Source organism: Burkholderia sp. MSMB2157WGS, from assembly GCF_001532755.1.
Classification (GTDB): Bacteria; Pseudomonadota; Gammaproteobacteria; order Burkholderiales; family Burkholderiaceae; genus Burkholderia.
Genome location: NZ_LPJG01000017.1, coordinates 284,495 through 341,422, shown reverse-complemented (window position 1 = coordinate 341,422; position 56,928 = coordinate 284,495). Strand labels below are relative to the sequence as shown.

At 67.1% G+C, this 56,928-nt stretch carries 50 protein-coding genes (1 of these 50 running past the window's edge); 27 read left to right on the top strand and 23 right to left on the bottom strand.

What is annotated here, in order from left to right; genetic code table 11:
- Nucleotides 1–422, bottom strand: partial view of a hypothetical protein gene (locus WT53_RS12570; protein WP_060260097.1) — the 5' portion only. It extends 7 nt beyond the left edge of the window; the window shows 422 of its 429 coding nt (coding positions 1–422); its start codon is at nt 420–422; the stop codon falls past the left edge of the window.
- Nucleotides 423–549: 127 nt separating this feature from the next.
- On the opposite strand from WT53_RS12570, the gene WT53_RS12565 reads away from it, so the two are divergent.
- Nucleotides 550–1,161: a TetR/AcrR family transcriptional regulator gene (locus tag WT53_RS12565; RefSeq protein ID WP_059780044.1), complete on the top strand. Its 612-nt coding sequence runs from the start codon at nt 550–552 to the stop codon at nt 1,159–1,161.
- A 273-nt stretch (nt 1,162–1,434) separates the two neighbouring features.
- Here the strand turns inward: WT53_RS12565 and WT53_RS12560 are convergent, their stop codons facing one another.
- From WT53_RS12560 to WT53_RS12540, 5 genes are all read right to left on the bottom strand, one after another.
- Entirely contained in the window at nt 1,435–1,848 is a 414-nt protein-coding gene (locus WT53_RS12560; RefSeq protein WP_060260093.1) for a hypothetical protein, read from the bottom strand.
- Between the two features lie 262 nt (nt 1,849–2,110).
- The gene (gene opcM / locus WT53_RS12555; protein ID WP_034206312.1) at nt 2,111–3,646 is read right to left on the bottom strand and encodes a multidrug efflux transporter outer membrane subunit OpcM; all 1,536 of its coding nucleotides are present in this window, start codon (nt 3,644–3,646) and stop codon (nt 2,111–2,113) included.
- Between the two features lie 10 nt (nt 3,647–3,656).
- Nucleotides 3,657–6,842, bottom strand: a complete 3,186-nt coding sequence (ceoB, locus tag WT53_RS12550) for a multidrug efflux RND transporter permease subunit CeoB (protein ID WP_034206053.1) — start codon at nt 6,840–6,842, stop codon at nt 3,657–3,659.
- A gap of 46 nt (nt 6,843–6,888) precedes the next feature.
- Entirely contained in the window at nt 6,889–8,106 is a 1,218-nt protein-coding gene (ceoA, locus tag WT53_RS12545) for a multidrug efflux RND transporter periplasmic adaptor subunit CeoA (RefSeq protein WP_034206052.1), read from the bottom strand.
- Between the two features lie 31 nt (nt 8,107–8,137).
- Complete coding sequence (locus WT53_RS12540) at nt 8,138–8,998, bottom strand: alpha/beta hydrolase (protein WP_034206051.1); 861 nt, start codon at nt 8,996–8,998, stop codon at nt 8,138–8,140.
- Between the two features lie 173 nt (nt 8,999–9,171).
- Here WT53_RS12540 and ceoR point away from each other — a divergent pair, with 173 nt between their 5' ends.
- Entirely contained in the window at nt 9,172–10,176 is a 1,005-nt protein-coding gene (gene ceoR, locus WT53_RS12535; protein WP_034206050.1) for a putative multidrug efflux transcriptional regulator CeoR, read from the top strand.
- 416 nt (nt 10,177–10,592) lie between these two features.
- Nucleotides 10,593–10,886 carry a DUF4148 domain-containing protein gene (locus WT53_RS12530; RefSeq protein ID WP_034206049.1) on the top strand — a complete coding sequence of 98 codons (294 nt, stop codon included), beginning with the start codon at nt 10,593–10,595 and terminating at the stop codon, nt 10,884–10,886.
- Between the two features lie 213 nt (nt 10,887–11,099).
- Here the strand turns inward: WT53_RS12530 and WT53_RS12525 are convergent, their stop codons facing one another.
- From WT53_RS12525 to selD, 3 genes are all read right to left on the bottom strand, one after another.
- Nucleotides 11,100–12,179 (bottom strand): purine nucleoside permease, encoded by a 1,080-nt coding sequence (locus WT53_RS12525; protein WP_034206048.1) that lies wholly within the window; start codon nt 12,177–12,179, stop codon nt 11,100–11,102.
- A 231-nt stretch (nt 12,180–12,410) separates the two neighbouring features.
- A complete protein-coding gene (locus WT53_RS12520; RefSeq protein WP_060260090.1) occupies nt 12,411–13,004 on the bottom strand; it encodes a LysE family translocator in 594 nt (197 codons plus the stop codon).
- Nucleotides 13,005–13,090: 86 nt separating this feature from the next.
- Complete coding sequence (selD, locus tag WT53_RS12515; RefSeq protein WP_082725020.1) at nt 13,091–14,155, bottom strand: selenide, water dikinase SelD; 1,065 nt, start codon at nt 14,153–14,155, stop codon at nt 13,091–13,093.
- 128 nt (nt 14,156–14,283) lie between these two features.
- On the opposite strand from selD, the gene WT53_RS12510 reads away from it, so the two are divergent.
- Complete coding sequence (locus tag WT53_RS12510) at nt 14,284–15,120, top strand: DMT family transporter (protein WP_060260086.1); 837 nt, start codon at nt 14,284–14,286, stop codon at nt 15,118–15,120.
- Between the two features lie 24 nt (nt 15,121–15,144).
- Here the strand turns inward: WT53_RS12510 and WT53_RS12505 are convergent, their stop codons facing one another.
- On the bottom strand, nt 15,145–16,248 hold the full coding sequence (locus WT53_RS12505) for a porin (protein ID WP_060260081.1): 1,104 nt from the start codon (nt 16,246–16,248) through the stop codon (nt 15,145–15,147).
- Between the two features lie 349 nt (nt 16,249–16,597).
- On the opposite strand from WT53_RS12505, the gene WT53_RS12500 reads away from it, so the two are divergent.
- From WT53_RS12500 to WT53_RS12490, 3 genes are read left to right on the top strand one after another with little or no spacing between them, the layout of a single operon-like run.
- On the top strand, nt 16,598–17,497 hold the full coding sequence (locus WT53_RS12500) for an N-formylglutamate amidohydrolase (protein ID WP_060260077.1): 900 nt from the start codon (nt 16,598–16,600) through the stop codon (nt 17,495–17,497).
- Nucleotides 17,494–18,267 carry an IclR family transcriptional regulator gene (locus tag WT53_RS12495; protein ID WP_060260075.1) on the top strand — a complete coding sequence of 258 codons (774 nt, stop codon included), beginning with the start codon at nt 17,494–17,496 and terminating at the stop codon, nt 18,265–18,267. Before WT53_RS12500 ends, WT53_RS12495 begins: the two co-directional genes overlap by 4 nt.
- A gap of 29 nt (nt 18,268–18,296) precedes the next feature.
- On the top strand, nt 18,297–19,787 hold the full coding sequence (locus WT53_RS12490) for a YfcC family protein (protein ID WP_060260072.1): 1,491 nt from the start codon (nt 18,297–18,299) through the stop codon (nt 19,785–19,787).
- A gap of 73 nt (nt 19,788–19,860) precedes the next feature.
- On the opposite strand, the gene WT53_RS12485 is transcribed toward WT53_RS12490, so the two are convergent.
- Nucleotides 19,861–21,369, bottom strand: a complete 1,509-nt coding sequence (locus tag WT53_RS12485) for a PLP-dependent aminotransferase family protein (RefSeq protein WP_060260069.1) — start codon at nt 21,367–21,369, stop codon at nt 19,861–19,863.
- A 126-nt stretch (nt 21,370–21,495) separates the two neighbouring features.
- Between WT53_RS12485 and WT53_RS12480 the strand changes: the two genes are divergently transcribed.
- Nucleotides 21,496–22,779, top strand: a complete 1,284-nt coding sequence (locus tag WT53_RS12480; RefSeq protein ID WP_108041876.1) for a 4-aminobutyrate--2-oxoglutarate transaminase — start codon at nt 21,496–21,498, stop codon at nt 22,777–22,779.
- Between the two features lie 87 nt (nt 22,780–22,866).
- Entirely contained in the window at nt 22,867–24,336 is a 1,470-nt protein-coding gene (gene gabD / locus WT53_RS12475) for an NADP-dependent succinate-semialdehyde dehydrogenase (RefSeq protein ID WP_060260066.1), read from the top strand.
- A 116-nt stretch (nt 24,337–24,452) separates the two neighbouring features.
- Here gabD and WT53_RS12470 read toward each other — a convergent pair whose 3' ends face one another.
- Together WT53_RS12470 and WT53_RS12465 are read right to left on the bottom strand one after the other, a co-directional pair.
- Nucleotides 24,453–25,997: a PAS domain-containing methyl-accepting chemotaxis protein gene (locus tag WT53_RS12470; RefSeq protein ID WP_060260157.1), complete on the bottom strand. Its 1,545-nt coding sequence runs from the start codon at nt 25,995–25,997 to the stop codon at nt 24,453–24,455.
- Between the two features lie 413 nt (nt 25,998–26,410).
- Complete coding sequence (locus WT53_RS12465; RefSeq protein ID WP_060260062.1) at nt 26,411–27,955, bottom strand: PAS domain-containing methyl-accepting chemotaxis protein; 1,545 nt, start codon at nt 27,953–27,955, stop codon at nt 26,411–26,413.
- Between WT53_RS12465 and WT53_RS33470 the strand changes: the two genes are divergently transcribed.
- From WT53_RS33470 to WT53_RS12450, 4 genes are all read left to right on the top strand, one after another.
- The gene (locus tag WT53_RS33470) at nt 27,954–28,157 is read left to right on the top strand and encodes a hypothetical protein (protein WP_156447874.1); all 204 of its coding nucleotides are present in this window, start codon (nt 27,954–27,956) and stop codon (nt 28,155–28,157) included. The genes WT53_RS12465 and WT53_RS33470 overlap by 2 nt on opposite strands.
- A gap of 107 nt (nt 28,158–28,264) precedes the next feature.
- On the top strand, nt 28,265–29,122 hold the full coding sequence (locus WT53_RS12460) for a bifunctional 2-polyprenyl-6-hydroxyphenol methylase/3-demethylubiquinol 3-O-methyltransferase UbiG (protein ID WP_059821831.1): 858 nt from the start codon (nt 28,265–28,267) through the stop codon (nt 29,120–29,122).
- Nucleotides 29,119–29,679, top strand: coding sequence for a GNAT family N-acetyltransferase (locus WT53_RS12455; protein WP_034206041.1), 561 nt, complete (start codon nt 29,119–29,121; stop codon nt 29,677–29,679). Before WT53_RS12460 ends, WT53_RS12455 begins: the two co-directional genes overlap by 4 nt.
- Before the next feature lie 85 nt (nt 29,680–29,764).
- The gene (locus WT53_RS12450; protein ID WP_060260059.1) at nt 29,765–30,292 is read left to right on the top strand and encodes a DUF523 domain-containing protein; all 528 of its coding nucleotides are present in this window, start codon (nt 29,765–29,767) and stop codon (nt 30,290–30,292) included.
- Nucleotides 30,293–30,392: 100 nt separating this feature from the next.
- On the opposite strand, the gene pcaF is transcribed toward WT53_RS12450, so the two are convergent.
- Nucleotides 30,393–31,595, bottom strand: coding sequence for a 3-oxoadipyl-CoA thiolase (gene pcaF / locus WT53_RS12445; RefSeq protein ID WP_060260056.1), 1,203 nt, complete (start codon nt 31,593–31,595; stop codon nt 30,393–30,395).
- Between the two features lie 226 nt (nt 31,596–31,821).
- On the opposite strand from pcaF, the gene WT53_RS12440 reads away from it, so the two are divergent.
- Nucleotides 31,822–32,610 (top strand): IclR family transcriptional regulator, encoded by a 789-nt coding sequence (locus WT53_RS12440; protein ID WP_059780215.1) that lies wholly within the window; start codon nt 31,822–31,824, stop codon nt 32,608–32,610.
- 268 nt (nt 32,611–32,878) lie between these two features.
- Here the strand turns inward: WT53_RS12440 and WT53_RS12435 are convergent, their stop codons facing one another.
- Together WT53_RS12435 and WT53_RS12430 are read right to left on the bottom strand one after the other, a co-directional pair.
- Nucleotides 32,879–33,994, bottom strand: coding sequence for a succinylglutamate desuccinylase/aspartoacylase family protein (locus WT53_RS12435; protein WP_060260052.1), 1,116 nt, complete (start codon nt 33,992–33,994; stop codon nt 32,879–32,881).
- 55 nt (nt 33,995–34,049) lie between these two features.
- Entirely contained in the window at nt 34,050–34,823 is a 774-nt protein-coding gene (locus tag WT53_RS12430) for a transporter substrate-binding domain-containing protein (protein ID WP_034206037.1), read from the bottom strand.
- A gap of 136 nt (nt 34,824–34,959) precedes the next feature.
- On the opposite strand from WT53_RS12430, the gene WT53_RS12425 reads away from it, so the two are divergent.
- Nucleotides 34,960–35,880: a LysR family transcriptional regulator gene (locus WT53_RS12425; RefSeq protein WP_034206036.1), complete on the top strand. Its 921-nt coding sequence runs from the start codon at nt 34,960–34,962 to the stop codon at nt 35,878–35,880.
- Nucleotides 35,881–36,350: 470 nt separating this feature from the next.
- On the top strand, nt 36,351–37,334 hold the full coding sequence (locus WT53_RS32255; protein ID WP_257127832.1) for a lipid II-degrading bacteriocin: 984 nt from the start codon (nt 36,351–36,353) through the stop codon (nt 37,332–37,334).
- A gap of 731 nt (nt 37,335–38,065) precedes the next feature.
- Here WT53_RS32255 and WT53_RS12420 read toward each other — a convergent pair.
- From WT53_RS12420 to WT53_RS12405, 4 genes are all read right to left on the bottom strand, one after another.
- Nucleotides 38,066–39,397, bottom strand: a complete 1,332-nt coding sequence (locus WT53_RS12420) for an MFS transporter (protein WP_059821846.1) — start codon at nt 39,395–39,397, stop codon at nt 38,066–38,068.
- A gap of 56 nt (nt 39,398–39,453) precedes the next feature.
- The gene (locus WT53_RS12415; protein WP_060260049.1) at nt 39,454–40,644 is read right to left on the bottom strand and encodes a M20 aminoacylase family protein; all 1,191 of its coding nucleotides are present in this window, start codon (nt 40,642–40,644) and stop codon (nt 39,454–39,456) included.
- A 556-nt stretch (nt 40,645–41,200) separates the two neighbouring features.
- Entirely contained in the window at nt 41,201–42,076 is an 876-nt protein-coding gene (locus tag WT53_RS12410) for an SDR family NAD(P)-dependent oxidoreductase (RefSeq protein WP_034206034.1), read from the bottom strand.
- Nucleotides 42,077–42,215: 139 nt separating this feature from the next.
- Nucleotides 42,216–42,794, bottom strand: coding sequence for a TetR/AcrR family transcriptional regulator (locus WT53_RS12405; protein ID WP_060260046.1), 579 nt, complete (start codon nt 42,792–42,794; stop codon nt 42,216–42,218).
- Nucleotides 42,795–42,995: 201 nt separating this feature from the next.
- Between WT53_RS12405 and zwf the strand changes: the two genes are divergently transcribed.
- Nucleotides 42,996–44,471, top strand: a complete 1,476-nt coding sequence (gene zwf / locus WT53_RS12400) for a glucose-6-phosphate dehydrogenase (protein WP_034206032.1) — start codon at nt 42,996–42,998, stop codon at nt 44,469–44,471.
- Nucleotides 44,472–44,541: 70 nt separating this feature from the next.
- Here zwf and WT53_RS12395 read toward each other — a convergent pair whose 3' ends face one another.
- The gene (locus tag WT53_RS12395) at nt 44,542–45,483 is read right to left on the bottom strand and encodes a LysR family transcriptional regulator (protein ID WP_059780062.1); all 942 of its coding nucleotides are present in this window, start codon (nt 45,481–45,483) and stop codon (nt 44,542–44,544) included.
- A gap of 101 nt (nt 45,484–45,584) precedes the next feature.
- Between WT53_RS12395 and WT53_RS12390 the strand changes: the two genes are divergently transcribed.
- From WT53_RS12390 to WT53_RS12360, 7 genes are all read left to right on the top strand, one after another.
- On the top strand, nt 45,585–46,787 hold the full coding sequence (locus WT53_RS12390) for an MFS transporter (RefSeq protein ID WP_060260043.1): 1,203 nt from the start codon (nt 45,585–45,587) through the stop codon (nt 46,785–46,787).
- 26 nt (nt 46,788–46,813) lie between these two features.
- The gene (locus WT53_RS12385) at nt 46,814–47,137 is read left to right on the top strand and encodes a hypothetical protein (RefSeq protein ID WP_060260040.1); all 324 of its coding nucleotides are present in this window, start codon (nt 46,814–46,816) and stop codon (nt 47,135–47,137) included.
- 15 nt (nt 47,138–47,152) lie between these two features.
- Entirely contained in the window at nt 47,153–48,103 is a 951-nt protein-coding gene (locus tag WT53_RS12380; RefSeq protein WP_060260038.1) for an LLM class oxidoreductase, read from the top strand.
- Nucleotides 48,104–48,252: 149 nt separating this feature from the next.
- Nucleotides 48,253–49,059: a 2,5-didehydrogluconate reductase DkgB gene (gene dkgB / locus WT53_RS12375; protein ID WP_060260035.1), complete on the top strand. Its 807-nt coding sequence runs from the start codon at nt 48,253–48,255 to the stop codon at nt 49,057–49,059.
- Nucleotides 49,060–49,125: 66 nt separating this feature from the next.
- On the top strand, nt 49,126–50,241 hold the full coding sequence (locus WT53_RS12370; protein ID WP_060260032.1) for an alkene reductase: 1,116 nt from the start codon (nt 49,126–49,128) through the stop codon (nt 50,239–50,241).
- Between the two features lie 217 nt (nt 50,242–50,458).
- Complete coding sequence (locus WT53_RS12365) at nt 50,459–50,977, top strand: DUF3455 domain-containing protein (protein ID WP_059780067.1); 519 nt, start codon at nt 50,459–50,461, stop codon at nt 50,975–50,977.
- 553 nt (nt 50,978–51,530) lie between these two features.
- Nucleotides 51,531–52,919, top strand: a complete 1,389-nt coding sequence (locus WT53_RS12360; RefSeq protein ID WP_034206024.1) for an NCS2 family permease — start codon at nt 51,531–51,533, stop codon at nt 52,917–52,919.
- Nucleotides 52,920–53,123: 204 nt separating this feature from the next.
- On the opposite strand, the gene WT53_RS12355 is transcribed toward WT53_RS12360, so the two are convergent.
- Together WT53_RS12355 and WT53_RS12350 are read right to left on the bottom strand one after the other, a co-directional pair.
- Nucleotides 53,124–53,525, bottom strand: a complete 402-nt coding sequence (locus WT53_RS12355; protein WP_034206023.1) for a CopD family protein — start codon at nt 53,523–53,525, stop codon at nt 53,124–53,126.
- Complete coding sequence (locus WT53_RS12350; protein WP_060260029.1) at nt 53,522–53,830, bottom strand: DUF3817 domain-containing protein; 309 nt, start codon at nt 53,828–53,830, stop codon at nt 53,522–53,524. Before WT53_RS12350 ends, WT53_RS12355 begins: the two co-directional genes overlap by 4 nt.
- Nucleotides 53,831–53,937: 107 nt before the next feature.
- Here WT53_RS12350 and WT53_RS12345 point away from each other — a divergent pair, with 107 nt between their 5' ends.
- The 3 genes from WT53_RS12345 to WT53_RS12335 all read left to right on the top strand — a co-directional run bounded on the left by WT53_RS12345 (nt 53,938) and on the right by WT53_RS12335 (nt 56,892).
- Nucleotides 53,938–54,885: a GlxA family transcriptional regulator gene (locus WT53_RS12345; RefSeq protein WP_060260026.1), complete on the top strand. Its 948-nt coding sequence runs from the start codon at nt 53,938–53,940 to the stop codon at nt 54,883–54,885.
- A gap of 77 nt (nt 54,886–54,962) precedes the next feature.
- Nucleotides 54,963–55,883: a LysR substrate-binding domain-containing protein gene (locus WT53_RS12340; RefSeq protein WP_059780070.1), complete on the top strand. Its 921-nt coding sequence runs from the start codon at nt 54,963–54,965 to the stop codon at nt 55,881–55,883.
- Nucleotides 55,884–56,109: 226 nt separating this feature from the next.
- Entirely contained in the window at nt 56,110–56,892 is a 783-nt protein-coding gene (locus tag WT53_RS12335) for an ABC transporter substrate-binding protein (protein ID WP_060260022.1), read from the top strand.
- Nucleotides 56,893–56,928 lie beyond the last annotated feature (36 nt).

Genomic DNA, 56,928 nt, shown 5'->3' with positions numbered 1-56,928 from the left:
GCCGCCGCCGCCCCCTGAATCGAGTCGACGAGCGACGCGTTGTCATAGCGCCGTCCGGCTATTCCCCATCCACCGTCGACTGCGTGCACGACATTCACCCACACCTGCGCCGGCGTCAGCCGCCCGCGAGCGCGGTGCAGCACGATCCCGGTCGCCCGTTCGACGAACAGTCGCTGCTTGTCGGGCGCCGCGAGCGCCACCGCAGGCAGCTTCAATTCGACGAACGCAGCGGGCTGCGCGCGCCCCTGCACGAAGATGCGCTCGCGCGGCAGCACGTTCAGCGTGCCGATCACGTTCGGCGCCAGGAACGCGTTCCCGGTCAACCCCTCGACGTCCAGCAGCGCATCGGTCAACTCGGCAAACACCAGTCCTTCGTCTTCTTGCGTGAAAACCCCTTCTGATACGGTCAGCGTAATCGGCATCGCAGTTTCTCCAGGTCAGGTCATCAGGATCGTGACGTGATATAAATATCAGTCACTCTCTATACATTAGACACTGATCGCTCTCTATGCAAGCAATAAAGAGCGATCGCTCTGAAGCGAGCCCGTCATGCGTTATTCCGCCGAGCATAAGCACGAAACCCGCACCCGCATCCTCGAAGCCGCGAGTCGCCTGTTCCGCCAGGAAGGGTATGGCGGCTCCGGCATCGGTCCGTTGACGAAGGCGGCCGGCGTCACCAACGGCGCGTTCTACGGGCATTTCAAGTCCAAGGGTGAAGCCTTCCGCCAGATCGTGCTCGACGGCCTCGACCAGCTCCGGCAAGGTGTCGCAACCTTCAAGGCCGAGCATGGCGCCCGTTGGCGGCGCCCGTTCGTAGCGTTCTACCTGGGGCCGCGACGCACCTGCGCACTCGGCGAAAGCTGTGCGCTGCCGAGCCTGTCTCCCGAAGTGATGCGCGCCGACGACGACACGCGCGACGCGTATGAACACGCGCTGCGGCAAATCGTCGACGAAGTGTCGTCCGGGCTCGGCGACACGCCCGACGACGACCGCGCGATCGCGTTTCTCGCGCTGCTGTCCGGTGGCGTCACGCTCGCGCGCGCGGTGCGCGATCCCGAACTCGCGCAGCGCATCGCCGATGCGGTCGGCCGTTACGCGGTCGTGATCGCCGAGCGTACCGACGTGCAACCCGAACCACGGTCATCGCGCGCCGACGCCTGAGCATCGCCGCTGCCGACTGCGCCCTTCAACGCGTGCGCTTCGCCGCGCGCGGCCGTTTCCCGGTCGCCGATCAACGTAATCCCGTCGTGGCGCTTCACGAAATGGCGCAATACCGCGAGCGAGTTGATCGTCAGCGTCGGATGAAGGCGCTGGGCGGAACTGACCGCTGGTTGCCAAACGCGGTGCAATAAAAAAGGTAAGGTTCTTCGTGGATTTCCGTGGACGCCGCCTTCCGGCCCGGAACGGTCACTTATCGATACGTTGCTCGAAAAGTCAGCGGATAAGCTGTCCGGACACGCGCGCCCATACCGCCCGAACGCGTCGCGCGCGATCCTCGAAGAGATAGGAGGCCGCAAGGGCCAGGAGACCTGAAATTGCCCCCGTCACGATGTGCTCGACATAGGGGATACGGTAACGACTCGTGTGCGAGTACGCGTCGCCCAACGTCGTCAGGACGCCAACGACCAGCGCGTTGCCGTATCGATGCGCATAGAGCTTCCCCACCGGCGTGAAAGTCAGAAGCACAGCCAGGAGTCCGGTCAGCAGCCCCGTATGAAATGCGATGGTCCAGTGGGGAAGGCTCGTGACATTTCCCCAGCTCCCCGGCATGCAGGTCATGCACGCACTGGTCGGCTGCCAGAAACGCTGGACAAACAGTCTGACGCGGTGCTTCCAGTCGGTTGACATGATGCGTTCCCATCGATGCCGTCGCCGCGGTCGGCGCCGCCGCACGTGTCGTTGAAGCGGCTTCCGAACGCGCTTCAACGAGCTTGCCGTCGTCGTCACAGAGGGGGCGGCTGTGCGCCGTGACGGCCGGGCATGATCCCGGCATGGGGAAATACTACTCCACGATTAGACTCGTAAAAAAACCCGACACGCAGACCTGAGCCTGCATGCCGGGGTTTTTCGCTTCTCGGCCGGCGAGCGACGAATCGCCCGCCGCTCGCGCTCACCGCGCAGCCATATCCTCCTTACCGGTCGCCGCGCCGCCGACCGCCGTCGGCGCCGCGCCCCACCCGCCGCCGAGCGCGCGGATGAGGTTGACGGTCGACACGGCCTGCGCACCGGTAAGCTGATTCGCCTGCAACTGCGACTGCAACACCGACCGCTCGCTGTCGATCACGTCGAGATACGCGACTTCGCCCTCCTGATACTGCGTCCGCGACAGCTTCGCCGCCCGGCGCGACGCGTTGACGGCCGCATCCTGCGCGCGGATCTGGTCGTCGAGCAGGCGCAGATCGGCGAGATTGTCCTCGACCTCGCGGAACGCGACGAGCACCTGCTGCCGGTAGTTCGCGACCTGTTCGTCGTACTGCGCGCGCGCCTGCTGCACGCCGGCCGCCCGCCGCCCGCCGTCGAACAGCGGCAACGTCAGCGCGGTGCCGGCGAACGGCCCGAGCAGGAACGTGCGGCTCGACCACAGGAACAGGTTGCCGAGCGTCGACGCCTCATAGCCGAACGACCCGGTGATATCGAGCTTCGGGAAGTACGCAGACTTCGCGAGCCCGATCCGTGCGTTCGCGGCCGCCATCGCGCGCTCGGCCGCCGCCACGTCCGGGCGGCGTTCCAGCAGCGCGGACGGCAGGCCCGGCGGAATCTTCACCGCGACCGGCACGATCGGCGTTTCCTTGAACGCGAAATCCGCGGGCGCCTTGCCGAGCAGGATCGCGAGCGCATGCTCGGACGCCGCGCGCCGGCGCGCGACGCCGACCGCATCGGCCTGCGCGCTGGCCAGTTCGTTCTTCGCGCGCGACACGTCGAGCTCGCTGATGTCGCCTTCGTTGAAGCGGCGCTGCACGAGCTTCAATGCCTGTTCGCGCAACTCGACGGTGCGGCGGTACAGATCCTGGTCCGAGTCGAGCTGACGCAGCTCGAAGTAGTTCTGCGCGACATCGGCCTGCAGCGCGAGCTGTACCGAGCGGAACAGCGCCTCGCTCTGCGCCTGGTCGGCACGCGACGCCTCGACGTTGCGGCCGACGCGGCCGAACAGGTCGGCTTCATACGACACCGTGCCCTGCGCGCGCCACAGCGTCGCGTTGGTCGGGCCCGTGCCCTGCGGCTGGAACTGCGATGCCGACGACAGCCCCTCGCGCGTCGGCCCGAACCCGGCGCCGATCTGCGGGAACCATTGCGAGCGCGCCGAACGCGTCGCCGCACGCGCTTCCTCGACCCGCGCGGCCGCGGCCTTGAGATTCTGGTTCGCGGCGAGCGCCTGCGTCTCGAGCGAATCGAGCACCGGGTCGCCGAACACCTTCCACCATTCGCCGCGATGTTCGCCGTCCGACGGCTCGGCCGTCTTCCACGTGCCGGCCTGCTCGCCGGCGGCGAGGGTCGGCGCTTCCTTGAACGCGGCGGGCGCCGCCGCGTCCGGACGCTTGTAGTCTGGGCCGACCGCGCACGCGGCGAGCAGCGTCGCGAGCAGAGTGCTCGCGGCCGCCACCTTCGCGAAGCGCATCAGGCCGTTCGTATCGTGCATGTCGTTCATTTTCTGGTCCTCAAGCATCGGGCGCCGGTACACCGTACCCCGTCGAATCCTTGCCGGCGACGTGGATCTTGCCGCCCGCGAGCGTACGCAGCACGACATAGAACACCGGCGTCAGCATCAGCCCGAACAGCGTCACGCCGAGCATCCCGAAGAACACCGCGACACCCATCGCATGGCGCATTTCCGAACCGGCGCCCGTCGACGTGACGAGCGGCACCACGCCCATGATGAAGGCGATCGACGTCATCAGGATCGGGCGCAGCCGCAGCCGGCTCGCCTCGATCGCGGCCTCGAGCGGCGTCCTGCCGTCGTGCTCGAGCTCGCGCGCGAATTCGACGATCAGGATCGCGTTCTTCGCCGAGAGCCCCACCAGCACCATCAGGCCGATCTGCGTGAAGATGTTGTTGTCGCCCTGCGTGAGCCACACGCCCGTCAGCGCCGACAGGATGCTCATCGGCACGATCAGGATCACCGCGAGCGGCAGCGTCAGGCTTTCGTACAGCGCGGCGAGCACGAGGAACACGAGCAGCACGCTGATCGGGAACACGTACATCGCCGAATCGCCTGCGAGGATCTGCTGGTACGTGAGGTCGGTCCACTCGAAGCGCACGCCGCGCGGCAGCGTTTCGTGCGCGATGCGCTCGACCGCGGCCTGCGCCTGCCCCGACGAGAAGCCGGGCGCCGGGCCGCCGTTGATGTCGGCCGCCGTGTAGCCGTTGTAGCGCACGACCATTTCCGGGCCGAACGTCGGCGTCACCGTGACGAGCGACGACAGCGGCACCATCTCGCCCTTATCGTTGCGCGTCTTCAGCTGCAGGATGTCGTCCGCGCGCTGACGGAACGGCGCATCGGCCTGCACGCGCACCTGGTACACGCGCCCGAAGCGGTTGAAGTCGTTCACGTACAGCGAACCGAGATACACCTGCATCGTGTTGAACACGTCGGTCACCGGCACGCCGAGCTGCTTCGCCTTCACGCGATCGAGATCGACGTTGAGCTGCGGCACGTTGATCTGGTAGCTCGTAAACAACGGACCGAGTTCCGGCGCCTGCTGCGCGCGCTTGATGAAATCGTTGGTCGCATCCGACAGCTTCGCGTACCCGACCGCGCCGCGATCCTCGATCTGCATCTTGAACCCGCCGAGCGTGCCGAGCCCGAGCACCGGCGGCGGCGGGAACACCGCGACGAACGAATCCTTGATCGCGCCGTATTTCTGGTTCAGCGCACCGGCGATCGCGCCGGCCGACAGCGCCTTGCCGTGCCGTTCCGAGAACGGCTTCAGCGTGACGAACACGATGCCCGCGCTCGAGCTGTTCGTGAAGCCGTTCACCGACAGCCCCGGGAACGCGACCGCGCTCTCGACGCCCGGCTGCTTCAGCGCGATCGAACCCATGTCGCGGATCACCTTCTCGGTACGATCGAGCGACGCACCGTTCGGCAGTTGCGCGAACGCGATCAGGTATTCCTTGTCCTGCGCGGGCACGAAGCCGCCCGGCACGACCTTCGACACCAGCACCGTCGCCCCCACCAGCACGAGGTACACGCCGAGCATCAGCGTCTTGCGCGACAGCACGCCGCGCACGCCGCGGCCGTAGTTCTCCGCGCCGCGATGGAACACCTTGTTGAAGCGGCGGAAGAAGCCGCCGAGCACACGGTTCATCACGCGCGTGAGCCAGTCTTCCTTGTCGCCATGGCCCTTGAGCAGGATCGCGGACAGCGCCGGCGACAGCGTCAGCGAGTTGAACGCCGAGATCACCGTCGAGATCGCGATCGTCATCGCGAACTGCTTGTAGAACTGGCCGGTCAGGCCCGACATGAACGCGAGCGGCACGAACACGGCGACGAGCGTCAGCGCGATCGCGATGATCGGCCCGCTCACTTCCTGCATCGCCTTGTAGGTCGCCTGCCGCGCGGTCATCCCGTTTTCGATGTTGCGCTCGACGTTCTCGACGACGACGATCGCATCGTCGACCACGATCCCGATCGCGAGCACCATCCCGAACAGCGACAACGCGTTGATCGAATAGCCGAACGCCAGCAGCAGCGAGAACGTGCCGACGATCGACACCGGCACCGCGATCAGCGGAATGATCGACGCGCGCCACGTCTGCAGGAACACGATCACGACGATCACGACCAGCGCGATCGCCTCGAGCAGCGTGTGCACGACGGCCTTGATCGACGAACGCACGAACTGCGTCGGGTCGTAGACGATCTTGTAGTCGACGCCCGCCGGCATGTCCTGCTTCAGCTCGGCCATCGTCTTGCGCACTTCGTCGGAGATCTGCAGCGAGTTCGCGCCCGGCGACTGGTTGATCGCCATCGCGACGGCCGGCTTGTTGTCGAGCAGCGAGCGCAGCCCGTACTCGGACGCGTCGAGCTCGATGCGCGCGATGTCGCGCAGGTGCGTGACGCCGCCGTCCGGCGTCGTCTTCACGACGATGTCGCCGAATTCCTCTTCCGTCTGCAGACGGCCGCGCGCATTCACCGACAGCTGCAGCGGCGTGCCGGGCAGCGACGGCGATGCGCCGATCACGCCGGCCGCGACCTGCACGTTCTGCTCGCGGATCGCCTGCACGACGTCCTCGGCCGACAGCCCGCGCTGCGCGACCTTCTGCGGATCGAGCCACACGCGCATCGCGTAGTCGCCCGAACCCCACAGCTGCACCTGGCCGACGCCCTGGATCCGCGACAGGCGATCCTTCACGTTGATCAGCGCGTAGTTGCGCAGGTAGGTCATGTCGTAGCGGTTGTCCGGCGAGATCAGGTGAACCACCATCGTCAGCGTCGGCGAGCTCTTCACCGTGGTGATGCCGAGCCGCTGCACGTCTTCCGGCAGGCGCGGCAGCGCCTGGTTCACGCGGTTCTGCACGAGCTGCGTGGCCTTGTCCGGATCGGTGCCGAGCTTGAACGTGACGGTGATCGTCATGTTGCCGTCGCTGTTCGCCTGCGACTGCATGTAGAGCATGTCCTCGACGCCGTTGATCTGTTCTTCCAGCGGCGACGCGACCGTCTCGGCGATCACTTTCGGGTTCGCGCCCGGGTACTGCGCCTTCACGATCACGGAAGGCGGCACGACTTCCGGATATTCCGAAATCGGCAGCAGGAACATCGCGATCACCCCGCCCAGCAGGATGACCACCGATAGGACTCCTGCAAAGATCGGCCGGTCGATAAAGAATTTGGAAATGTTCATGTGTGGCTCTGTCTGGTTGAACGCGGATGCGAAGCGGGCGCGCCGCTTACGAATCCGCCTTCGCCGGTGCGGCCGGCTTCGCGGTGCTCGCGAGCGGCGCGGCCGGATCGTCGCCGCCCGTCATCGGCACCATGTGCGGCTTCACCTGCTCGCCGGGGCGCACGCGCTGCGTGCCGTTCACGATCACGCGATCGCCGGCGGCGAGGCCGCTGACGATCACGCGCCGGTTGCCGTGCTGCATCCCCGGCTGCACTTCGCGATACGACACGCGGCCCTGCTGGTCGACGACGAACACGAACTTCTTGTCCTGGTCGGTGTTGATCGCCGCGTCGTCGACGAGCAGCGCTTCGTGCGGCGCGCTGCCGCCCACCTTCACGCGCGCGTAGAGGCCCGGGACGAGCGTGCCGTCCGCGTTGTCGAAGCGTGCGCGCACGCGGATCGTGCCGGACGACGTGTCGAGCCGGTTGTCGACCGAATCGATCTCGCCGCTGCGCGAGTAGCCGGTTTCGTTCGCGAGGCCGAGCTCGACCGGCACCTTGCGGCCGCTGCGCGCGCCGTTGATGTATTGCAGGTAGGTCTGTTCGTCCGCGTCGAACGATGCGTAGATCGGCGACACCGACACCAGCGTCGTCAGCGGCGCGGCCGACGCGCCGGCCGACACGACGTTGCCGAGCGTGATTTCCGCGCGCGACACGCGGCCCGATACCGGCGCGGTGATGCGCGTATAGCCGAGATTGATGCGTGCCGTTTCCAGCGCGGCTTCGGCGGCCTTCAGGTTCGCGCTCGCCTCGCGTGCCGCGTTCTGCTTTTCGTCGTAGTCGCGCTTCGCGATCGCGTTGTCGCCGATCAGCCGCTGCGCGCGCTGCCAGTCCGTCTGCGCGTAGCCGTTGCGCGCCTGCGCGGCCGCGAGCTGCGCGGCCGCGCGGTCGACTTCCGCCTGATACGGGCGCGGGTCGATCACGAACAGTACGTCGCCCTTCTTCACGAGCGCGCCGTCCTTGAAGTTCACCGCGACGATCGTGCCCGACACCTGCGGGCGCACGTCGACTTTCTCGACCGCTTCGAGACGGCCCGAGTAGCTTTGCCAGTCGGTCACGGTCTGCGGCACGACGGTCGCGACGTCGACTTCGGGCAGCGGCGCCGCCGCTTTTTCGGGTGCGTTCGCGTTGACGCGCATCGCGCCGAACGTGCCGAGGCCGACGACGGCGAGCGTGACGATCGCCGCGGTCGCGATTCGGGAACGGGTGGTGCGTAGGATGGCCATGTGGATCTCCGGTAAGCGTGGATTGGTCTGGTTATTCGGAACGGTTCGGCTGGCGCGCCTGGAAGCGGCACTGGAAGAAGCGCACGGCTTCCTCGAACGCGGCTTCGTGCGTGGCGAGCGCGGCGTGCGTGATGTCCGGATAGCGGATCACCTGCGTGAGCACGCCCGACGAAATCAGGCAGCCCGCATATTTCTCCGCTTCGACGTGCAGCACGTCGTTCTGCGCGGTGACGACGAGCGTCGGCGGCAGCCCCGCGAGGCGCACCGATTCGATCGGCGCCGCGTACGGGTGCATGCGTTGCGCCGCCTGCGGCAGGTATGCGCGATAGCAGGCCGCGCATTCGCGCGCGGTGATGTCGGACGCGAGCCGCTCGGCGTCGCCGATGCGCGTCATGCTCGGGTCGAGCATCGGCCCGAACAGCGCCTGCGCGACGATCGACACTTCGCCGCGGTCGCGTGCGATGAAGGCCAGGCAGTTCGCGAGCTGGCCGCCCGCGTCGTGCCCCGCGACCCCGATCTTCTTCGGGTTGCCGCCGAACGCGCGGGCGCGCGTCGCGGCCCAGACGGCGGCGCGATACGCATCCTCCGGCGCGGCCGGAAAAGGAAAGGCCGGCGCGAGCGAATAATCGACCGACACTACGAGAGCTGGTAAGCGTTCTGCTAAAAAACGCGCGGCGAAGTCCGCATCTTCGAGCGAACCGCGGACGAAGCCGCCGCCGTGGAAATAAAGCACTACTGGCAACCCGGTCTTGTCCGGGCGGCGGTAGAGGCGCAGCACGATGTCCTGTGCGTAGCCGGGAATTTCCACTTCGGCCACCGTCAGCGCCGCGCCCGCCATGGCTTGCGCGGGCAATGCGGCTTTCAGGAATTTGCTGAATTCAGAAGCGTCCATGACGATGCAGCATCCATTTCGAGATGGAACGAATTCTGGGTCCGGCAGACATTGGGATAAATGCCTATAATCCGGCAACACAATTCAACGCCCCCGAACAATCCGAGGCTGCGTTTACCCACGAGGTAGCGCAGCCTTGTCGTTCGCGGGCTCATTAGATTGCGGAGGTTGTGATGGACCGGCTTCAGGCCATGCAGGTGTTTACTCGCGTCGTCGATACAAGCAGCTTCACCAAGGCAGCAGAAACGCTCGGCTTGCCGCGGGCGTCCGTCACGACGATCATCCAGAATCTCGAAGCATTCCTCGGCGTGCGGCTGATGCACCGGACCACGCGCCGGCTCTCGCTCACGCCCGACGGCGCCGCCTACTACGAACGCTGCGTGCGGATCCTCGCGGACGTCGAGGAAACCGAAGCAAGCTTCCAGGCCAACAACCGGAAGCCGCACGGAAAGTTGCGTATCGACATGCCGGGCTCGATCGGGCGGCTGCTCGTGATTCCGTCGCTGTGCGAGTTTCATACGCGCTATCCGGACATCGACCTGCAACTCGGCCTGTCGGACCGGCCGGTCGACCTGCTGCAGGAAGGCGTCGACTGCGTGATCCGCGTCGGTGCGCTGCAGGATTCGTCGCTCGTCGCACGCCGCGTCGGCCTGTTCGAATGCGTGACGGTCGGTTCGCCCGACTATCTCGAGCGCCACGGCGAACCGCAGACGATCGACGACCTGAGCCAGCACAAGGCCGTCAACTACTTCTCGAGCCGCACCGGCCGCACGATCGACTGGACGTTCCTGATCGAAGGCAAGGAAGTCGAGATGAAGATGGAGGGCATCGTGTCGGTGAACGATGCCGATGCGTACGTGACGTGCGGCGTCGAGGGCTTCGGCCTGATCCAGCCGCCGCTGTTCATGGTGCTGCCGCACCTGCGCGAAGGCCGCCTCAAGGAAGTCCTGCCCGGCGTCAAGCCGCTGCCGATGCCGATCTCGGTCGTGTATCCGCACAGCCGTCATCTGTCGCCGAAGGTGCGCGTGTTCGTTGACTGGATCGCCGAAGTGTTCGACCGGTGCCCGCTGCTGAGCGGCAAGGGCAGCCTCGACGCGACGTGCAGCAAGCGCACGTTCGAGGAAGCCGAGCGCGCGCCGGCGCTCGATACGCCGGTCATCAACGAGTGGGTCGCGTAATCGTCCGACCTCCACGCGCGGGCCGCGGCGCCCGCGCGTCATCCTGCCCGAGCGCGGCCCGGGCACGCCTTTCAAGCGCGGCGCCGCGATCCTTCCCGAATCCGCAGTAAACCTTTGCACGGCGCGCGGCAATCGGCCGCGTGCATCGTTGCGTGTCGTTGCGCGTCGCCGCCGCACCTCCCTGCGAAGCCCGTGCCGCGCGGCTCTCGGCCATTTCCGCATAACCCTGCCGGCGATGCGGATGGCGATTGTTCCACTGACACGACAATTCAATTCGCGTCTGCTGCATTTATCGCGACGGAACGGCAACCTAGAGTAAACCCTGTCGCGCACCTCGTTGCGCATCGAACAGATCCCGCCCGCGGGACCGGAGTCAGCGCTCAGGCGCGCGCTCCGACATCTCCAGGAGTTACGCCATGAACCGCCGCCATCTTCTCTCGGCCCTTGCGCTCACGCTTGCCGTGTCCGCACCGGCCTTCGCCGATTCGGACACCTCGCACGCCGGCGACTCCGGCAACACGTCGTGGTCCGCGCAGCACAACGGCCCGCGTACGCGCGCCGAAGTGAACGCGGAAGTCGAGCAGGCACGCAAGGACGGCACGCTCGCGTACCTGCGCAAGGCGACGTCGTATCCGCAAGGGCTCGAACTCGCGCAAGGCCCGTATCGCCCGACACCGGAAGGCAACCAGCTCGCCGGCGCGGGCCGGTAAACGCGAGACGCCGCGCAGCGGATTGCCCGGTGCGCGGCGTCTCGAACGACGTTGTCGACGACTCGTCGAGTCAGTCAGTTAGTTGCAGGAGTACATGATGAACGACCCACTTCCTTCGCCGCTCGATCACTGGGACGACACCACGCCGGTGTGGACGCCGTTCCGTTCGGCCCCGCAATCGCATTGACCGCCGGCTGAATCATCGTCCGGCCGTCAACGGCGCGGCACCCCGTCGCGCCATTCGCCCCAGTGCGTGACGATGTCCTGCACCAGCGGATTGCCCGCGCGGTACAGGTTTTCGGTCGCCGGGGCGAAACCGCCCTGGTCCGCGTAGTTCAGCAGGTTGTCGGCGCTCGTCTGCCCCGCGTACGGCCGATCGAAATCGGACCCGGTGCGCAGCACGGCCACGCGCGACAGGTCGACCCGCTTCACGCTCGCCGCGCGCTTGAGCGCTTCGTACGTCGCGTTGTCTTCCTGCGCGGTCATGCAGTAGGTGCCCTTGCCGTCCGTCAGGATCTTGGTCCACTGGCGTGCGCGCTCGCCGATCAGCGTGCCCGAGAACCACGTGTTGCCCGATGACGTGTCGCACTGGATCACCGTCGGCGGCCGGTTCGCCGGCGCATACGTGAACTTCGCACGCGCGGCCTGCGCCTGCGCGCTGTCTGCCAGCACGACGTTGCGCGACAGCGCGTAGGCGGCGTCGGTCAGTTGCGGGTTGAGCTGGAACACTTCGGTGCGATAGTCGAGCGGCGGCTTGTCGTTCGGGCTCTTCGTATTGATGCCGAGATAACCGGTGTTCCAGCCGGCCGGGATCTCGCGCGCATCGAGCTCCCACTGCAGGCTGAAATCGACCAGGTATTTCGACCACGCGGCCGATCCGACCGTGCCTTGCGCGGGGTCGACGCCCGCGATGCCCGAGACCAGGAAATACGTGCGGCGCAGATCGAAGCGTTGCGAGAACGTGAGCGCCATGATCGTCGCCGACGCGTTCGCATAGCCCATGCCGGTCGTGACCACGCATACGTCCTGCTTGTTGCAGTGGACCGCCGGATAGTCGGGCGACAGGCCGGGCACGGCGATGTCGCGCCACGGGCCGAGCCGGTCGAGCCACGCCTGGCCCTCCGGCCCGAACATCGTGACGATCATGACCTTGACCGGGCGGCCATGCGAGCCGGTCTCGGCGAATGCCGCGTTGCCGGCATCGTTGCCCTGGTTGTCCTGCGCGATCGACGGCGCGGTCGCGCAGGCGGCAAGCGAGAATGCGGCGGCGGAAAGAATGGAGCGAGTCAGCATCGGCGTTCCTTGTTTCGGTGACGTTGGGTGAGAACGGCTGTCGGAGACTGCGCGACGAGTATAGAACGGGCGTACGCGATGCGGAACCCGACTACGAAACGGCCGGCGATGTTTCGTGCGAACGGATGCGTGTTGCGTGACGGAAAATCGCGCGTTCGTCACCGCGTCGAAAAACATCAGGAATGCTATCGGGTTCGTCGCCGAGTGCGACGTCGGCTGCTTCGCGCCGCGCTACACGCACATCAGCCCAGCCACGCCGTAACCGAGCACGACGAGTGCGGCGACCACATGGCTCGTGGCGAGCCACCCCGGCGATTTCACGAAGCGTCCGATCGCGCTGCCGCCGAACGCGAACACGAGCTGCCCGGCGAGGCTGCCCGCAAACACGCACGCGGCGCCGAACAACCAGTGGCGGTGCGCACCGGCGGCAGCCGTCGCATAGCCGTAGAACAACAGGATGGTCAGCGGGTTCGCGAGCGTGACGACGAACATCGACATGAACGGGCGAGCGCCCGGCGGCGGCGCTCCGTCGCCGTCGAGCGTGCGGCGTCGGGCGCGCAGCGCCTCCCACAGCATCCGCGCGCCCATCGCGAGCAACACGAGCGCACCGACCATACGGAACAGCGCCAGATGCGACGCAAGCGTGCCCGCGAGCATCGCACCGATCGTGAAGGCCACGACCGCATAGCAGCCATCGGCGGCGGCTACCCCGATCGCCGCGCGCACGCCGGTCGCCGTGCCGGCGCGCATGCCGTAGTTCGCGATCATCAGCGCGACGGGCCCGACCGACAGCGCGATCGTCAGCCCGAACAGGAAGTCGCTCATCGGTCGTCCAGGATATCGATTCAATCCCGTCGATGGAGGACATCGATTCCAGCGACGTCGAAACGATTCAGTGTGTGAATCCGAACTCAGGCGACATCGACGCGTGCAGGCCCGTCCACCATCTCGCCGATCACCGCCGCGCGGTCGAAACCGTCGGCACGGAAGCACGCGAGCACGTCGTCGACCGCGTCCGGCGCGCATGCGACCAGCAGCCCGCCCGACGTCTGCGGATCGGTCAGCAGCGCCTGCGCGACGGGCGGCAGCCCGTCGGCGAGCCGCACGTCGGCGCCGTATGCGGCCCAGTTGCGACCCGACGCGCCGGTAAACACCCCGTCGGCAACGAACGTCTCGACACCCGCGAGCCACGGCAGCGATGCATAGTGCACGCGCGCGGTGAGCTGCGCGCCGCGCGCCAGTTCGAGCGTATGGCCGAGCAGCCCGAAGCCCGTGACGTCGGTCAGCGCATGCACGCCCGGCAGCGCGGCAAGCTCGGCGCCCGGCCGGTTCAGCTTGGTGGTGGTCGCGACCATTTGCGCGTAACCGTCGGCATCGAGCTGGTTCTTCTTCAACGCGGCCGACAGCACGCCGACGCCGAGCGGCTTGCCGAGCACGAGCACGTCGCCCGCGCACGCGGCCGCGTTGCGCTTCACGCGCGACGGATGCACGACGCCGATCGCCGCGAGCCCGTAGATCGGCTCGACCGAATCGATCGAATGGCCGCCCGCGACCGGAATGCCGGCATCCGCGCACACCGATTCGCCGCCGCGCAGCACGGCGGCGATCGTCTCGTGCGGCAGCACGTTGATCGGCATGCCGACCAGCGCCAGGGCGAGGATCGGCTTGCCGCCCATCGCGTAGACGTCGGACAGCGCATTGGTCGCCGCGATGCGGCCGAAGTCGAACGGATCGTCGACGATCGGCATGAAGAAATCGGTGGTCGCGACGATCGCCTGCTCGTCGTTGAGCCGGTAGACGGCCGCGTCGTCGGAGGTTTCGGTGCCGACCAGCAGGTCAGGGAACAGCGCGGGCGGCGTCGCGCGCTTGAGCAGCTCGGACAGCACGCCCGGCGCGATCTTGCAGCCGCAGCCGCCCCCGTGCGACAGGCTCGTGAGGCGCGGAACGGCAGGCTGGGCTTGAGTGGCTTCGGTCATCGTCGGCATCCGGTGAATACGGTGAATAACAACGCTCCATTATCGACAATTCCGCGCGAGCGCGCCCGATACCCACATAATGGACGGCCCTTGCCGGCTCCCGCCCTTGCTCGCTTCCTCATTGATCGATGGATCACGTCTTCGTTGCCCTCGTGCTGTGCTCGGCTCTCCTGCACGCGATCTGGAACGCGTTCCTCCACGTCAGCGAAGATCGGCTGGCGCAACTCGGCACGATGTCGCTGCCGTATCTCGCGTTCGGCGTCGCCGGCGCCGTGCTGCTGCCCGCGCCGGCGCCCGCCGCATGGCCGTACGTCGCCGCGTCCGCGATGCTCGAGGTCGCGTACTGCTTCACGCTCGCGCGCGCATACCGCAGCGGCGAGTTCGGGCATATCTATCCGATCGCGCGCGGGATGTCGCCGCTGCTGGTGTCGGTGCTCGCGTTCGCCGTGCTGCACGAACGACCGACGCCGCTCGGCTTCGCGGGCATCGCGCTCGTATCGTTCGGGATCATGTCGCTCGCGCTGCGGCGCGGCTTCAGGTTCTCCGGGGAAGGCGTGCCGTACGCGCTGCTCACGGGCGTGTTCATCGCCGCGTATTCGCTCTGCGACGGTATCGGCTCGCGCGTATCCGGCAGCGCGCTCGGCTACATCGCATGGGTGTACCTGATGTGGAGCGTGCCGCAGCTCGTGCTCGTCTGCGCATGGCGCGGCGGCCCGCGCGCGGTGCTCGGCTCGCGCACCGCCGTCGCGCAGGGCGCGATCGCCGGCACGATCTCGCTCGCCGCGTACGGGATCGTGATCCTCGCGTACCGGCACCTGCCGGTCGCGACCGTGTCGGCGCTGCGCGAAACGAGCTCGATCTTCGCGGTCGCGATCGGCTGGTTGGTGATGCGCGAGCGCCCCGGCGCACAGCGGCTCGCCGCGTGTGCGCTGGTCGTGGCGGGCGCGGCGTTGATCCGGCTGTGAGCGGCACGCCCACGGGCCGGCGCGTCAGAACTTGTGGCGGATGCCCGTTACCGCAACGATCTGCGTGCGCGTGCTCGACGGATTCGAGATCCCTTCGATCGCGGCCACCGCGTTCGACGACGCCCGCTGGTAGAACGCATTCACGTAGATATCGGTGCGCTTCGACAGGAAATACTGCGCACCGGCGCTCGTCTGCAGGTAGTGCGAGCTCGGCTTCGGCCCCTGCGACGCGAGTACCTGCGTGTAGGTTTCGCCGAGTGCGAACTGCAGCGCCGGCGTCATCAGGTAGCGCACGCTGCCCTCGTAGTTGTTGAAGCGCATCGCGCCGCCCGTCTGCAGGTTGAACAGCGAACTCGTGTACAGCAGCCCGAACGTCGCGGCACCCCACGCATACGCGCCGCCCGCGCCCCAGATCTGCTGGCGCGTCACGCCCTTGATGAACGTGTAGTAATTGTCCGACGCCGCCGCACCGGTCGTGTCGAGCGCCGGACGGTCGACCCGTACATAGGCGGCACCCAGTTGCAGCGGCCCGTTCTCGTAGCTCGCGCCCAGGCTCCACACGCGGTTTTGCGCGAACGACGTCGAATTCGAGAAGCCGTACAGGCCGACCGCGCGCAGGCCGTACCACACGGGCGTCTGGTACTGGACAGAGTTGTTGGTGCGGAACGTGTTGTTCAGGTCGTCGGTGTCGAACGGATGCAGCGCATACTGCGTCAGCGCGGTGGTCGCGCCGATCTGCAGCGGCTCCAGGACTTCCTGTGCCGCGTTGTACTGGCGGCCCATCGTCAACGTGCCCCAGTGGTCGTTTTCCAGCCCCACGTACGCGCGGCGCCCGAACAGACGGCCGCCCTGGCTCGCGGTGCCGGTCTCGATGTTGAAGCCGTTTTCCAGCCGGAATACTGCGCGCGTGCCGCCGCCGAGTTCCTCCTTGCCCAGCAGCCCCCAGCGCGTGCCCTGTTCGTTGCCGCCGGTCGCCTGCCATGCCGCATGCCCGTTCTGGTTGCTCGTGTACGTGATTCCCGCATCGACGACGCCGTACAGCGTCACGCTCGACTGCGCATGCGCGAGCGTGGCATCCGCCGCCATTGCAACGCCCGCCAACGCAATCGCCATCTCTTTCCGTTTCATCTCCGACCCCTTTATCGATTGAATAATCGAGCGTGCTTTATCACGCTCGCGACTTGTTTTATTGAATAAAACATCGTCTTATTTATTTTCGAATTCGGGGATTTGAAGCGTCAAGTCGCATCAAAAATCGCGTACCGCCGTGGATATCGACTTGTTCACCCTGCGTTTCAATCAACGAAACAAACCCAATAAACACGGGAACTTGGGCGCGATTACGGTGCACAATCCCGACGCAGAAAAAAGCCCTTGACCGCAGTTTTCGGCCGTTGTGAAATATTGATACGCTGTTTTATTAAATAAAACATCCACACGAAATGCTCGTGAAAAGTAGGTAAAGAACCTGATCCCCATGCTGACGTTTAATTGCAACACCGCGGTTGCGGGCGAGTCGCCCGCCTATTGCGTCGCGCCGCCGACGGCGCCCGCGCTGCCGATCGTCGTCGATTCCCCGCACAGCGGCATCGCGTATCCGCCCGACTTCTCCACCGTCGCGCCGGACGACGCAATCCGCACGACGTGGGATGCGTACGTCGACGAACTGTGGGCCGGCGCTCCCGCGCGCGGCGCCACGCTGCTGCGCGCGACGTTTCCGCGCGCGTACATCGATCCGAACCGCGCCGAAGCCGACATCGACGCGACGCTGCTCGCCGAATCCTGGCCAGAGCCGCTTGCGCCGCAGCCGTACACGCAGCGCGGGATGGGGCTGATCCGGCGCGACGCGCTGCCCGGCGTACCGCTGTATGACCGCAAACTGTCGCTCGCGGAAGTGCGGCACCGGATCGATGCGTACTACCGGCCGTATCGCCGCGCGCTCGCCGGCATCGCCGAGCCGCTGCATGCCGCGCATCGCGCGCTGTGGCACATCGACTGCCACTCGATGAAATCGCGCGGCAACGCAATGAACGTCGACGCCGGCGCGTTACGGCCGGACGTCGTGATCAGCGACCGGCGCGGCACGACCGCCGACCCGGCCTTCACCGCGTGGACGGCACAGTGGTTCGCCGACGCCGGCTACCGCGTGCAGGTGAACGACCCGTACCAAGGCGGCGACCTGCTGACCGTGCTCGCCGATCCGGCGCGACAGCGCCACAGCATCCAGATCGAATTCAACCGCGCGCTGTACATGGACGAAGCGGCGTTCGCGAAACATGCGGGCTTCGCCGCGCTGAAGCGCTCGGTCGACGCGTACCTCGACGCGCTCGCCGCGTACGTGCGCGCGCGCATCGCATTGCCGGGAGACACCGCATGACGACCTACATCGTCGACGCCGTCGACAGCGCGTTGAAGCTGCTGACCTACGTGGCCGAGCATCCGAACCTCGGCGTGACGGAGCTGGCATCGCAACTCGGCATCAACAAGTCGCGCACATACCGGATGCTGTGCACGCTGGAACTTCACCGCTTCGTGGTGCAGGACCCGCGCACGTCCACCTATGCGCTCGGCCCGCAGGCATTCGTGATCGGCGTGGCCGCGTCGCAGCAGAACGCGCTCGTGCGCGCCGCGCACCGGCACATGCTCGCGCTCAACCAGGCGATCAACGAAACCGTCGTGCTGCGCGTGCGCGAAGGGCTCGAATCGGTGTGCGTCGCGCGTTGCGAGACGACGCATGCGGTACGCACCGTCGGCGCGGTCGGCAACCGCCGGCCGATCAATTTCGGCGCATCGGGCAAGGTGCTGCTCGCGTTCGCGCCCGACGCGGTGCGCGACGAATATCTCGCGCAACTGCGCAGGAACGGGCACGCCGACGATCTGCCGCAGCTCGCCGGGGAGCTCGATGCGGTCGCGCGCAAGGGCTACGCGGTGAGCAGCGGCGAGGTGACGCCCGGCGCGGTCGGGATCGCGGTACCGGTGCGCGACCTGACGGGCGCGACGGTCGCATCGGTCAGCGTGACGGGGCCCGAGGTGCGCGTGAGCCACGCCGACATTCCCGACTATCTCGAGCGTCTGCAGGCATGCAGCCACGCCATTTCCGCCGAACTCGGCTACGTCCCGGCGCGCGCCGCGCCCCAACCGGCCTGACGGCCTGCTCCTTCACCGACGAGAATCCGATGTCCGCCTCTTCCCCGAACCCGGCCGGCCCGCACGGCGCCGCCACCGACGCACTCGCGGCCGACGAACCGGCCGCGGCCGCCGCTCATGCGCCGCACCCGCACGGCAAGATGCTGCACCCCGTCGTGATGATGCTGTGGGTGCTGGCCGCCGCGATCGCGCTCACGTGGTTCGTCGACTCCGGCCACTTCGCGCGCAACGGCCGGCTCGTGGTGCCGGGCACCTATCAGGTGGTGCCGAAGGCGACCGCGCTCGCGACGCTCGTCGCGCCGGCCGTCAGCCACAGCACTTCCGCGCATGCACTGCCGGCAAGCCTCGTGTCCGCGTTCGTCGCGGTGCCGCAAGGGCTCCTGAAGAATGCGCCGCTGATCGTGATGGTGATGTTCGTCGGCGGGATGTTCGGCGTGATGCGCCGCACGGGCGTCGTCGATGCCGGCATCGACCGGCTGCTGCAGCTCACCGGCAACAATGCGTACCTGCTGACGCCGATGCTGATGATCCTGATCGGGCTCGGCAGCACGCTGCTCGGCTTCATCTCCGAATATCTCGTGATCATTCCGATGGTTGTCGTGATCGCGCGGCGCCTCGGCCTGTCCGACCTGTTCGCGGTCGCGCTCGTCGCAATCGCCGCGAAGATCGGCTACATCGCGTCGGTCACGAACCCGCTCGCGCTCGCCGTCGCGCAGCCGCTCGTCGGCGTGCCGCTATTCAGCGGCGTCGCGCTGCGCGCGGCTGTTTTCGTCGTATTCCTGACGATCGGCATCCTGTACCTGCTGCGCTACGTGCGAAACACCGGTTACCGGGCCGGACAGACCGCGTCGCGCGCTGCCGCGCATGCAACCGCGAAACTGTCGCTGCGTCACAAGGCCACGCTGGCCGTATTCGCCGCGGCCGTCGCGATGCTGATCTACGGCACGCGCGAACTGAAATGGGGCAACGTCGAACTGGCGGCGTTCTACGCGTTCGTGAGCATCGCGACGGCCGTCATCGGCCGGCTCGATTCGCGCAGCGCAGCCGACGCGTTCGTCGACGGGATGAAGAACATGATGCTGGCCGCGCTGCTGATGGGGCTCGCCGCTTCCGTCGAACTGCTGCTGCAGGACAGCCTCGTGCTCGACACGCTGATCCACTTCTTCACGCGGCTGGCGGACGGGCAGTCTCCGATATGGGTCGCCAACGGCCTGATGGGCGTGCAGATGGTGCTCGACGTGTTCATTCCGTCGGTATCGGGCAAGGCCGCGGTCAGCATGCCGATCATCGGGCCGATCGCGCAGCTCTCCGGCGTGAGCGGCCAGACCTCGGTGCTCGCATTCGTGCTCGGCGGCGGGCTGACGAACCTCGTCACGCCGACGTCCGGAATGCTGCTCGCGTATCTCGCGACCGCGCGCGTCGATTTCGGCGCGTGGATCCGCTTCGTGCTGCCGCTGTTCCTGACGCTGTTCGTGCTGTCGTGCGCCGTGCTGACGTTCGCGGTGTGGATCGGGTATTGAGCTTCGCGATACAGCCAGACGCGCGAGCCTGGCGACGGGCACCGCAACGCGATGCCGTCGCCGGATGCGCGGTTCAGGCCGCCGCAACCGCCCCGCCGAACGCCCGCTCGTCGATCGCCTCGGCCAGCGTCGCGAACGCCGTCGCGATCTCGTCCTCCGGCACGCACGCGTAGCCGAGCAGCAAGCCCGACGCCGCGCGCTCGCGGTGCGCGTAGTAGCCGGACAACGGCCGCACGACGATGTTGCGTTCGAGCGCGGCCTGCGCGACGGCTCGATCGTCGGCACCGTCCGGCAGCCGCGTGACGAGATGCAGCCCCGCGTCGCTGCCGAGCGCGTGCAGCGTATCGCCGTAGCGGCGCGCGACCGCATCGAGCAGCACCTCGCGGCGTTGCCCGTACAGCGTGCGCATCTTGCGGATATGCGACACGAAGTGCCCTTCCGCGATGAATTCGGCGAGCACGGCCTGCTGCAGCAACTGGCCCTCGCGATACAACTCGGCGCTCGCGGTCGCGAAACTCTCCGCGAGCGGCTCCGGCGCGACCAGATAGCCGACCCGCAGCCCCGGGAACAGCGTCTTGCCGAAACTCCCGACGTAGATCACCTGCCCGGTCGTGTCCAGCCCCTGCAGCGACGCGAGCGGCCGGCTGCCGTAGCGGAATTCGCTGTCGTAGTCGTCCTCGATGATCCAGCAGCCGTGCTGGCGCGCGTATTCGAGCAACATCCGGCGGCGCGCGAGGCTCATCACCATCCCGAGCGGATACTGATGCGACGGCGTGACGAGCATCAGCTTCGGCGGCGCGGCGAGATCGGCGGCCGACGGCGCGATGCCTTCGTCGTCGACCGGAATCGGCCGCGTGGTGAGCCCCGACACGTTCAGCACGCTGCGCACGCCCCAGTAGCACGGATCCTCGGTCCAGATCGCGTCGCCCGGGTCGGTCAGCAACCGCACCGCGAGGTCGATCGACTGATGGATGCCGGTCGTGATCACGATCTGCTCGGGCGTGCACCGCACCGAACGTGACGTGCGCAGGTAGTCGGCCAGCGCTTCGCGCAGCAGCGCGAGGCCGCCGCCGGGCGCATAGGTCAGCAGGTCCGGGCGCAAGCGCCGCCAGTACTTGTTGTGCAGCCGCGTCCACACGCGCGCCGGAAATCGCGACACATCGGGCACGCCCGGCATGAACGCGCCGCCCTGACGCTTCGACACGCCGGCGCCTTCGACGAGCCGCGTGCCGCGCGCGGACAGGCGCCGCACGGACGGCGTCGCGACGGCCGGCCCGGCCGCCGCGTCGGGCGGCGCGCCGACGATCTCGTCCGGCGCGCTGTCGGCGACGAACGTGCCGCGGCCGGTCGCCGAGTGCACATAGCCTTCGAGCGCAAGCTGTTCGTAGACCTGCGTGACCGTGTTGCGCGCGATCCCGAGCTCGGCGGCCAGCAGCCGCGACGACGGCACGCGCGTGCCGGCCGGCAGTTCGCGCGACAGGATCGCCTGTTGCAGCAGCCGGTGAAGCTGCCGGTAGATCGGCTGTTCGCCCCCGCGCACGAGGCGCTGCGCCAGCCAGTCCGACAACACGCTCGCGCGCATGATTGGCTCCTGAATATTTATTGAAATGGCTCTGATTGCCGGAGCCAAATGTGATTATAGTCGCGTCCATGGGCTGCCGAGGCGCCCGATTTTCTACCTATCGGACCGAACATCAAGGAGATGACCGTGAAGAATGCCGACCTGCAGGCCCGCAAGAACGCCGCCACCCCGCGCGGCGTCGGCGTGATGTGCGATTTCTACGCAGCCCGCGCCGAGAACGCGGAGCTGTGGGATGTCGAAGGCCGCCGCTTCATCGATTTCGCCGCTGGCATCGCGGTGCTGAACACGGGCCACCGCCACCCGAAGATCGTCAAGGCGATCGCGGATCAGTTGAACAACTTCACGCACACCGCTTACCAGATCGTCCCGTACGCGTCGTACGTCGAGCTGGCGGAAAAGATCAACGCACGCGCGCCGGGCGACTTCCCGAAGAAGACGGCGTTCTTCACGACCGGCGCCGAAGCCGTCGAAAACGCGATCAAGATCGCGCGCGCGGCGACCGGCCGCCCGGGCGTCATCGCATTCTCGGGCGGCTTCCACGGCCGCACGATGATGGGCATGGCGCTGACCGGCAAGGTCGCGCCGTACAAGCTGAACTTCGGCCCGTTCCCGGGCGACGTGTTCCACGCCCCGTACCCGAACGCGCTGCACGGCGTGACGACGGCCGACTCGATCAAGGCGATCGAGATGCTGTTCAAGGCCGACATCGATCCGAAGCGCGTCGCCGCGATCATCTTCGAACCGGTCCAGGGCGAAGGCGGCTTCAACCCGGCGCCGGCCGAGTTCGTGCGCGCGCTGCGCAAGATCTGTAACGAACACGGCATCCTGCTGATCGCCGACGAAGTACAGACCGGCTTCGCGCGCACCGGCAAGCTGTTCGCGATGCAGCACTACGACGTGCTGGCCGACCTGATCACGATGGCGAAGAGCCTTGCCGGCGGCATGCCGCTGTCGGGCGTCGTCGGCCGGGCCGACGTGATGGACGCGGCCGCGCCCGGCGGCCTCGGCGGCACCTACGCCGGCAACCCGCTGGCCGTCGCGTCGGCGCACGCGGTGCTCGAGATCATCGACGAAGAGAAGCTGTGCGAGCGCGCGACGCAGCTCGGCGACGTGCTGAAGGCGAAGCTGAACGCGCTGCAGGCGGACGTGCCGCAGATCGCCGACGTGCGCGGCCCGGGCGCGATGATCGCGGTCGAATTCCTGAAGCCGGGTTCGGGCGAGCCGGATGCCGAGTTCACGAAGCGCGTGCAGGCGCGTGCGCTCGAACGCGGGCTGCTGCTGCTCGTGTGCGGCGTGTACTCGAACGTCGTGCGCTTCCTGTTCCCGCTGACGATCCCACAAGCCGTGTTCGACGAAGCGCTCGCGATCCTCGAGGAAGTGCTGAAGGAAACGGTCGGCGTGCCGGCCTGAGTGCCCGTCCCCGACTGAATGCGCCGCCGCCGTCGTGAAGACGGCGGCGGCCGTTTGCATCCGTCCTTTTCGAAGCAGGTGATTCATATGAGCACTGTTCAGGAAACCCTGGCACTGAAAGATCCGTCGCTGTTCCGCCAGCAGGCGTACGTCAACGGCGAATGGCAACCCGCCACGAACGGCGAGACGTTCGAGGTCCGCAACCCGGCGACGGGCGGCCTGCTCGGCACCGTGCCGGCGATGGGCGCGGCGGAAACGCGTCACGCGATCGACGCCGCGAATGCCGCATGGCCGGCGTGGCGCAAGAAGACCGCGAAGGAACGCGCGGTCATCCTGCGCAAGTGGCACGACCTGATGATGGAGAACGCCGACGACCTCGCGCTGATCCTCACCACCGAGCAGGGCAAGTCGCTGGCCGAAGCGAAGGGCGAGATCGGCTACGCGGCGTCGTTCCTCGAGTGGTTCGCGGAAGAAGGCAAGCGCGTGTACGGCGACACGATCCCGACGCCGGCGAGCGACAAGCGCATCGTCGTGACGAAGGAAGCGATCGGCGTGTGCGCGGCGATCACGCCGTGGAACTTCCCGGCGGCGATGATCACCCGCAAGGTCGGCCCGGCGCTCGCGGCAGGCTGCCCGATCGTCGTGAAGCCGGCCGAGGCGACGCCGTTCTCCGCGCTTGCGATGGCCGTGCTGGCCGAGCGTGCGGGCGTGCCGGCCGGCGTGTTCAGCGTCGTCACGGGCGACCCGAAGGCGATCGGCGGCGAACTGACGTCGAACCCGATCGTGCGCAAGCTGTCGTTCACGGGCTCGACGCCGGTCGGCCGCCTGTTGATGGCGCAGTGCGCGGCGACGGTCAAGAAAGTGTCGCTGGAGCTCGGCGGCAACGCGCCGTTCATCGTGTTCGACGACGCCGATCTCGATGCGGCCGTGCAGGGCGCGATCGCGTCGAAGTACCGCAACAGCGGCCAGACGTGCGTGTGCACGAACCGCTTCTACGTGCATGAAGCCGTGTACGACCAGTTCGCGCAGAAGCTCGCGGCGGCCGTCGGCCTGTTGAAAGTCGGCCGCGGCACGGAGCCTGGCGTCACGCAAGGCCCGCTGATCAACGAAGCAGCCGTGCTGAAGGTCGAGGCGCATATCGAGGACGCGCTCGCGAAGGGCGCGACCGTCGTGACGGGCGGCAAGCGCCACGCGCTCGGCCACGGCTTCTTCGAGCCGACGGTGCTGACCGGCGTCACGCCGGCGATGAAGGTCGCGAAGGAAGAGACGTTCGGGCCGCTCGCGCCGCTGTTCAAGTTCGGCAGCGACGACGAAGTGATCCGCCTCGCGAACGACACCGAGTTCGGCCTCGCCGCGTACTTCTACAGCCGCGACATCGGCCGCGTGTGGAAGGTCGCCGAAGCGCTCGAATACGGGATGGTCGGCGTGAACACGGGCCTCATCTCGAACGAAGTCGCGCCGTTCGGCGGCGTGAAGCAGTCGGGCCTCGGTCGCGAAGGCTCGCACTACGGCATCGACGACTACGTCGTGATCAAGTACCTCTGCCTGGCCGTCTGACGGTTCGGGGCCTGGCGCGCGAGCGGCAGGCCCTGGCCGCCTGGCCGGAACCGGGCGGTCGCGACGCGGGCCGGTATCCCTCTCCGCCGTGCCCGCGTCACCTGCCTTCTCCGCGATCAGCGGAATACGTTCACCGCCTCCACCAGCCGCGTCGCCTGCTGCTTCAGGCTTTCCGACGCCGCCGTGCTCTGCTCGACGAGCGCCGCGTTCTGCTGCGTGATGTTGTCCAGATGCACGACCGCCTGGTCGACCTGTGCGACACCCGTGCTCTGCTCGGCCGTCGACGAGCTGATCTCCGCGATCAGATCGGACACGCGCTTCACCTGCGTGACGATGTCCTCCATCGTCTTGCCCGCGCCATCGACGATCCGCGCGCCCGACTCGACGCGCTCGACGCTCGCGCCGATCAGCGTCTTGATCTCCTTCGCCGCGTTCGCGCTGCGCTGCGCGAGCGCGCGTACCTCGCCGGCCACCACCGCGAAGCCGCGCCCCTGATCACCCGCACGCGCGGCCTCGACCGCCGCATTCAGCGCGAGGATGTTGGTCTGGAACGCGATGCCGTCGATCACGCCGATGATGTCGGCAATCTTGCGCGAGCTCTCGGTGATGTCGTTCATCGTCGCGACGACCTCGCTCACCGCCTGCCCGCCGCGCCCGGCTGCCTCGCTCGCGGAAACGGACAGCTGATTCGCCTGCAGCGCCGTTTCCGCATTGCTCGACACGGTCGCCGTCATCTCGGCCATCGATGCGGCCGTCTGCTGCACGCTCGTCGAAGCCTGCTCGGTGCGCGCGCTGAGGTCGTTGTTGCCTTGCGCGATCTCGTTGCTCGCGCGCTGCACGTTCAGCACCTGTTCGCTGACGTCGTCGACGAGCCAGCGGAACATCAGCCCGAGCTGGTTGATCGTGCGCAGCGTCATGCCGATCTCGTCGACGCGATTCATCCGCACGCCGTTGCGGCTCTCGCCGGTCGCCACGCGCAACGCCTCGTCGCGCAACTGCCGAAGCGGCCGCACGACCTGCGCGTCGAGCCACAGCCCGGCCGCCACCGTCACGCCGATCGCCGCACCGGCGAACGCCGCGAGCGCGCCGCCGGTCAACCCCGCTGCCCAGCCGGTGCCGACGACCGCAGGCGCCAGCACACACAGCGTCGACACCAGCCGCGCCCGCACCGACATCGTCTGGAACACCGACGCGACGCGCAGCGCGCCGGTGCGCAAGATCAACCCCTTGTGGAACCGGCGGCTGCCGGCCTTGCCTTCGCGGAAATCGCGATACAGCGCCTCGGCAGCCGCGATCTCGTCGCGCGTCGCCTTCGTGCGCACCGACATGTAGCCCTTCGGCTGGCCGTTGCGCATCACCGGAATCGCGTTCGCGCGCACCCAGTAATGGTCGCCGTTCTTGCGGCGGTTCTTCACGAGCGCGGTCCACGGCTCGCCGCCCTTGAGCGTCGCCCACATGTCGGCGAACGCCTCCTTCGGCATGTCCGGATGCCGCACCACGTTGTGCGGCTGGCCTTCGATCTCCTCGGGAGAAAAGCCGCTGACCTGGATGAATGCCGCGTTCGCGTAAGTGATGTGGCTGTCGACATCGGTCGTCGACATCAGCGTCGCATCATCGGCAAATTCGAATTCGCGTTGCGTGACGGGCTGGTTGTTGCGCATGGTGTGGAGCTCCGGGTGGCGGATCTTGCGTCCGCTCGTCGATTGATTCGAGACCCCGCGCATCGCGATCGATTCGCATGCGTGTGAGTCGGGCTCCTGCACTTTCGGCACATTCGGCGAAAACATTATGCCGTATTCGGGTAAATATGCATTAGATATGCATCATCTTGTTTTTACCGAATGATTTGTTTATGGATAAAACGAAGTGCGTTGCCGGGCAACGATCTGGACGCGATTCGCCCGGCCAATGGATGCCGCGATTTCGGCTCGATTCATTCGCCCCCTCCTGAAATCGGGGAGACGAATATTTCACGTTCGAAGTCATTCCATTGAATTCGCCAATCCGAATAAGCACGGTGCGCGACATCCGGCATCGTCGATCGATTCCGCACGCCGCACGCCCTTTCGCGCGATCATCTGAACACGTTCACCGCATCCACGAGGCGCGTCGCCTGCTGCTTCAGGCTTTCCGACGCCGCCGTGCTCTGTTCGACGAGCGCCGCGTTCTGCTGCGTGATGTTGTCCAGATGCACGACCGCCTGGTCGACCTGCGCGACACCGGTGCTTTGCTCGGCCGTCGACGAGCTGATCTCCGCGATCAGATCGGACACGCGCTTCACCTGCGTGACGATGTCCTCCATCGTCCGGCCTGCCTCGTCCACGCGCCGCGCGCCCGACTCGACGCGCTCGACGCTCGCGCCGATCAGCGTCTTGATCTCCTTCGCCGCGTTCGCGCTGCGCTGCGCGAGCGCGCGCACCTCGCCGGCCACCACCGCGAAACCACGACCCTGTTCCCCCGCGCGCGCGGCCTCGACCGCCGCATTCAGCGCGAGGATGTTGGTCTGGAACGCGATGCCGTCGATCACGCCGATGATGTCGGCAATCTTGCGCGAGCTCTCGGTGATCTCGCTCATCGTCGTGACGACCTCGCTCACCGCCTGCCCACCGCGCTCGGCCGCCTCGCTCGCGGAAACGGACAACTGGTTCGCCTGCAGCGCCGTTTCCGCATTGCGCGACACGGTGGCCGTCATTTCGGCCATCGATGCGGCGGTCTGCTGCACGCTGGACGCGGCCTGCTCGGTGCGCGCGCTGAGGTCGTTGTTGCCTTGTGCGATCTCGTTGCTCGCGCGTTGCACGTTGTGTACCTGCTCGCTGACGTCGTCGACGAGCCAGCGGAACATCAGCCCGAGCTGGTTGATCGTGCGCAGCGTCATGCCGATCTCGTCAACGCGATTCATCCGCACGCCGCGCCGGCTCTCACCGGTCGCGACGTTCAGCGCCTGCTCGTGCAGCCGCTTCAGCGGTTGCACGATCTGCGCATCGAGCCACCAGCCGGCGGCGGCCGCCACGCCGACCGTCACACCGGCAAACGCCGCGAGCCCATTGCCGCCCAGCCCGCAGGCCCAGCCCGCGCCGATGACTGCCGGCGCCAGCACGCACCATGTCGAATGAACGCGCGCACGCACCGACATCGTCTGCGGCAGCGATGCGATTCGCAGCAGCCCGGTGCGGATGACGAGCCCCTTGTGGAACCGGCGCTGGCCGGTCTTGCCTTCGCGAAACGCGCGATACAGCGCGTCCGCGGCCCGGGTCTCGTCGTGCGGCGCCTTCGTGCGCACCGACATGTAGCCTTGCGGCGCGCCGTTGCGCATCACCGGAATCGCGTTCGCACGCACCCAGTAATGGTCGCCGTTCTTGCGGCGGTTCTTCACGAGCGCGGTCCACGGTTCGCCGCGCCCGAGCGTCGCCCACATGTCGGCGAACGCCTCCTTCGGCATGTCCGGGTGCCGCACCACGTTGTGCGGCTGGCCGACGAGTTCCTCGTTCGAGAACCCGCTCACCTGCGCGAACGTCGTGTTCGCGTAGGTGATGACGCTGTCGGCATCGGTCGTCGACATCAGTGTGACGTCGTCGGGAAAATCGAATTCCTGTTGAGTAATGGGCAGGTTGTTGCGCATGCAAGGCTCCGAAAGGCGGCTCTGTCGTCCGCGCCGCGCTGAAATCGCGCTCAGTAGCCGAAAAACGGTTGATCGCTTTACGACACTCTCGTCCTTTGTCGGCAATGCACCGGGAAACCTTAATCCTGTCGCGCATCCTGCATGCAATTCGGCCATTACCATGATTTCGATCAAATATTCCGGCGATAATCGCGACACGTGATTATCGACTTGTCACCACACGCTGCCCGACGCGCCGATGTCAGCATCCGTTGCGCGCGGCGAAACGATTTGAATTATCCTGCTCCATTCCACCGGAATTCGAATTCGATGAAAAAGGCATTGCACGAACTGAATCGGTTGTCCTGGAATAAGGCGACGGTTGCGCATAACAGCCATAAAGGCGATCAGGCTGCATTTTTCCGCAATGGCGGCTCGACGCTGTTTCCGGAAGAACGCGAACTGCTCGGCGATCTGGCGGGTCTGCGGCTCTTGCACCTGCAATGCAACGCGGGGCAGGACACGCTGAGCCTCGTGCGCGAAGGCGCGGACGCAACCGGCGTCGACATCTCCGACGAGGCGATCGACTTCGCGCGGCGACTGTCGGCCGACGCGGGCCTGCCCGCGCGGTTCGAGCGCGCCGACGTACTCGACTGGATGCCCGAAGCCGCCGCGCGCGGCGAGCGCTTCGATCACGTGTTCACGTCGTACGGCGCGATCTACTGGCTGTCGGACCTGACCGCATGGGCGCACGGGATCGCCTCGCTGCTCGCACCGGGCGGCCGCTTCGCGATGGTCGAGTTCCATCCGTTCTCGCTGTATTTCGACGAACACTGGCAGCCGCACTACGACTACTTCAAGGACGACGCGACCGAGGAACCCGCAGGCGTCGGCGATTACGTCGCGGTGTCCGGCACGGGGCTCGGCGCGCAGCACGACCACCCGGGCATCGTCGATTTCGCGAACCCGCATCCGAGCTACGAGTTCATGTGGGGCATCGGCGCAGTCGTGAATGCACTGATATCGGCCGGGCTCGCGATCGATCGCCTGATCGAATATCCATACGCGAACGGCTGGAAGGGCTTCGACGGCATGCGCGAGTTGGACGGCCGCCGGATGGTGCCGCCCGAAGGCATGCCGCGCCTGCCGTTGATGTACGCGCTCGCCGCGCACCGGGTGGCCGCATGACCGGCCGCACCGCCGCCGCGCGCGACGCGCTGTCGGCCCGCCTGCTGGCCCGCGACGACGTGCCGCTCGTGTGGACCATCGACCGGCGTGAAATCATCGAACACCTGTACGTGCTGCGCGACGGCGCGCTGCATCTCGTGCCCGAGTTCTACGACGTGGCCGGCTGGCCCGACGGCGAAGCCGATCACTACACGCCGATCCTGCTCGACTGTCACGACCGCGGCGGCTGGTTTCTCGGCCGGTTCGACGGCACGCGGCTCGTCGCGGCCGTCGTCGTCGACAGCCGGCCGCTCGGCCCGCGGCGCGACATGCTGCAGTTGAAGTTCCTGCACGTGAGCCGCGATTGGCGCGGTTGCGGGCTCGGCGAACAGCTCTATCGCGCGGCGCGGGCGCAGGCACGCACGATGGGCGCCGAGCGTCTGTACGTGTCGGCCACGCCGTCGCAGCGCACGATCGACTTCTACCTGCGGCTCGGCTTCACGGTCAGCGCGGCGCCCGATCCCGAGCTTTACGCACTCGAGCCCGAAGACATTCACCTCGAAGGGCCGACGGCGTGACCGCGCGGCATGCGGATGAAGCGTGGAATTTTGCGCTCCGCCACTGCCGTCATCAGTTACCGTCAGCACGTCACGGAGCGCGACATTGAACGATGACCCGCCACCGCCCGCCACGCCGAAGATCCTCGTCAGCATGTGCGTGGTCGGCCATCCGGTCCGTTACAACGGCGCGGCGAAGACCGCCGCGCACGAGGCGCTCGAACGGTGGCAACGCGAAGGGCGTCTCGTGGCCGTCTGCCCGGAACTGGCGGGCGGCCTCGGCGTGCCGCGCCCCCCTGCCGAGATCGCCGGCGGCGCATCGGGGCAGCAGGTGCTGTCGGGTCGCGCACGCATCGTCGACGTGGGCGGCACCGACGTGACGGCCCCGTTCGTGGCCGGCGCGCAGACCGCGCTGGCCCTCGCGCAGGCACACGGCTGCCGCTTCGCGATCCTCGCCGACGGCAGTCCCTCGTGCGGCAGCACGTTCATTTACGACGGAAGTTTCGAGAGCCGGCGGCACGAGGGCGCCGGCGTCACGGCGGCGCTGCTGCGCGCGCATGCCATCGAGGTGTTCGCGGACACCGAGATCGATGCGCTCGACGCGCAGCTCAGGCAACTGTCGCCGGCCGGTTAACGACGATGGGCGGCACGAGACACCTCGTGCCGCCCATCGTGGCGGAAACGGCGCGGCGATCAAGCGGCGCGTATCCGGCCGCTTCCCCCCATCTCGCCGGTCAGACGCGTTCGATCGCGATCGCGATGCCCTGGCCGACGCCGATGCACATCGTGCACAGCGCAAAGCGGCCGTTCGTGCGATGCAACTGGTACATCGCGGTCGTCACGAGGCGCGCACCCGATGCGCCGAGCGGATGACCGAGCGCGATCGCACCGCCGTTCGGGTTCACGCGCGGATCGTCGTCGGCGACGCCGAGCATGCGCAGCACCGCGAGACCTTGCGACGCGAACGCTTCGTTCAGCTCGATCACGTCGAACTGGTCGATCGTCATCCCGAGCCGCGCGAGCAGCTTCTGCGTGGCCGGCGCGGGGCCGATACCCATCACGCGCGGCGCGACGCCGGCCGTCGCGATCCCCAGCACGCGGGCGCGCGGCGTCAAGCCGAAGCGCTTCGCGGTGGCCTCGTTCGCCAGCAGCAGCGCGGCGGCGCCGTCGTTCACGCCCGACGCGTTGCCGGCCGTGACCGAGCCGTCCGGGCGCACGACGCCCTTCAACTTCGCGAGCGCTTCGAGCGACGTTTCGCGCGGATGCTCGTCGCGCGACACGACGATGGCGTCGCCTTTCTTCTGCGCAATCGTGACCGGCACGATTTCCTCGGCGAGCGTGCCGTCCTGCTGCGCCCGCGCGGCCTTCTGCTGGCTGCGCAACGCGAACAGGTCCTGATCCGCGCGGCTGATGTTGTAGTCGACCGCGACGTTCTCGGCCGTCTCCGGCATCGAATCGACGCCATACAACTGCTTCATCAGCGGATTGACGAAGCGCCAGCCGATCGTCGTATCGTAGATGTCGGCCTGGCGCGCGAACGCGCTCGCGGCCTTGCCCATCACGAACGGCGCGCGCGTCATGCTCTCGACGCCGCCCGCCACCATCAGCGCGGCTTCGCCCGACTTGATCGCGCGCGCGGCCACGCCGACCGCATCCATTCCGGAGCCGCACAGGCGGTTGATCGTCGAACCGGGCACGCCCTCCGGCAGGCCCGCCAGCAGCGCCGACATGCGCGCGACGTTGCGGTTGTCCTCTCCGGCCTGGTTCGCGCAGCCGTAGATCACGTCGTCGATCGCCGTCCAGTCGACGTCGCGGTTGCGCTCGACGAGCGCCTTGAGCGGCACCGCGCCCAGATCGTCGGCGCGCACGCCGGACAGTGCACCGCCGTAACGCCCGATCGGCGTACGGATCGCATCACACAGAAAAGCTTCGGTCATCAGTGTCTCCGGTCCCGTGAAAGGCTGGGAAATGAACGGGGCGCCCCCTTGCATTGCCCGCCGGGATGCGCTTAAATGTTCTATATACGAACATAAGATCGTGTATCGAACGTTCAACGCATCATAGGGAGTGCAGGGACGACCTGTCAAGGGCGCGGTCCGCCGTGCGGTTGGCGTGTCGGGCCCCATGCGCTATCTTCTCGGCTGCACGACATTCCAGGCGCTCATGACAACCGACGATATTCAAACGAAACCCGGCGACTCCTATGTGCAGTCGTTCGCGCGCGGCCTCGCGGTGATCCGCGCATTCGACGCGGCGCGCCCGGAGCAGACGCTCACCGAGGTCGCGTCGGCCACCGGCCTCACGCGCGCGGGCGCGCGCCGGATCCTGCTCACGCTGCAGACGCTCGGCTACGTCGAGGCCGACGGCCGGCTGTTCCGGCTCACGCCGAAGATCCTCGAGCTCGGCTTCGCGTACCTGACGTCGATGCCGTTCTGGAATCTCGCCGATCCGGTGATGGAGCAGTTGTCCGCGCAAATCCACGAAAGCTGCTCGGCCGCGGTGCTCGACCGCACCGAGATCGTCTACGTGCTGCGCGTGCCGACCCGCAAGATCATGACGATCAACCTGTCGATCGGCAGCCGGCTGCCCGCGTACTGCACGTCGATGGGCCGCGTGCTGCTGTCCGCGCTCGACGACGCGGCGCTCGACGAAACGCTCGCGCAAAGCGGCATCCGTGCGCATACGCCGCGCACGATCACCGACATCGGCGAACTCAAGGCGACGATCGCGCAGGTGCGCCAGCAAGGCTGGGCCGTGGTCGACCAGGAACTCGAGGTGGGCTTGATGTCGATCTCCGCGCCGATCCGCAACCGGCGCGGGCAGGTGATCGCCGCGATGAACATCAGCGGCAACGCGCAGCGGCATACCGCGAAGCAGATGGTGAAGGAGTTTCTCGGGCCGCTGCAGCAGGCCGCGCAGACGGTATCGGAGCTGGTCGCACGGCGCGGGTGAGCGGTCACTTCGCGCGCCGGATCGGCAACATGGCCATTCGCGCATGGCGTGAAGCACGCGGATCGAGCCGATAGTGCGGATACCGCGGATAAAAAGACGGGCGGCATGCGCCGCCCGCTCAACTCTCTGACTCTGTTTGCAACGTCCTTCTCACGGAACACGGAGCGCGCTCCGCATTACCCAATTTAGGGGCGCGGCAACGCCCGGTCAATTTGACGAGAACGAAATTGCACGGCGCCTCTCGGACGCCGTGCACGCCCGGCACCGCTCACGCGCCCAGCAGCATCCCCGTTCGCACCGGTACCGTGCCGGTCACGCGGCCGAGCGGCGCGCCGGCCGTCACGAAACGGATCGCGCGCCGCATGTAGAACACGCCATCGGTCGCGCTCGAGATCGTCGTGACCGCATCCGTCAGCGGATCGACGATGTCGAACAGCGGATCGCCCGCACGGATCGTCGCGCCGATCGCCGCACGGTGCACGAGGATCCCGCTCACCGGCGCGTAAAACTGCTCGCTGCCCGCAAGCGGCGTGGCCGGTGCGGCCAGCGGCGGCAGCGGTGCGCGTTCGCCGCGCACCGCACCGCACCACACGAGATAGTCGACGAGCGCGTCGGCGTCGCGTTGCGCATAGTCGTACGTCACGTCGCGCTGGCCGCGGCACTCGACGGTCACGGCCACGGTGCCGGCCGCCATCGGCGTGCCGTCCGGCAAATGCGCGCGCAACCGCGACCACAGCAGGTGATGCGCATCGTCGAACGCATGGCCGCCCGAATCCTCGGCGAGCAGCGACACCTCCGCACCGAGATAACGCGCGAGCGGCTCGACGTCCGGCCACGCGGTCTCGCTCGTGTACACGTGCATCACCGCTTCGAGCGAGCAATGCAGGTCGATCACGACGTCGGCGTCGTGCGACAGCTTCAGCAGCGCAAGCTGCAGCGCATCGAATTCGGTGCGCGGCGCGATGTCGTCGAGCGCCGCGCCGACGCATTCGCGCACGATCGCGCGATTGCGCGCGCCGTCGTCGCCCAGCCGGTCGCGCGCCCGGGCCGCAATCTCGGCGAGCGGCAGGAAGCCGCGATTGAAGTTGCGGCCGCTCGCGAGGTCGAAACGGCCGATGAACTGCCCGAGCAGATGATGATTGAGGCCGACCGGGTTCGACACCGGCACGAGCACGATGTCGGCCGCGAGCCGGCCTGCGGCGTCGAGCTGCGCGAGACGCTGCTTCAGCACGACCGCCGCGAGCATCGCCGGCGTCTCGTCCGCGTGCAACGCGGCCTGCAGGTAGATCTTGCGGCCGCTGTCGGCCGGCCCGAAATGAAAGCTCGTCAGCGTGCGCTGCGTGCCGATCGACGGCGACAGGAGCGGCGTGGTGCGAATCTGCATCGATGGTCTCGAACGGATGAAAACGGGAAATCGGGACAACGGGCCTGCACGGCGCTCAGTCGCCGTACGGGTTGAAATCGAAGTACTGCTTCGCGATCCGGTCGTACGTACCGTCCTTCAGCATCGCTGCGATCGCGCCGTCGATCGACGCCTTGAGCGCGGTATCCGACTGCCGCATGCCGATGCCGACACCGCGATCGCCCATGTCGAGCGGCGCGCCGACGAACGCGAAGCCCTTGCCGCGCGGCTGGCGCAGGAACCCGTAGTCGGCTTCCACGGCGCCGAGCAGCGCCGCGTCGAGGCGGCCGTTCACGAGGTCGGCGAACACGTCGTCCTGGCTCTTGTACGGCACCACGCCGACGCCGGCCGGCGCCCAGTGCGCGAGCGCCCACGATTCGAACTGCGTGCCCGACTGCACGCCGACGCGCTTGCCGGCCAGCGACGCCACCGTGCCGTCGAGCCCGCTGCCGGGCCGCGCGACGAGCCGCGACTTGAAGCGGAACAGCTTCGACGAGAACAGGATCTGTTTCTCGCGCTTCGCGGTGATCGCCATCGACGACAGGATCGCGTCGATCTTGCGCGCCTGCAACGCGGGGATCATCCCGGAGAATTCGAGCTCGACCCACTGGCAGCGCAACTGCGCGCGGCGGCAGATCTCGTTGCCGAGATCGACGTCGAAGCCTTTCAGGCTGCCGTCGGGCGCTTTCGCATCCATCGGCGGATAGGTCGGGTCGATGCCGAGCCGCACCACGTGCGCGTCGAGCGCACACGCGGACGTGGCCGCCAGGCCAATGCACAGGGAAACGAGCGGGACGAGGAAACGTTTCATGTTCGACGATGGGCAGGTAGCGGGACGAACGGCATGCGCCGGACTGCCTGCGATCGTAGGGGCCGCCGGCTGCCGCCGGAACCATCGGCTGACTTATCATGATCGGTATTTCCGATCACCGGCCTCGCAGCTTCCCATGGCGTTCACGCTGTCCCAGCTCCGCATCTTCCAGGCCGTCGTCGAGCACGGCAGCCTGCGCGCGGCCGCACGTGCGCTCGATCTCGCGCAAAGCGGCGTCTCGCAGCAACTGCAGGGCCTCGAGGCGACGCTCGGCGCGACGCTGTTCACGCGCACCAATCGCGGGATCGTGCCGACGGCCGTCGGCCAGCGGCTGCTCGCGCGCTCCGGTTCGATCCTCGGCGAATGCGACCAGGTCGAGCGGGAAATCCGTCAGTTGAGCGGCGCCTACGAAGGCACCGTCACGCTCGGCCTCGTGACCGAGCCGCTGATCGACGCGTTCGCGCCCGTGCTGACCGCGTTCCGCGCGCGCTTCGACAAGGTGGACGTGCACCTGCGCACCGGCACGTCGCGGATGATGATCGGCTGGCTGCGCGAAAGCGCGGTCGATTTCGCGATCGCGCTGGTCGCGAAGCAGACCGACACGACCGATCTCGCGGTCACGCCGTTGCGCACGTCGGCGCCGGTGGTCGTCTGCCGCAACGGGCACCCGGCGATGCATGCGCGATCGCTCGCCGAGCTGGCCGACCATGCATGGGTGTCCACGCGCTCGCCGAACCTGAGCGCCGACCCGGTCGTCAACCGGCTGCTCGCGTACTTCGACGCGCACGGCCAGCCGCCGCCGAAGATTCTCGCGACCGTCGAAGGGATGTTCGAGACGCTGCAGATCGTCACGCAGACCGATTCCCTCGCGCTCGAAACCGAAGCGATCACACGGCACGGGCCGTTCGCCGGCGCGCTCGTGAAGGTGCCCGTGCGCGAACGGGCCGAAGCGCAGGACGTCTGCCTGCTGCAGCGCGCGGCCGTACCGCTGACGCCGGCCGCGCAGGAACTCGCGACGATGCTCGCGTCGTATCTGAGGGTGGTGCGCGGGCGGTAAGCGCGCACGGCCGCGCGCGCCGCCTGCCGTCTATCGTGTTTGGCAGGCCGAGGGCAAGGTCAGGCACTGATCGCGAGCAAGCTCGTCGACAGGACCGAGTTGCTCGGTGCACTGCCGACGACGTCACGGGAGTTTTGTTCACGACATCGTGCGAGTCCGATTGGACGCCTGTCCCACTCTGCTTGCAACATCATACGAATTGGTTAGATACTGGTAATGTTGATGAAGTCAAATTGCAAGAATTGCCGAGTTGCAACAATCTCGGTCACGCGTGTCATGTCTCCTGCCCTTCGAGGGCAAAGCGTGTTGACTTGGTCAACTTCGAAATCGGTTTGACTTTTTCGCAGAAAAACAAACGCTACTGGGACCATTAGATGAAAAGACGACACTTTCTTGGGGCTTCCACCGCTTTATTGGCAAGCAGTCCTATCCGAGCACTCGCGCAAGGGCACGGTCCGGCGGACGATCTTATGCCACCGATCAGCGTTACGGCACCGACCGGACTCTCGCTCCCCATAGCCACACCCAATGGGCCCGCCGGGGGTTATCATTGGGCAATAAATGGAGATAATATTCGTGGCGGCATATTTCAAATTGGCAAATTCAGATTAGTCAATGGGAAAAAAATTCTCGAAGCTGCCGCCGCCGGGCGCTCGCGAGACGTGCTTTATGAATTTGGATATGGGATGGAACTTGCAAGCAAACAAGTTGTGCAAGCGCAAATTTCAACTTATGCCCTCTTCACCTCGTGGATTGCAGACATGGGCTGGCAAGGCATTAGTGGTGCAACCCAGTATGGCCTTTCCGATACGACGTTTAGTGGCCTCACAACAGCATTTGGGTTGTTCAGCGACTATTATTTCAGTCACCTCCCGGCCCCACCCATTGAGAGCTTTAAATTCTACGCCACTCCATTTTTCACCCTTTCAGCTTACTACAATTGGATTAGAGGAAACGGAGACCCAAAATCAGTTGACCTAAAATCCTTGAGACTTGGAATCGGTGCTCAGCAGATATCTCCGATAAGAGACATTATCGTCAACGATGCCATGGGGCCTGGAACCTATCGGATCGACGCCCAGTTCAGCACGAATTTATTGAGCGATCAAGAATTAATTGTCGGATCGGCACTTGGACGAGTGAGCGGCCACATCCAAGGTGAGCTATTTTTAGGAAGTGATGACAGCTTCTATTTCAGAGGCGAATATACACTTTACCCAGACAAGTTCGACTTTGATGCTTCGCGGTCTCGTCCGTCGATACAAGAGGCTTTGACTACGTTCGTCCGAAAAATTGGAGAATTTACTGATCACAAAGATTTCATGATCTATTTTACGGGATCGCAACCGCTCAACATCAACGGAACCAGGGCCAGCATCAAAGCAACGAATCCAGATGGAACGCCAGCGGCGGTCCATACGGCGCGGCCGGGTGGCTTCGGACGCCGGCCATAAGTCATTTCACTGACCCACGAACCGGCATGAGGAAAGCTTAAAAACTTTCCTCACATCGACAAACCGGATTTTTTTGATTGCGGAGGGAGTTTTGACAAAAAAAATACTCAAATACACGGCGACCGCCAGTGGTGCATTACTAGTATGCGCATCGGTTTTATTTGCCATTCTAGTTTACGTTAGAAATTGGGACAACGGAGATGGCACGTGCCCCCAAATGAGCCGTCTCGAAATAACGGGATTCGTCGAAAAATACGCCAACCAAAATGGCTTGTCTAAAATCGTTTTTGACGAAAACTTCGAATACGTCACCGACCTCCACCAATGGAAGGTTCCGTATCGATCTGATGGCCATCGGTATATTGCAAAAATGACGTGCCTTGGAGTCATTCTTGATAATGTGGGTCCGTATAATTGATTTCCAATTTCACCCCTTATAACAGCTTGGCAGCGGCAACACGATAGGTCCCGCTTGGACAAGCCATGGTTTGCGGACACCCGATAAAGTGGACCGCTGCTGCCGCTCACAATGGCAGCCTGCACCCTGACGCTGTCGAGATCGCTAGCCGCTTTGCCCCCGCACCTCGCGCTCGGGACTGTAGCTGGCCGGTCCGAAACCTCGCGCACCGGCCAGTTCAAGCGGTATGCTCGGGCCCGCGGCTTCGTCGGGGCCATCCAGCCCGTTCCGACCACCCTGCTCGGTAACCTCAGGCCACATCACGCATCACGCGTCAGTCCAGCGATTCCCGCGCGGTCTCGCGCAGCATCGCGACCGCGATCAGCGACAGCACCACGCACGCGGCCACGTAGCCCGCCGGCGCGAGCTTGCTGCCGGTCGTCTTCACGAGCCAGGTCGCGATCAGCTGCGCGGTGCCGCCGAAGATCGTCACCGCGAGCGCATACGCGATCGAGATGCCCGTCGCCCGCACGTGGCGCGGCAGCGACTCGCACATCAGTGCCATTTCCGATGCGGAGCCGAGCGAATAGAACAGCAGCATCAGCGCGGTCAGCGGCAAGATCACCGACAGCGTCGGATGATGGTTCATCAGCCAGAATGCCGGAAACAGCAGCGCGACCAGCACGCCGCGGCCGACGAAGATCGGCAGGCGCCGGCTGCCGAGCTTGTCCGACAGCCAGCCGAACAGCGGGCACGTGACCAGCATCACGCAGCCCGACGCGACCCCGACGAACATCGACAGCTTCATCGGCAAGCCGAGCGTGTGGATCGCGTAGGTCGGCATGTAGAAGGTCAGGATGTAGGTCGACACCGTGCCGCCCATCACCGTGAGCATCAGCAGCAGCACCGTGCGCGCGTGCTTCGAGAACAGCTCGTGCAGCACGCCGCGCTCGATGCCGTGATGGCGGTCGCCGGGCGCGTCGTCCGCGAGCCGGCGACGCAAAAACATCCCGACCGGCGCGATCAGCACGCCGACGAGGAACGGCAGCCGCCAGCCCCAGCCTTCCAGCGCGTCCTTCGTCATCGTGTTCGACAGCAGCGCGGCGAACCCCGAGCCCATCAGCGCGGCACCGCCTTGCGTCGCGAGCTGCCAGCTCGCGCGGAACGCGCGGCGCGACGTGCCGCCCTGTTCGAGCAGCGTCGACGTCGCCGCGCCGAATTCGCCGCCTTGCGAGAAGCCCTGCAGCAACCGCGCGAACACCACGAGCAGCGGCGCGGCCACGCCCACCTGCGCATAGGTCGGCGCGATCGCGATCAGGCCGGTGCCGAGCGCCATCAGCATGATCGTCAGGTTCAGCGCGGCCTTGCGCCCCTTGCGGTCGGCGTAGACGCCGAGCACGACGCTGCCGAGCGGCCGCGTGAAGAAGCCGGCGGCGAACGTCGCGACCGACAGCAGCAGCGACGTGGTCGGGTCGCTCGACGGGAAGAACAACTTGCCGATCAGCACCGCGAAGAAACCGTACACGGTGAAATCGAAGAATTCCAGCCAGTTGCCGATCACGGCCGCGGCGATCGCGCCGCGCCGCGTGACGGCAGGCGCGCCGGGCGCACCGGCTTCGGCGGCGCCCGGCGACGCGGGGTGCAGCGCGAGATGGTCTTTCTGCATCGCTCTCCTCTCCTCTGAATGCGGCCGGAAGCGCCGGCCGCGCGCCGCCGTTGCGATCACTGCCCGAGGTAACGCTCGACGAGGCGCGTCCAGAACGCCGCGCCGATCGGCAGATTGCGATCGTTGAAGTCGTATTTCGGGTTGTGCACCATGCAGCCGTCCTCGCCTTCGCCGTTGCCGAGCCGCACGAACGAGCCCGGCCGCTGCTGCAGCATGAACGCGAAATCCTCGCTGCCCATCAGCAGGTCGGCCTGCTCGACCACGTGCGCATCGCCGACGAGTTCACGCGCGACCTGCGCGGCGAAATCCGTTTCGGCATCCGTATTGACCACGACCGGATAGCCTTCGATGTACTCGACGTTCGCGGTCGCGCCGTAGCTCGCAGCCTGCGTTTCGGCCAGCTCGACGATGCGGCGCTTGAGCAGCGCACGCACGTCGGGGCTGAACGAACGCACGCTGAGTTCGAGGCGCGCGCCGTTCGGAATCACGTTGTTCGCGGTGCCCGCGTGCATCGAGCCGACCGTGACCACCGCCGGCTGCGACGGGTCGACGTTGCGCGCGACGATCGTCTGCAGCGCCATCACGATGCTCGCGGCGACGACCACCGGGTCGACCGTCAGATGCGGGCGCGCCGCGTGGCCGCCGACGCCTTCGATCGAGATGATCGCCTTGTCGCCGGCCGACATGAACGGGCCGCGCCGCGTGAGGAAGACGCCGGGCGCCGCGCCCGGATGGTTGTGCATGCCGAACACGGCGTCGCACGGGAAACGCTCGAACAGGCCGTCGTCGATCATCTTCTTCGCGCCGCTGTCGACGCCGTGCTCTTCCGCCGGCTGGAAATACAGGTGCACGGTGCCCGAGAAGTTGCGCGTCTTCGCGAGATGCCGCGCGGCGCCGAGCAGCATCGTCGTGTGGCCGTCGTGGCCGCACGCGTGCATCTTGCCGTGCGTGCCGCTCGCATACGGCAGGCCGGTCGCCTCGACGATCGGCAACGCATCCATGTCCGCGCGAATGCCGATGCTGCGTGCGCCGTCGCCCACCCGCAGCGTGCCGACGACGCCGGTCTTGCCGACCCCGCGCGTCACCTGCCAGCCCCATTGCTCGAGCTTGTCCGCGACGAGCGCGGCCGTGTCGTGCTCTTCGTACGCGAGTTCGGGATGGTGATGGATGTGGTGACGGATCTCGCGCAGCCCGCCTGCGGCGGGCATCAGATCCTCGACTTCGGTGAATCGGGTAGCGGTGGTCATCAAGGGGCTCCTGCCGTTCGTCTGCGCACGCGGGGGATGCGTGCGGGAAAGCGAGCCACTATAGCGAGCCGATATCCGCGCAATAAGATGCGGAATTTTTCACCGCGATAAGGTTTATTAATCAGGGTTAATACGGGGCGTCGGTCCGGTGCGTGAACTTCGATTAGATGCGGGTACGACTTTCGATCAGATGTGGACGGGACCGCCTAGAGCATCGCGGGAACGCCCGTGGCATAAGGCATATCCGTATCTAACCGAAAGTAGCTTCTGGAGCCCTCTCACGAGGGCCCGTACATTGTCGCGAACATGTCAATGGCAAACCCCGGAGCGCCCGACCGCAGGCATTTCGCAAGAAAGCGAAGCACCTCGAGCCAAGGCGACGCCACCCTCTCGTGCGCGACTTGCTTCGGCGAGTGACAGGAAGCGGGCGCTGCGTCGACGGCCGCGGCGACTGCTTGGGCGATGGGCGTACACGCGCCCGCCCTCGACCGGCCGCCGAGCGCCCCGCCGCAACGGCGGCGCGGCACACCCACCGCCGACGCCACGCCCCTCGCAACTACTCGACCTGCTTCAACGCTTGCAGCCCGTCCGGCAACTTCGCATCCGGAAACTGCGTGGACAACGAGGCATCGCGCCACCGCGCCGCCTCTTCCGCGCGCTGCCGCTCCGCCTGCTCGCAGACGAACAGCGCATCGCCGCCGAGCAGCAAGCGCATCGGCACGTCGTCGCGACGCGACAGCTCGACGATCAGCGCCGCGATTCGGGCGGGATCGCCGACCTCATGCCCGCCATACGCGCCGAGCAGATCGAGAATCTTTCCGACCGACGGCCGATAGTCCGGCAGCAGATCGTCGATCCCGCGCTTCGCCTGTGCGGCCCATTCGGTACGCATCCCGCCGGGCTCCAGCGTGCACACGCGCACGCCGAACGGCGCGACTTCCTTCGCGAGCACGTCGCTGAACCCGCCGACCGCCCACTTCGCGGCCTGGTACGCGGACAATCCCGGCGTCGACGTCCGCCCGCCGACCGACGACACCTGGAAGATGTGCCCCGCGCGCTGCGCACGCATCGTCGGCAACACGGCCCGCGTCAGGTTGATCACGCCGAACAGGTTCGTTTCGATCTGGTCGCGGAAGACGTCGGCGCCCATCTGCTCGAACGGCGCCGTGTGGCCGTAGCCCGCGTTGTTCACCAGCACGTCGATGCGCCCGAACGCGGCGCGTGCCGCCGCGACGGCCCGCGCGGCCGCCGCTTCGTCGGTGACGTCGAGTTCGACCGGCAGCAGCCGGTCGCCATGACGCTCGGCCAGATCGGCCAGTCGCGCCGGATCGCGCGCGCCGGCCACTAGCCGGTCGCCGGCTGCCAGCACCGCTTCCGAAATCGCTCGGCCCAAGCCGCGTGCGGCCCCCGTTACCAACCAGACTTTCGACATTTTCCGCTCCTTGATCGTGATGAAACGACTAAAATGAATGATTACTTACTCATTAATATGAACGACGTAGCAGCCCTTGCGACCCTGCAACGCCCTGCCGGTCGTGGCGGCACGCGCCGCCGCGACGGCGACTTTCGACTCACACCGCGTGCAATACGGCCCACAACGCGCGAAACCCCGCTTCCCGGTAGGCATCGGCCCGCGCCGGGTCGCGTGCGATCGACTCCATCGCGGTTGCCGCGATCGACGTAAACAACGCCGAGCAGAACGCATGCGCTTCGTCGCGGTTCAGCGCGCCCGACGCGGCGACCTGCTCGCGCAGCAGCGTGCCGATCGCGCCGAAGCCTTCCGCGCCGGCCGCGCGATGCGCGTCGTCGATGCGCCCGCTCACGCCGAGCTGCTGCAGCGCGCGCCGGCCGTCCGGATTCGCGACGCCCCACGACACATAGCCGTTCCACGCATGCCGCACGGCCTGCTCGGCCGGCGCACGGTCCGGAAACCCGGCCATCATCGCTTCGCGCAAGCCGGCCTTCAGGCTCAGATACAGCGCGTTCAGCAACGCATCCTTGGTCTCGAAGTACGTGAACACCGTGCCTTCCGCCACGCCGGCGAGCCGCGCGATGCGTGCGGTCGTCGCGGCCGCGCCGTCCTCGGCGAGCGCGCGCGCGGCCGCGGCGAGGATGGCTTCGTGCTTGTCGGGACTGCGCGGTCGGGCCACGTTCGATTCCTTTAATGAGTGAGCACTCAATCATAATTGAGCGGCGAGGCGCAATGCAAGCCCTGTTACATCCGGGGGAACGCATACGCAATCCATCAAAACGGTGCACTATTAGCGTTTTGCCGTACCGGCGCCGGCCATCCGGCGCCCGATGCCCTCGACGTTCGTTTCACGTTCACCGTTCCAAACCGCGAACCTCCCATGACGACTCAGCCTTCCCAGACCGCGGCCGACCGGCCCGTCGACATGATCATCTTCGGCGGCGGCGGCGACCTCGCCGCCCGCAAGCTGTTGCCCGCGCTGTACATGGCGCACCTGCACTGCAATCTTCCGCCCGAGACGCGCATCATCGCCGTCGGCCGCCGCGACTGGGGCATCGACGGCTACCGCAAGTTCATGGACGAGCAGTCGCGCCCGTTCATCGACGAGAAGGCGTTCGACGCCGACGCGTGGAGCCGCTTCCTCGACCTGTTCAAGTACGTGCTGATCGACGTGAACGCGCCGGACGACTACCAGCGGCTCGCCGAAGCGGCGCGCGGCGACGCGATCCGCGTGTTCTACCTGTCGACGTCGCCGGAGCTGTTCACGACGATCTGCGACAACCTGTCGGCCGCGCACCTCGTCGACGCGCACTCGCGCGTCGTCCTCGAAAAGCCGCTGGGCCACGATCTCGCGTCCGCGAAGGCGATCAACGACGCGGTCGGCAAGCACTTCGAGGAATCGCAGATCTACCGGATCGATCACTATCTCGGCAAGGAAACCGTGCAGAACCTGATGGTGCTGCGCTTCGGCAACCCGATCTTCGGGCCGCTGTGGCAGGCGCCGAGCATCCGCAGCGTGCAGATCACGGTCGCGGAAACGGTCGGCGTCGGCAGTCGCGCGGGCTTCTACGACCACACCGGCGCGCTGCGCGACATGGTGCAGAACCACCTGCTGCAACTGCTGTGCATCGTCGCGATGGAGCCGCCCGTGTCGCTCGATCCGGACGCGGTGCGCGACGAGAAGCTGAAGGTGCTGCGTTCGCTGCGACCGATGTCGCTGTCGGACGTCGCGCGCGACACGGTGCGCGGCCAGTACACGGCCGGCGCGGTCGACGGCCAGCCAGTCAAGGGCTATCTCGAGGAAGACAACGTGCCGGCGGACAGCCGCGCGGAAACCTTCGTCGCGCTGCGCGCGTACATCAACAACTGGCGCTGGGCGAACGTGCCGTTCTTCCTGCGCACCGGCAAGCGGCTGCAGCGCCGCCAGTCGGAAATCGTGATCGAGTTCGCGGACATGCCGTTCTCGATCATCCCGACCGGCCCGCGCCACTACAGCAACCGCCTCGTGATCCAGCTCCAGCCGGAAGAGTCGATCCAGTTGCAGATGCTCGCGAAGGAGCCGGGCAGCGGGATGAACATGGTGCCGGTGAGCCTGAACCTCGACCTGCAGCAGGCGATTCCGGAGCGGCGCGCGGAAGCGTACGAACGGCTGCTGATCGACGTGATCCGCGGCCGCCTCACGCACTTCATGCGCCGCGACGAGCTCGAAGCGGCGTGGTCGTGGGTCGAGCCGATCCTCGACGGCTGGAAGCAGCTCGGCGACCGGCCGCGCCTGTACACGGCCGGCACGTTCGGGCCTGCCGCCTCGTCGGCGCTGCTCGCGCGCGACGGGATGTCGTGGGCCGAAGAGGCGTAATCGCCGCCCGACGGCGTGCCGCCGCGCGGCACGCCCGTTCCCGACCGGTCGCGCCGCCGGCGCCGCGTCGCTACGGCGACAGCAGCCACGTGGCCTTGCGCCGCGCCGGCGCATCGCGCCCGCTGCCGGCGCCGAGCATCTCGATCAGGTAATCGACGAACGACGCGATCCGCGACGAGATCGCGGTGTTCCGGTAATACACCGCGTTGATCGGCTGCTCGACCTCGAGCGTCTGCCGCGCGAGCACCTGCACGAGCCGCCCGGCCTCGCGATCCTGCGCGGTCACGAAATCCGACAGGCACACGACACCCGTGCCCTCCAGCGCGAGCTGCCGCAGCGTCTCGCCGCTCGACGACCACACGTCGGGCTCGATGCGGCAAGGCTCGCCGTCCGTGCCGAGGATCGGCCATACGTTCAGCGATTCGGGCTGCGTGAAGCCGAGCAGCGTGTGCTTGCGGAGATCCTCGACCTTGCGCGGCTGGCCGTGCGCTTCGATGTAGGCGGGGCTCGCGAGCATGCGCACTCGGCTGTTGCCGATGCGCCGGCTGTGCAGCGTCGAATCCTTCAGCCGGCCGATCCGGATCGCGACGTCGGTGCGCCGCTCCAGCAGATCGATGATGCCCTCGTTGCTGTTCAGTTCCAGTTCGACCTTCGGAAAACGCTCGCGGTAGCCGCGCACGAGCGGCACGATCACGTGCAGCATGAACGGCGTCGCGGCGTCGACGCGCAATCGCCCGGACGGCATCTCGCGCCGCGCGAGCATCTGCTCTTCCGCGTTCTCGACCGATTCGACGATCGCGCGCGCATCCTGCAGGAATGCGCGCCCTTCCTCGGTCAGCTCGAGCCGGCGCGTGGTCCGGCGCAGCAGCGTGGTCTTCAGCTTCTCCTCGAGCCGCGCGAGCGTGCGGCTCGTCGCCGACACGGTAAGGTCGAGGTGCTGGGCGGCGGCGGTGATCGAACCGGTGTCGACCACGGCGATAAAGGCCTGGAGTTCGTCGAGGGTGGTCTTCATTGTTGATTTGAAATCAAAACAATTTGGTTTATAGACCAGTTTTTAAGCAAAAGTAAAGCCGGCACACTGCGATCCATTCCTACCGAAACCCGGATCCCGTCATGCCACTCGCGTTGCTTGCGTTGACCATCAGCGCCTTTGCCATCGGCACCACCGAATTCGTGATCGTCGGGCTGATCCCGACGATCGGTGCGGACCTCGGCGTCAGCCTGCCGTCCGCCGGCCTGCTCGTCAGCCTGTACGCGCTGAGCGTCGCGATCGGCGCGCCGCTGCTCACCGCGCTCACCGGCCGCGTGCCGCGCAAGGCGCTGCTCGCCGGGCTGATGGCGCTCTTCACCGTCGGCAACCTCGTCGCGTGGCAGGCGCCCGGCTACGAATCGCTGATCGTCGCGCGCGTGCTCACGGGCCTCGCGCACGGCGTGTTCTTCTCGGTCGGCTCGATCATCGCGACGACGCTCGTGCCGAAGGACAAGGCCGCGAGCGCGATCGCGACGATGTTCAGCGGCATGACCGTCGCGTTCGTCGCCGGCATTCCGCTCGGCACGTTCATCGGCCAGCACTTCGGCTGGCGTGCGACGTTCCTGATCGTCGCGCTGTTCGGCCTCGTCGCGTTCGTCGGCGCGGTCGCATTCGTGCCGCGCGGGCTGCCGCAGACGCCGCCGGCGCCGCTCGCCCGCCAGTTGCGCGTGCTGGCCCAGCCGCGCCTGCTGCTCGTCTATGCGATGACGGCCGTCGGTTACGGCGGTTCGCTGATCGCGTTCACCTATATGGCGCCGCTGCTCGAACGGATCGCCGGCTTCACGCCGTCGCAGGTCAGCCTCGTGCTCGTCGGCTACGGCGTATCGGTCGCGATCGGCAACGTGTGGGGCGGCAAGCTCGCGGACGCCGTCGGCCCCGTGAAGGCGCTCAAGCGGATCTTCCTGCTGCTCGCGATCGTGCTGCTCGCGTTGACCTTCACGATTCACGCGAAATGGCTCGCAGTCCTGACGATGCTCGCGTGGGGCGCCGTGGCGTTCGGCAACGTGCCGGGGCTGCAGGTGTACGTCGTCAAGCAGGCGCGCCACTTCGCGCCGGACGCCACCGACGTCGCATCGGGCTTCAACATCGCCGCCTTCAACCTCGGCGTGGCCGGCGGCTCGTCGCTCGGCGGCCTGATCGTCGCGAGCGTCGGCCTCGGCCACACGCCGTGGATCGCCGCCGTCGTCACGCTCGGCGCATTTGCGCTCACCGCGCTGAGCGGCCGTCTCGACCGCCGCCACGGTCTGCCCGAGCGCACGGCCGGACCCGTCGAACTCGCCCATTGAACTCACCTTTTTCAGGAGCCACCAGCATGAACGCATCGACCCCACGCCCGCCGTTCGCCGGCAAGACTTTCGAAGTCCGTTACGACGGCCTCACCGCGCTCAACGCATACGACGAAGACGGTCGCCACATGCGCTACGAGATCACCGAAGGCCCTTACGTGGGCGCGAAGGGCGAAGTCGAATACACGTGGCAGCGCGTCGCCGGCGAGACCTACGCGATCTCGTGGCAGGAAGCCGATCGCGCCACCGTCGTGCATATCGACGATTTCGCCGCCGGCACGTCGCGCTCGTTCTTCACCGCGTCGTCGCTCGATTTCTACCGGCTCGACGGCAGCCTGCGCGCGGTCTGAACGGAGGCGTCCATCATGCTCACGTCGCTCGACAAGCTCGCCGACGGCGGCTTCAGCATCGGCATCGAACTGCCGCTCGACAACGACTGGACCCCGGCCGGCAACGCGAAACGCCAGCATGACGGCCGCCACCCCGGCGTGCCCGACCTGGAAATCCACGCGGAACTCGCGCAACTGGCCGACACGCTCGGCTTCCGCGCGCTCTGGGTGCGCGACGTGCCGGTGTACGACCCGTCGTTCGGCGACGCCGCGCAGGTGTTCGAGACGTTCTCGTATCTCGGCTACCTCGCCGGGATCACGCGCGACATCCTGCTCGGCACCGCGGCCGTCGTGCTGCCGCTGCGCGAACCGCTGCTCACGCTGAAATCGGCCGCGACGATCCAGGAATTGAGCGGCGGACGCCTGCTGCTCGGCGTCGCAAGCGGCGACCGGCCGGTCGAGTATCCGCTGTTCGGCCGCGACTTCGCCACGCGCGGCGCGACCTTCCGCGACCACGTCGCGCTGCTGCGCGACGGCGCGCGCGGGCATCTGCCGCCCGGCCTGGACGTGCTTCCCGCGGTCCGTTCGCCGGTGCCGCTGCTCGTCGCGGGCCTCGCGCAGCAGACGCCCGCGTGGATCGGCGAGCACATGGACGGCTGCCTCGCGTATCCGGGCACGCCGGCCGATCACCTGCAGCGCGCCGCGAGCTGGCGTGCGGTAGCCGGCGGCAAGCCGTACGTGAGCTTCATCCATCTCGACCTCGCGGACGATCCGCACGAGCCGCTGCAGCGGCACCGCTTCGGCGCCCGCGCGGGACGCGTCGCGCTGACGGAGGAACTCGCGGCGATGCGCGACGCGGGCGTGCAGCACATCGGCCTGCATTTCCGCCGCAACCGGCGGCCGCTCGACGAAACGATGGCCGAGATCGCGGCGGACGTGCTGCCCGCCTTCCATCCGCAAACGAATCTGCAGACGCGGGCCGCATAAGGCCGGCCACGGCCCGCATGCACCCGCAGCACGATCGATATTTGACTTCAAATCAAATATTTTTGATTTCTAAAGGCGTTTATTTCATGAGTATCAAGCGCCAGAATGATTCCGATACCGCAATCGTTCCCCCTCTTTCAGGAGCACAGATGAGCAAGATTCCCGCCTTCGGCCTCGGTACGTTCCGCCTGCAAGGCCAAGTGGTCGTCGACTCGGTGCGCAACGGCCTCGAAGTCGGCTACCGCGCGATCGACACCGCGCAGATCTACGGCAACGAAGCCGAAGTCGGCGAAGCGATCGCCGCGTCCGGCGTGCGCCGCGAAGACCTGTTCCTCACGACGAAGATCTGGGTCGACAACTACGCACCGGACAAGCTGGCGGCCAGCCTCGAGGAAAGCCTGCGCAAGCTGCGCACCGACCATGTCGACCTGACACTGATCCATTGGCCGGCGCCGGGCAACGGCGTGTCGATCGACACGTTCATGACCGCGCTGGCCGACGCGAAGGCGAAGGGCCTCACGCGCCAAATCGGCATCTCGAACTTCAACATCGAACTGACGAAGGAAGCGATCGCGGCCGTCGGCAGGGACGCGATCGCGACGAACCAGATCGAGCTCAGCCCGTACCTGCAGAATCGCAAGCTGGTCGAGTTCCTGAACGCCGAAGGCATCCACGTGACGTCGTACATGACGCTCGCGTACGGCAAGGTGCTCGGCGACCCGGTGCTCGGCGCGATCGCGCGGCGTCACGACGCGACGCCGGCGCAAGTCGCACTCGCATGGGCGCTGCAGCTCGGCTACTCGGTGATTCCGTCGTCGACCAAGCGCGAGCACCTCGCGAGCAACCTGCTCGCGCAGACGCTGCGCCTGACCGACGAAGACATGACGCAGATCGCCGCGCTCGAACGCAACGGTCGCGAAGTCGACCCGGCCGGCCTCGCGCCGAAGTGGGACTGAGCGCCGCGCCCTCATCCGACACGACCCGTCGCGGCCCGCCGGCCGCGGCACCGACAGGACACCACCATGACCCAGGACCCGCTTTTCCAACCGCTGCGGCTCGGCGCGCTGACGCTGCCGAACCGCATCGTGATGCCGCCGATGACGCGCTCGCGCGCAAGCCAGCCCGGCGACGAAGCCAACGAACTGATGGCCGCGTATTACGCGCAGCGCGCGAGCGCGGGCCTGATCGTCAGCGAAGGCACCTACATCGCGCCGCTCGGCAAGGGCTACGCGTGGACGCCCGGCATCCACACGCCGTCGCAGGTCGCCGGCTGGCGCAAGGTGACGGACGCCGTGCACGCCGCGCACGGCCGCATTTTCGCGCAGCTGTGGCACGTCGGCCGGCTGAGCCACACGAGCCTGCTCGGCGGCGCGCAACCGGTGTCGTCGTCGCCGCTCCAGGCGAAGGGCGTGAACGTGTTCATCGCCGGCGAAGACGGCAGCACCCCGGGCTTCGTGCAGGCATCCGAGCCGCGCGCGCTGTCGATCGACGAGATCCGCGAGATCGTCGATCAATACCGCGCCGCCGCCCGCCACGCGATCGAAGCCGGCTTCGACGGCGTCGAGCTGCACGGCGCGAACGGCTACCTCGTGAACCAGTTCATCGACTCGAACGCGAACACGCGCACCGACGCGTACGGCGGCTCGCTGGACAACCGGCTGCGCTTCCTGCGCGAAGTCGCGCAGGCGCTGATCGAAGGCGCCGACGACGCGTCGCGCGTCGGCATCCGCCTCGCACCGTTGACCACGCTGAACGGCTGCGTCGACGACGATCCGGAAACGACCTACGTCGCCGCCGCGAAGCTGCTCGGCGAGCTCGGCGTCGGCTACCTGCACATCGCGGAAGCCGACTGGGACGACGCGCCGCTGATGCCGGTCGCCTTCAAGCAGCAATTGCGCGCGGCGTTCCCGGGCGTGCTGATCTACGCTGGCGCGTACACCGCCGAGCGTGCACGCGAAGCGATCGCCGCCGGCTGGGCGGACCTCGTCGCGTTCGGCCGTCCGTTCGTCGCGAACCCCGACTTGCCCGAGCGCCTGCGCACCGGCGCGCCGCTCGCGCCGCATGACCGCAACACGCTGTTCGGCGGTGGCGCCCGCGGGCTGACCGACTACCCGACGCTCGCGCAAGCCGCGGCCTGAACGCTTCGGTCGTGCGTGCCCGGCCGGGCGCTGTATGCCGGCTCCGCACCGGTCGACATTGGCCCGGTCGCGATCCACCGATCGCTGCCCCGCTGCCTCGGCAATCGCGGCGACTATCGCCGCGATTGCCATTTCCTCATTGCGGCCGGTGCAATCGGCGTCTAACGTTGACGGAATCGCCTTCGTACGACCATTCGACCTGAAAGGACGCCTCGCCATGCCCAGTTGCTCCCCGACCCGCGACATGCTGCTGGCCATGACGGCCGGTCTTGCCTTGGCGGCCGTCGCCGCACCGGCGTACGCCGGCGATCCGGCCGGCCTCACTCCCCCCGATCCCGTGACGACGGTGCTGTCCACCACCGCGACCGGCGTGCAGATCTATGCATGCGAATACGATGCCGAACACCGGCTTGCATGGTCCTTCGTGCGGCCGGAGGCGATGTTGTTCGATGAAGGCGGCGCGCTCGTCGTGCGGCACGGCGCGGGGCCGTCGTGGGAAGCGCTCGACGGTAGCCGCGTGACCGGCAAGAAGCGCGCGGAAGCGCCGAGCGCCAGCCCGGCCAGCATTGCGCAACTGTTGCTCGCGACGACGCCGCCCGCGACGGGCACGCTCGCCGGCGTGCGTTTCGTGCAGCGGCTCGATACGTCGGGCGGCATGCCGCCGGTCGCAACGTGCGCAACCGAGCATGCGGTCGGCCGCTTCCCGTACTTCGCGCGATACGTGTTCCTGAAGTGACGCGCGCGGCACCGTCGGCGTCGGGCGTCGTCGCGGCAATCCGCCAGTTACTCGGTGTTCCTGTCTTTCAGGCACGCATGGTTGCGCGCGGCGGCGAATCCCGTCGCCCGCCGCAGTTCGCACCGACCTTCCCGGCCACGCCGAAGGCTATTTGTAATATTCAATGCATCGCCCCCTTCCATCCCGCCCGCCGACCCTGCATTCAAATAGTCCCCTTAACGGATTCGAACTAGGCGTATACACGTGTGTCGGCGCGACGAAGCCCCGTTGCACGCCGATATAAGCGCTGCGACATGCGCTGCATGCTCGTCCCCCGATGGGACGTGATCGGTTGCTCGCCTAACCTTCGCTACGGCAAAGCACACGTGACGGGGTCGACCACACCACGCGTCGTCCGACGCGACACCCTCGCGATCGTTTCGATTCGCCCGTCACGACGCGCATCGCGCGTCATTCGTCGCCACGACGTTGCCGAACAATCCCAACAGATACGAGACACCCTGACGACGGTCCGCCACGGACCGTTTCAGCATGCTGATAAAGGAGCAAGCTCATGAGCGATACCCCGGTGCAGCCGACGGTCGGCGTCGGCGCGGAAGAAACTGACTTTGGCGCCCAGGGAGTCATCGACCGGTACTTCGGCATTTCGTCGCGCGGCAGCACGCAGCGTCGCGAGATCATTGCCGGCGTGACCACCTTCCTCGCGATGGTCTATTCCGTGTTCGTCGTGCCCGGCATGTTCGGCAAGGCCGGTTTCGACACGAGCGCCGTGTTCGTCGCGGTCTGTCTCACCACCGCGTTCGGGTCGCTGCTGATGGGCCTGTGGGCGAAGCTGCCGATCGCGATCGGCTGCGCGATCTCGCTGACCGCGTTCACCGCGTTCGGCCTCGTGCTCGGCAAGGGGCTGCCTCCGACGGTCGCGCTCGGCGCCGTGTTCCTGATGGGCCTCGTGTTTACCGGCATCTCGGTCACCGGCGTGCGGTCGTGGATCCTGCGCAACCTGCCCGCGGGTGTCGCGCACGGCACGGGGATCGGCATCGGCCTGTTCCTGCTGCTGATCGCATCGAACGACGTCGGCCTCGTGATCAAGAACCCTGGCGCCGGCCTGCCGGTCTCGCTCGGCCAGATCACCGCGTTCCCGGTCATCATGTCGGTCGTCGGCCTCGCCGCGATCTTCGGCCTCGAAAAGCGTCGCGTGCCGGGCGGCATCCTGCTCGTCGTGATCGCGATCTCGGTATTCGGCCTGATCTTCGATCCGGGCGTGAAATACCGCGGCATCTTCGCGCTGCCGTCGCTCAGCGCGCCTGGCCACGCATCGCTGATCGGCGCGATGGACATCAAGGGCGCGCTGTCGATGGCCGTACTGCCGAGCGTGCTCGCGCTGGTGATGACCGCCGTGTTCGACGCGACCGGCACCATCCGCGCGGTCGCCGGGCAGGCCGGCCAGCTCGACGAAAACGGCCGCATCGTCAACGGCGGCCGCGCGCTGACCGCCGATTCGATCAGCTCGATCTTCTCCGGCCTGCTCGGCGGCGCGCCGGCGGCGGCCTACATCGAGTCGAGCGTCGGCGTGGCCGCCGGCGCGAAGACGGGCCTCGCGGCGGCCGTGGTGGGCCTGCTGTTCCTCGTCGTAATGTTCTTCTCGCCGCTCGCGGGACTCGTGCCGTCGTACGCCACCGCACCGGCGCTGATGTACGTCGGCCTGTTGATGCTCGGCAGCGTGAGCAAGCTGCACATGGACGACATGGTCGACGCGATGTCGGGCCTCGTGTGCGCGGTGTTCATCGTGCTGACCGCGAACATCGTGACGGGCATCATGCTCGGCTTCTCGACGCTCGTGATCGGCCGCATCGCCAGCGGCGAATTCCGCAAGCTCAACGTCGGCACCGTGCTCATCGCGGCCGTGCTCGTCACGTTCTATCTCGGCGGCTGGGCGATCTGAGCGCGGCACCTGCGCGACGTCGCCTGCACGAGGGCGACGCGCATCGAGACGAGATCGTCTCCTCCACCATCGTCGTCGATGGTCTCCAGGCCTGGGAACGCGAGTTTCCAGGCTTTTTTTGTCCGTGCGACGCCGCGTGACGCGCTTCGCGACAACGGCGCGATACCCGTTCGCGCCCGGCGCCACGCTCGCGGCGTCGCGCCGTCAGAACGGCTTGATCACGGCCAGCCCGACGACGAGCGCGATCGCGACGATCGCCGCGCCCGCCGCTTGCCCCAGCCACGGCGCCGGCATGACGACGAGATCGTCGCGCTCCATGCGCCGCAGCGTGCCGGCCAGGATCCCGTGCAGCACCGACAGCGCCGCGACGAGCGCAAGCTTCGCCGACAGCCACGCGGCGCCGAACCAGTGACCGTTCAGCGCGAGCGCGATGCCGGCGATCCAGACGAGCGCGAGCGCGGGCGCCGTCACCGTGCGATCCCAGCGGCGCACCGCGCGATGCACGGCGAGGTTCGCAATCCGGACCCCGACGGACGACAACAGCAACCCGCCGACGAACGTGACGACGGCGACCAGATGCACGGCCTTCAGCACCAGGTAGATCATCGCGCGTGCCGCCGGCGCGCGATCCAGCCGGCGCTCGCCAGCCCCGCGAACGGCACGACGGCCGACAGCAGGAGCCGCGCGACTTCGCCCTTGCTCCACAGCCCGCTCGACGCGGTGCCGACCACCGCCCATCCATACATGACGAACGCGACGCCGTGAACCGGGCCCATGATCGATACCGCGACCGGATAGCCGGCCAGATGCTTGAGCGGCACGGCCACGCACACCAGCACGACGAGCGTGGTCGCTTCCAGCAGCGACAGGTATTGCAGGTTCCGCAACGCGTTGCGATCGTCTTGTTTCATCGGCAGGCTCCAGGTGGGTCCGCCGCGATTGTCGCGTGTGGTGCGGGTTCGAGCCATTGGCTAGAATGACATCTTTCAACGGATTCCGGCCACGGGCCGCACACGCCATGCATACGGTCGCCGTTCTTGCGTTGCCCGATGTCGTCCCGTTCGATCTGGGCGTCGCCTGCGACACGTTCGCGCGCGTGCGGGCGCCCGACGTCGCGCCCGCGTACCGCGTGCGCGTGTGCAGCGAGCAGCCGCGCGTCGGCGGCGACCTGTTCGAGCTGCGCCCGCCGTTTCGTCTCGACGCGCTGGCCGACGCCGACACGATCATGGTGCCCGGCACGTCGGCGCCGCTCGCGCCCACGTCGCGCCGCGTGCTCGACGCGCTGCGCGCGGCGGCCGCGCGCGGATGCCGGATCGCGTCGATCTGCAGCGGCGCGTTCGTGCTCGCGGAAGCGGGGCTGCTCGACGGCCTGCGCGCGACGACGCACTGGCTCGCAGCCGCCGAACTCGCGCGCCGCTATCCGAACGTCGACGTCGATCCGAACGTGCTGTTCGTCGACAACGGCCAGATCCTGACGTCGGCCGGTGCGGCCGCCGGCCTCGATCTGTGCCTGCACATGATCCAGGCCGACTATGGCGCGGCGGTCGCCGTCGACGCTGCCCGCAGCGCGGTAGCGCCGCGCGTGCGCGAAGGCGGGCAGGCGCAGTTCATCGCGCCCGAATGGCCGACCGGCGGCGACGGCCTGCACGACCTGATGGACTGGCTGCAGGCCAACCTGCGCAAGCCGCTGACGCTCGACGCGATCGCGCGCAAGGCGTCGACGAGCGTGCGCACGCTGACGCGGCGCTTCCGGGAGCAGACGGGCACGTCGCCGGGGCAATGGCTGCAGACCGCGCGCGTCCGGCATGCGCAGCAGTTGCTGGAGGTGACCGAGCTGTCGATCGAACATGTGGCGACGGAAGCCGGGTTCGGTTCGGTCACCGCGTTTCGCGAACGCTTCGCGCGCATCGTCGGCACCTCGCCGCAGCGTTACCGGCAGGCGTTCCGCGCGCGCGCCGATGCGTGACGCGCATCGGGATCGCCCCGCCGCAGCATGAATCCGTCGCCCGCCGCCGCCCCTTTCGCGCCCACCGGACTCCCTCCATGACCCGCATCCGCAACCCGTTGAACATCGCGCAGCTCCAGGCGTTCGTCTCCGCCGCGCACCACAAGAGCCTGCGCGCCGCCGCCCGCGAGCTCGGCGTCACGCAGCCGGCGATCACGCACACGATCCGCGAGCTCGAAACCGCGCTCAACGCGGAGCTGCTCGCTCGCAGCGTGCGCGGCGTCGAGCTGACCGCCTGCGGCGAGGCGCTGCTGCCGCGCGCCGAGCAATTGCTCGGCGACATCCGCCGCACGGTCGAGGCGGTCGAGCAGGTGAAAGGCGAGATGTCGGGCCGCGTCGCGGTCGGCACGATGCCGTCGATCGCGCTGACCGCGTTGCCGCGCGCGGTGACGGCATTCCGCGAGTCGATGCCGAACGTCAGCCTGCATCTGGAGGAAGTGACGGTGCCCGACGCGCTCGCGCAGTTGCGCAACGGCACGCTCGACATCGCTGCGATGCACCATGTGCCCGCGCTCGACCGCGATTTCACGCAATTGCCGCTGCTGTCGACCGAATTCACGATCGTGATGCGCGACGGTCACCCGCTCGCGCATGCGCGCCGGTTAGAGGAACTGCTCGACGCCGAATGGATCGTCACCGTCGGCGCCGAGCAGTTTCCGCACAGCGTGATGGTCGGGATGTTCGAGGCGCACGGGCTGCCGCTGCCGAAACGTTTGCTGCGCTCGCCGATGTCGTTCGCGGTGACGCTGGGGCTCGTCGCACGCTCGGACGTGATCGGCTGCTTCACGCGCCCGCTCGCCGCGATGGTCGCGCCGCTCGGCATCCGCACGGCCGAACTCGACGAAAGCATGCCGCGCTTCGACCTGTCGATCATCGCGCGGCGCGACCTGCTGCCCACGCCGGCCGTCTCGCACTTCGTCACGTGCCTGCAGCGCGCGGTCAACGAAACGCTCGGCTGAATCGTTCCTGTGTGTGAAACGGCGACGCGTCCGACGCGCCGCCGCCGGGCCCGGTATCGGGGCTTGTCCTAGGCGCCCTGCCGGTATTTTGTCTTGATAATCTTGCGCACGTCGCGCGCCCCCATCGGGCGGGCGAAACGGACTGTCCGACGCGAAGCCGCGGCGGGCCGAAGGCTTACGGCGCGGCACAACCGCGCACCCATCGAACAAAACGAGGAGTCACCGAGTGAAAAAGATTCTTGCGGCTGTGACCGTGGCCCTGCTCGCCGTATCGGCCGGCAGCGCGTACGCGAAAGACTGGACGACCGTGCGGTTCGGCGTCGACGCAAGCTACCCGCCTTTCGAATCGAAAGGCGCCGACGGCAAGGTGGTCGGCTTCGACGTCGATCTGGGCAACGAAATCTGCCGCCGCATGAACGCGAAGTGCGTGTGGATCGAAAACGACTTCGACGGGATGATCCCGGCGCTGAAGGCCCGCAAGTTCGACGGCGTGCTGTCGTCGATGTCGATGACGCCGGCGCGTCAGGAACAGATCGCGTTCTCGGCGAAGCTGTTCAACACGCCGACGCGCCTCGTCACGAAGAAGGGCGCCGGCCTGATGCCGACGGCCGAATCGCTGAAGGGCAAGTCGGTCGGCGTCGAGCAGGGCACGATCCAGGAAACCTACGCGAAGACGTACTGGGCGTCGAAGGGCGTGAACGTCGTGCCTTACCAGAACCAGGACCAGGTCTACGCCGACCTGATCTCCGGCCGTCTGGACGGCGCGCTGCAGGACGCGGTGCAAGCCGAGATCGGCTTCCTGAAGACGCCGCGCGGCGCGAACTTCGACTTCGCCGGCAAGGATCTCGACGATCCGAAGACGCTCGGCAACGGCGCCGGTATCGGCCTGCGCAAGGAAGACACCGACCTGAAGGCGAAGATCGACGGCGCGATCGCCGGCATGCGCAAGGACGGCACGTACGACAAGCTCGCGAAGAAGTATTTCGATTTCGACGTCTACGGCAAGTAATCCGGCCGACGCACGCGCGATTCGGCGCGACGGGAA

What these genes read in the sequence shown, in the direction of transcription:
- WT53_RS12540 (WP_034206051.1), bottom strand. Translation starts at nt 8,998, where the DNA reads ATGGACGCTTCTGAATTCAGCAAATTCCTGAAAGCCGCATTGCCCGCG.
- ceoA (WP_034206052.1), bottom strand. Translation starts at nt 8,106, where the DNA reads ATGGCCATCCTACGCACCACCCGTTCCCGAATCGCGACCGCGGCGATC.
- WT53_RS12355 (WP_034206023.1), bottom strand. Translation starts at nt 53,525, where the DNA reads ATGATCTACCTGGTGCTGAAGGCCGTGCATCTGGTCGCCGTCGTCACG.
- WT53_RS12380 (WP_060260038.1), top strand. Translation starts at nt 47,153, where the DNA reads ATGCTCACGTCGCTCGACAAGCTCGCCGACGGCGGCTTCAGCATCGGC.
- WT53_RS12530 (WP_034206049.1), top strand. Translation starts at nt 10,593, where the DNA reads ATGAACCGCCGCCATCTTCTCTCGGCCCTTGCGCTCACGCTTGCCGTG.
- WT53_RS32255 (WP_257127832.1), top strand. Translation starts at nt 36,351, where the DNA reads ATGCCACCGATCAGCGTTACGGCACCGACCGGACTCTCGCTCCCCATA.
- WT53_RS12490 (WP_060260072.1), top strand. Translation starts at nt 18,297, where the DNA reads ATGTCCGCCTCTTCCCCGAACCCGGCCGGCCCGCACGGCGCCGCCACC.
- WT53_RS12560 (WP_060260093.1), bottom strand. Translation starts at nt 1,848, where the DNA reads ATGTCAACCGACTGGAAGCACCGCGTCAGACTGTTTGTCCAGCGTTTC.
- WT53_RS12470 (WP_060260157.1), bottom strand. Translation starts at nt 25,997, where the DNA reads ATGCGCAACAACCAGCCCGTCACGCAACGCGAATTCGAATTTGCCGAT.
- WT53_RS12520 (WP_060260090.1), bottom strand. Translation starts at nt 13,004, where the DNA reads ATGAGCGACTTCCTGTTCGGGCTGACGATCGCGCTGTCGGTCGGGCCC.
- WT53_RS12425 (WP_034206036.1), top strand. Translation starts at nt 34,960, where the DNA reads ATGGCGTTCACGCTGTCCCAGCTCCGCATCTTCCAGGCCGTCGTCGAG.
- WT53_RS12345 (WP_060260026.1), top strand. Translation starts at nt 53,938, where the DNA reads ATGCATACGGTCGCCGTTCTTGCGTTGCCCGATGTCGTCCCGTTCGAT.
- WT53_RS12440 (WP_059780215.1), top strand. Translation starts at nt 31,822, where the DNA reads ATGACAACCGACGATATTCAAACGAAACCCGGCGACTCCTATGTGCAG.
- WT53_RS12340 (WP_059780070.1), top strand. Translation starts at nt 54,963, where the DNA reads ATGACCCGCATCCGCAACCCGTTGAACATCGCGCAGCTCCAGGCGTTC.
- WT53_RS12525 (WP_034206048.1), bottom strand. Translation starts at nt 12,179, where the DNA reads ATGCTGACTCGCTCCATTCTTTCCGCCGCCGCATTCTCGCTTGCCGCC.
- zwf (WP_034206032.1), top strand. Translation starts at nt 42,996, where the DNA reads ATGACGACTCAGCCTTCCCAGACCGCGGCCGACCGGCCCGTCGACATG.
- dkgB (WP_060260035.1), top strand. Translation starts at nt 48,253, where the DNA reads ATGAGCAAGATTCCCGCCTTCGGCCTCGGTACGTTCCGCCTGCAAGGC.
- WT53_RS12505 (WP_060260081.1), bottom strand. Translation starts at nt 16,248, where the DNA reads ATGAAACGGAAAGAGATGGCGATTGCGTTGGCGGGCGTTGCAATGGCG.
- WT53_RS12370 (WP_060260032.1), top strand. Translation starts at nt 49,126, where the DNA reads ATGACCCAGGACCCGCTTTTCCAACCGCTGCGGCTCGGCGCGCTGACG.
- WT53_RS12485 (WP_060260069.1), bottom strand. Translation starts at nt 21,369, where the DNA reads ATGCGCGCGAGCGTGTTGTCGGACTGGCTGGCGCAGCGCCTCGTGCGC.
- WT53_RS33470 (WP_156447874.1), top strand. Translation starts at nt 27,954, where the DNA reads ATGCAAGGCTCCGAAAGGCGGCTCTGTCGTCCGCGCCGCGCTGAAATC.
- WT53_RS12510 (WP_060260086.1), top strand. Translation starts at nt 14,284, where the DNA reads ATGGATCACGTCTTCGTTGCCCTCGTGCTGTGCTCGGCTCTCCTGCAC.
- WT53_RS12415 (WP_060260049.1), bottom strand. Translation starts at nt 40,644, where the DNA reads ATGACCACCGCTACCCGATTCACCGAAGTCGAGGATCTGATGCCCGCC.
- WT53_RS12360 (WP_034206024.1), top strand. Translation starts at nt 51,531, where the DNA reads ATGAGCGATACCCCGGTGCAGCCGACGGTCGGCGTCGGCGCGGAAGAA.
- WT53_RS12460 (WP_059821831.1), top strand. Translation starts at nt 28,265, where the DNA reads ATGAAAAAGGCATTGCACGAACTGAATCGGTTGTCCTGGAATAAGGCG.
- gabD (WP_060260066.1), top strand. Translation starts at nt 22,867, where the DNA reads ATGAGCACTGTTCAGGAAACCCTGGCACTGAAAGATCCGTCGCTGTTC.
- ceoR (WP_034206050.1), top strand. Translation starts at nt 9,172, where the DNA reads ATGGACCGGCTTCAGGCCATGCAGGTGTTTACTCGCGTCGTCGATACA.
- WT53_RS12435 (WP_060260052.1), bottom strand. Translation starts at nt 33,994, where the DNA reads ATGCAGATTCGCACCACGCCGCTCCTGTCGCCGTCGATCGGCACGCAG.
- WT53_RS12565 (WP_059780044.1), top strand. Translation starts at nt 550, where the DNA reads ATGCGTTATTCCGCCGAGCATAAGCACGAAACCCGCACCCGCATCCTC.
- WT53_RS12410 (WP_034206034.1), bottom strand. Translation starts at nt 42,076, where the DNA reads ATGTCGAAAGTCTGGTTGGTAACGGGGGCCGCACGCGGCTTGGGCCGA.
- WT53_RS12495 (WP_060260075.1), top strand. Translation starts at nt 17,494, where the DNA reads ATGACGACCTACATCGTCGACGCCGTCGACAGCGCGTTGAAGCTGCTG.
- selD (WP_082725020.1), bottom strand. Translation starts at nt 14,155, where the DNA reads ATGACCGAAGCCACTCAAGCCCAGCCTGCCGTTCCGCGCCTCACGAGC.
- WT53_RS12365 (WP_059780067.1), top strand. Translation starts at nt 50,459, where the DNA reads ATGCCCAGTTGCTCCCCGACCCGCGACATGCTGCTGGCCATGACGGCC.
- opcM (WP_034206312.1), bottom strand. Translation starts at nt 3,646, where the DNA reads ATGAACGACATGCACGATACGAACGGCCTGATGCGCTTCGCGAAGGTG.
- ceoB (WP_034206053.1), bottom strand. Translation starts at nt 6,842, where the DNA reads ATGAACATTTCCAAATTCTTTATCGACCGGCCGATCTTTGCAGGAGTC.
- WT53_RS12500 (WP_060260077.1), top strand. Translation starts at nt 16,598, where the DNA reads ATGCTGACGTTTAATTGCAACACCGCGGTTGCGGGCGAGTCGCCCGCC.
- WT53_RS12455 (WP_034206041.1), top strand. Translation starts at nt 29,119, where the DNA reads ATGACCGGCCGCACCGCCGCCGCGCGCGACGCGCTGTCGGCCCGCCTG.
- WT53_RS12350 (WP_060260029.1), bottom strand. Translation starts at nt 53,830, where the DNA reads ATGAAACAAGACGATCGCAACGCGTTGCGGAACCTGCAATACCTGTCG.
- WT53_RS12390 (WP_060260043.1), top strand. Translation starts at nt 45,585, where the DNA reads ATGCCACTCGCGTTGCTTGCGTTGACCATCAGCGCCTTTGCCATCGGC.
- pcaF (WP_060260056.1), bottom strand. Translation starts at nt 31,595, where the DNA reads ATGACCGAAGCTTTTCTGTGTGATGCGATCCGTACGCCGATCGGGCGT.
- WT53_RS12385 (WP_060260040.1), top strand. Translation starts at nt 46,814, where the DNA reads ATGAACGCATCGACCCCACGCCCGCCGTTCGCCGGCAAGACTTTCGAA.
- WT53_RS12465 (WP_060260062.1), bottom strand. Translation starts at nt 27,955, where the DNA reads ATGCGCAACAACCTGCCCATTACTCAACAGGAATTCGATTTTCCCGAC.
- WT53_RS12395 (WP_059780062.1), bottom strand. Translation starts at nt 45,483, where the DNA reads ATGAAGACCACCCTCGACGAACTCCAGGCCTTTATCGCCGTGGTCGAC.
- WT53_RS12420 (WP_059821846.1), bottom strand. Translation starts at nt 39,397, where the DNA reads ATGCAGAAAGACCATCTCGCGCTGCACCCCGCGTCGCCGGGCGCCGCC.
- WT53_RS12430 (WP_034206037.1), bottom strand. Translation starts at nt 34,823, where the DNA reads ATGAAACGTTTCCTCGTCCCGCTCGTTTCCCTGTGCATTGGCCTGGCG.